This is a genomic window from Mesorhizobium sp. WSM4828 (genome assembly GCF_055811175.1).
Genome location: NZ_JBVVQK010000026.1, coordinates 55,269 through 96,885, shown reverse-complemented (window position 1 = coordinate 96,885; position 41,617 = coordinate 55,269). Strand labels below are relative to the sequence as shown.

The window sequence follows — 41,617 nt, the reverse complement described above, 5'->3', positions numbered from 1 at the left end:
GGGTCGGCGCCCGACAGCGTGAACTCGTCGGTGTGGCAGATGCCGGTTGCCTTGATCTCGACCAGCACCTCGCCATCGCGGGGACCTTCGAGGTCGACCTCCATGATCTCCAGCGGCTTTCCGGCGGCGACGGCGACAGCGGCGCGCGTTTTCATCAGGCAATCCTCCCAAGACAACCCATAGAGTTTCACATTCCGGCATTGCTGCGGATGATCCCGGAGTCGAAGACCGCAACACGCTCATTCACCGCCGTATCTCCCCGAAAAGCTATAGGACTAAAGCAGACACGTAAGTCCACTTGCAGGGCTTTGATAAATCTTGTGGGGTCCGCTAAGCTCATTGTGGGCACCTTGAATTCGCGCTGGTTCGGGAACAATCGGACTTTAGTGCAAGAATGGGCAGTTTTATCGATGACGAGCGCGGTGCCAGGCACTCTCGCGGCCTTTTTGTGCTTTTTTTTCCAGACCGCCAATGTTGCGGACCTGATGGCCCAGGAAGCGACGGGCAAGCAACCGGTCGCAACCGACAGGCCGGAAAGAAAGATAACCGAAACCAGAATAGGTTATTTGCGGGCCTACGCGCCGCAACTGGCGCTTTCGCTTCTGGACCTGCCGCCACGCGACGAAGGTGTCGCCGGCGCCAATGTGGCGATCGGCGATAACAATACGACAGGAAAGTTCCTCAGCCAGAAATTCAGCCTCGACATAGCCGAGGTCAAGCCGGACGCCGACGCGGTTCGGGCGTTCAACGATCTGATTGCCAAAGGTGACCGCTATGTTGTCGCGGACCTCCCGGCCAGGCAATTGCTGTCGATCGCCGATATCGCCCGCGACAAGGGCGTTCTGGTCTTCAATGTCGGTGCCACTGACGACAGCCTGCGCGAGGAAGACTGCCGAATAAACATTTTCCATGTGGCGCCGACGCGAAGCATGCTGGCCGACGCTCTGGCGCAGTATCTCGTGGTAAAGAAATGGCCGAATTGGGTGCTGCTCTACGGTTCGCACGAGCGGGATCATCTCTATGCGGCCGCGTTGCGCCGCGCGGCGGCTCGCTTCGGCGGTCAGATCGTCGCCGAGAAAGAATTCAAAGACACTGGCACGGCGCGCCGCACCGACACTGGCGCCACGCAGATACAGCATCAGATTTCCGTGTTCACGCAGGATCTGCCGGAGCATGACGTGGTGCTTGTTGCCGATGAGAGCGAGGTGTTCGGAACCTATGTGCCCTACCGCACCTGGACACCGCGGCTGGTCGCTGGCACGGCCGGTCTTGTCGCATCCTCCTGGCATCCCGCGAGCGAGCAATGGGGTGGCATTCAAATGCAAAGCCGTTTCCTGAAGACGACCGGCCGGCGAATGCTGTCCAAGGATATGTCGGCCTGGACGGCGGTGCGGGCGGTGGGCGAAGCCAGCACGCGCACCAATGGCGACGATCCGAAGAAGATCAGCGACTACATCCGCTCGGATGATTTCTCGGTCGCCGCCTTCAAGGGACAGAAGCTGACCTTCCGCAAGTGGAACCATCAGCTTCGCCAGCCAATCCTGCTCGGCGACACCAAATCCGTGGTCTCGACATCGCCACAGGAGGGTTATCTCCACCAGATCTCCGAGCTCGATACGCTCGGCGTCGATCAGCCGGAAACCAAATGCGTCCTTAAGTAGAACCAATCGGGAGGAATTTTCGTGCAAAGACGAGCTTGCGCACTCGCCATTCTCGCAACCGGCTTCATGGTCAATCCGGCGTGGGCTTACACCGTTTATGTCTCCAACGAGAAAGACAATACGATAACGGTCGTCGACACGGCGACGATGCAAGTGGTGAAAACCGTCGAAGTCGGCCAGAGGCCGCGCGGCATCACCATCTCGCATGACGGCAAGTTCATCTATTTGTGCGCCAGCGATGACGATACGATCGAAATCATCGACACCGCGACGCTGCAGATCGTGGGCACGCTGCCATCGGGCCCCGATCCCGAACTGTTCGTGCTATCGCCCGACGGCAAGACGCTCTACGTCGCCAACGAGGACGACAATCTCGTCACCGCGATCAACATCGAGAGCAAGCAGGTCATGACCGAGATTCCCGTTGGGGTGGAGCCTGAAGGCATGGCCGTCAGTCCCGATGGCAAAACCATGGTCAACACCTCCGAAACCACCAGCATGGCGCATTTCATCGACACCGACAGCCATGAGGTGACCGACAACGTCCTGGTCGACACGCGTCCGCGCTTTGCGCAATTCAAGCCCGACGGATCACAGATCTGGGTCAGCGCCGAAATCGGCGGAACCGTCAGCGTCATCGACAGTCTCAAACGCGAGGTGGTGAAGAAGATCCAGTTCGCGATTGCGGGACTGCGGCCCGAAACCATCCAGCCGGTCGGCATCGCGATCAGCGCCGACGGCAAGAAAGCCTATGTCGCGCTCGGGCCAGCGAACCACGTCGCCGTCATCAACACCGAAACCTACGAGGTGGAAAAATACATCCTGGTCGGCCAGCGCGTCTGGCATCTCGACTTCACCCCCGATCAGAAGACGCTGATCACTACCAACGGCAATTCCAACGACATCACCTTCATCGACACGGCGACGGACGAGCCGGTTCAATCGGTTACGGTGGGCCAGCAGCCTTGGGGTGTGGCCATATCGCCCCACTAGACCGCAACGATTATCAGGGAGGCCGACATGACGAATATTTGCCGCGGGGATGTTGCAAGTGCACTAGATAACCAGCGCGCCCCGAAGGAGCCAGCGGCATGCAGCATGTGAGGACAAGCGGAGCTGGAGAGGGGGTGGCAGCGCTCGACGTTGCCGGCATCAGCCATTCCTATGGTCCGAAGCGGGCGCTCCACGACGTCTCATTCTCGATCGCGCCGGGAACCTTCACCGTTCTGCTCGGCCTCAACGGCGCCGGCAAGACAACTTTGTTCTCACTGATCAGCCATCTTTACGGCACCCGCCGCGGATCGATCCGCATCTTCGGCCATGACGTCAGCCGCGCTTCGGGCGAAGCGCTCAGGCGTGTCGGCATCGTGTTCCAGGCACGCACGCTCGACCTCGACCTCAGCGTTCACCAGAACCTCTCCTACCACGCCTCGCTGCATGGCATTGGCGGACATCAAGCCCGGCAGCGCATTGCCGCGCTGCTCGATACAGTCAACATGCAGGGCCGTCAGCATGACAAGGCACGCAGTCTTTCCGGCGGCCAAATGCGGCGCATCGAGATCGCGCGGGCGCTGCTCCACCGCCCTTCCCTGCTGCTGCTCGACGAGGCAACGGTCGGTCTCGACATCCAGTCGCGCGCTGGCATTCTGGCCACCATCCGCAAGCTCGTCGAAACCGAGGGCATCGGCGTGCTGTGGGCGACGCATCTGATCGACGAGGTCGAAGACGGCGACCATGTCGTCGTGCTGCGGCAGGGCGATCTGGTTGCCAAGGGCAAGGTGGCCGATGTCGTTGGGACGAGCGGTGCCAGTTCGATCCGCGACGCCTTTTCCAGGCTCAACCGCATCGAGACAAGCGGCATCGCGGAGATGTCGCCATGAGCGCTCCCGCAACGCCCGCAAAAGTCGCCGCCCTCACGCCGGTGAAGTTCGAACAGTTTAGGCTCCGACACTACTTCATTTGCCTCAAAGGGATCGTCGTGCGGGAGTGCCTGCGCTTCCTGCATCAGCGCGAGCGCTTCATATCCTCGCTGGTTCGGCCGCTCGTCTGGCTGTTCATTTTTGCCGCCGGATTCCGCCAGGTGCTCGGCGTATCGATCATCCCGCCCTACAAGACCTACGTGCTCTACGAGGTCTACATCACGCCGGGCCTGTGCGGCATGATTCTGCTGTTTTCGGGCATGCAGTCTTCGCTGTCGATGGTCTATGACCGCGAAATGGGCAACATGCGCACCCTGCTGGTCAGCCCCTTCCCGCGTTGGTTTTTACTGATCTCGAAGATGCTCGCCGGTGTCGCCGTGTCGATCGCGCAGGTTTACGCATTCCTGGCCGTTGCCTGGTTCTGGGGCGTCAAGGCGCCGCCGCTTGGCTATCTCACCGTACTGCCGGCGCTGTTCCTGTCGGGCATGATGCTGTGCGCGCTCGGCATGCTTTTGTCCTCGATGATCAAGCAGCTCGAAAACTTCGCTGGCATCATGAACTTCGTCATCTTTCCCGGCTATTTCGCTTCTCCGGCACTCTATCCCTTGTGGCGTATCCAGGAGGCCAGCCCCCTGCTCTACAAAATCTGCCTCGCCAATCCATTTACTTACGCCGTCGAACTGATCCGCTTCGCCTTCTACGGCCAGGTTGACTGGCTGTCGCTGGGCGTCGTTGCCGGCTGCACGCTGCTGTTCCTTGCCGCCGCCATCATCGCCTACGACCCTTCGCGCGGCCTGATGACCCGCAAACAGGACACGGGAGGAAATGGCTGATGGCGCGAATGATCCATTTTGGCGGCCTGGCTCTGGTCGCGATGCTCGCGCCGGGCGTCAACGCCATGGCAGCCAACCCCGATCCGGACTGGCCCTGCATGCAGCGTAAGGTGCCGCAACTCTCGCTCGGCCAGATCTGGAGCGGACCGGATCTTCCTGCAGCGGCGAAGGACTGGTCGAAGGACCCCACCATCTCCGCCCTGATCGAGGAAGTGGCAGCTCGCCGGATGCCGATTGCGGAAGCTCAAAAGAAGATTAGGGATTTCGCCGCCTCCTTGCCAGCCGAGCAACTTGCACCCAAAATGGCGATGCTGGTGCAAGGCATGTTCGATCACATGGACGCCGAGCGCTCGCAGGTAATCTCCGGCATTTCCCGTTACGCCCACAAGCAGCTCGAAATGGCCGCCATGTTGCGCAAGGAAGCGTCCGATGTCGATGCGTTGCGGGCAAAGCCGGATACAGATCCCGAAGAGATCGATCGGCAAACCGAACAGTTGAAATTCGCAACGCGAATTTTCAATGAACGCGTCCAATCACTGACTTACGTCTGTGAAGTGCCGACGATAATCGAGCAGCGGCTTTATCAATTGTCCAAGGTCGTCTCGGAAACGCTGGCCGCGAAGAAGTAGAACCTCATTCGATCTTCGCGGCGGATATCACGATCCACGGCCGGGCAGCACGCGCCAGCGCTGAACGAAATAACCGGGATGCGTCCCGATCCACTGGGCTACCAGCGATTGCGCCTGCATGAAGGCGGTCCCGGGATTCATCGCCAGGCCGTCCACCATCTGTTCGCGTTGTTCACAGGTCTGCGGCACATCCGTCAGGCAGACCATCATAACGAGCGTGTAGAGCATTACCCCTTGTCCCCCTCGCTTCCCGAACCCCATGCCCGGGAGCTTCCGTGATACCGACCAGTCTGCAGGGGTCGCACATACGGATCGCTTACGGGTGTGAAAGGAACGTGGCCCCCGCTCTTTCGCGCCGCAATATAACATGGCGCTAATCTAACGCCAATGACCGCAGGGCTAAGTCGCGGACGCTGGCGCATCGAAGATGCGCGTCTGGCGGTGCCAGTGCCAAAAAATGTGAACTCCTGGAACGCGCTCTCGTATAGGTTTGACCGAAACAGGAATATCATTGTTGCCGACCTCAGACCGGAAGCCCGTTTTGCTTTCGCAGGCTTTTGTCGAATGCGGATGCGGGGACGAAACGGCGCAGGAAACTGACCTGGCGCGCCATTTTTCCAGCCGCATAGCGCCTCTTCGGAGCGGGATCGGTCGCAGCCGCCAAAACGGTCCTGGCTACCACTTCCGGCGCATCGCCTTTTTCCATCGCTTTCCGCACAGTTGCATTCATGCCGGCGCGCGCAGAGTCATAGATATCAAGCAACTGATCCGGCCTGGCGAGATTTTCTTCAAATGAGGTGCGGGTATAGGCGGGCTCCACCAACACGACGCGAATTCCGAAAGTACGCAGTTCGTGGTCGAGCGATTCGGAATAGCCCTCAACGGCATGCTTGGTCGACGAATAAAGCGCGAAATAGGGAGCTGGAATGAACCCCTGCACCGAGCTCAGATTGACGATTCTGCCCTTGCCTTGACGGCGCATTGTCGGCAACACCGCCTTGGTTACCCGCATGACGCCGAAGACGTTCACGTCAAATAATGACTTGGCCTGGGCCATCGAGGACTCCTCCGCGCCGCCAAGCAGGCCAATGCCGGCATTGTTGACGAGCAGGTGGATGCGCCCGGCCTCGGCCAGCACGTTCTGGACAAGTTTCGCCACGGACGTGTCATCGGTCACGTCACAGGCCAGCATGGTAACGCCGTCGGATCGGTCGGCGACCGCGCGTCGGCTGGTTCCGAACACGCGAAAGCCCGCGTTCTGCAGGGCTTTGGCCGTTGTGTGCCCAATGCCGCTGGATGCCCCGGTCACTAGGGCGACGCCTAGATTGGTCTTGTTCATGGAGGTCATTTCTTTCTTCGTATTGGATTGGCGTGGGACAAGTCCGAAAGGTCGGAGCGAAAGGCGTCAATCATGAGCGCCTCCGGTGCTCGCGCCGGCCAGATCATCCGTCCAGCGCCGGAACAGCGCGCTGGCATTAACGCCTCCGAAGCCGAAGCCATTGGAGATTGCATAGCCCATCGCCATCGGCCGGGCCCGGTTGGCGACGAAGTCGATCCCGTCGCCGGCCGGATCGGGAGTGCTCAGATTGAGGGTCGGCGGTGCCATCTGATCCCTGAGCGCCAGGATTGCGAAGATTGCTCCGAGCCCGCCGGCGGCTCCGAGCAGGTGTCCAGTCGCCGATTTCGTTGCACTGACAGCTATTGCGAAATTGCGCCCGAACACGCTCTTGATCGCTTCGATCTCACCCAGGTCGCCCACCGGCGTGGAGGTCGCATGGGCGTTGAGATGACGAACCTCGCGCGGCGAAATCCCTGCTTGGGCAATTGCGATCTCCATGGCCCGACGCGCACCATCGCCGTCCTCGGGACCGGAGGTGACGTGATGAGCATCTGCCGTCGTGCCGTAGCCGACAAGCTCGGCCAGCGGTCTTGCGCCGCGCGCCAGCGCGTGGCTCAATTCCTCGATGACCAGAATGCCGGCTCCTTCGCCCATGACGAAGCCGTCGCGCGATCTATCGAAGGGTCGGGAGGCCTCCTCAGGACGGTGATTAAAGGATGTCGAAAGCGAGCGTGCCGCGGCAAAACCACCGAGGCTGACAAGATTCATGCATGCTTCCGTCCCGCCGCACACGGCAATATCGGCTTCATTGGCGCGGATTAGCCGAGCCGCATCGCCGATCGCCTGAATGCCGGCCGCGCACGCCGTCACGGGTGCACCGAGCGGACCTTTGAAGCCATAGCGGATCGAGACGTGGCCTGCCGCGAGGTTGACCAGGAAGGACGGCACCGTAAAAGGTGATAGACGGCGCACGCCGCGCCGGTCGACCGTGCGCACCGCCTCGGTTATGGCCGGGAACCCGCCGACGCCCGAGGCGATGATCGTGGCCGTGCGCAAGCGATCCGGTTCCGAGGCGGGGGCCCATCTTGCTTGGGCGAGCGCCTCTTGTGCCGCCGCCAGGGCAAAGAGAATGAACCGGTCTACCTTACGCTGATCCTTCGGCGGAAGGACGGCTTCCGGGTCGAAACCGGCGTCAGGATCTTCTTCTGCGGAGGGCACCACCCCGCCGACCTTCGCCGGCAGGTCGCCCACCACGTCATCCGCAAGCCTCCGGATGCCCGAGCGGCCGGCCAGGAGACGCGACCAGGACGTTTCAACATCGGCAGCAAGGGGCGTAACCGCTCCCATGCCTGTAATAACAATCCGTCGCATCTATTTTCCTATCAATTCGGGCGCGCCGCCACGCCGTTCAAGCGCCGGCTGATTCACGAACGTGATTGGCCGCCGCATCCAGAAAGGCCTGCGCGAGGTCAGGATCGTTGATGACGCGCGATAACATCAGCGCACCGACCATCGTCGAGAGAATGGCCATGGCCTTACCATCGAACTCCCCGCCATTGGCCTCGGCAAGGAAACGGCCAAGGATCTCGAGATGCTCCTTGATCCCGGCTTCGAACGGCGCTTTCACGTCCTTGCCCTGTCTGGCGGCATCCGAGCCGAGCGCCACGATCGGGCAGCCGTCCATCTTTTCTCCGCGATGGTCCATACTGAGGTAGAACGCGATCACCGCCCCAAGCGGATCATCGGGGTTTGCCGCAGTCGCGGCCGACCATCGATGCGAGGCGCTCTCCATTGCCCGCCTGGACGCCTGCGCCGCCAAGTCGTCCTTGGATGCGAACTGCTTGTAAAACGCGCCTTGGGTCAGTCCGGCACCCTTCATCAGATCCTTAAGGCCAATACCGTCAAAGCCGCGCTCCCGAAAAAGGCGGCTTGCCACGTTGATTACGGTTTCGCGGTTTTCCGCGGCCTGAGTACGACTTACGCGCATTGTCGACCTCTTTTTTAGATTGCGTTCGTAATCTATACTCTATATAGAGTTCGAACGCAATCTAAAAAGGAGATACGAAATGACCCGCAAAATCCTAAGCGCATCGCTCCTGGCCGCGCTGTTTCTTGCGACCCCAGCTTTTGCCGAGGAAGCCACCATTGGACGCCCGATCGAGGGCGGCAGCCTGCACGAGGGACACCTTGATATGGTGGTCTACTACGTCCCGGTCGACGGCGGCCTCCTAGAGGTCACCGCTACCTTCGCGCCGAAGACCGGGGGCGATCCGCTGCGAATCGTCATGGGTCTCGCCGACGATGGCTCCGTGGCCTTTTCCATGCCGGGCCACCAGGGCTCGCTTTACGCGTTCTCAAGGTCCGGCGAGCAGGTGACGGTCTCGACCGAGATTGACATGGATCTGCGAGCCGACGCGACAATGCGCTGACCCGACGTGCAGACCGCGACCTGCGTGCTGCGGACCGTGGGCTCTCGCGTCCGCGCGGCCGACGTAGAGGTCGGACGCAATCTACTCGATATGAGGAGATGGGCATGAAAACGAGACCCGCCATTGTTGGTGGGCATCCTGTTCGGATGGTCCTACCGAGAGCGCCAGGAGCAGGCAAAGCCGCATTAGAGACGGCCATGACAAGGGCCACCGGACAGAAACCAATAAGGTTCCACCGGATCAACGCCAGCGTTCCCCAATGGCGGCGAGCATCGTCAGAATCAGCGGCGGAGCGCCACGGCGCCCTCGATCACGCCATCGAATAAGCTTGAGGAGAGGTCAAATGCTATACAGTTATTTTGTCGAGAAATCGATCCGAGAGAGCTTCGACCACGTCAACAACCATCGCTGGGATGAGGCGGTGAAGGCACTCGCGCTGCATGTCCATCATAGCGTTTCCGGCGCCCACGCGCTTGGTGGTGAGCGCCACGACAAAGAAGCCATGCGCCGCTGGTTTGAGCGCCTCGGCCGCGTCCTGCCCAATCTCCATCTCACGGTCAACCGCATCTGGGTGAAGGGCTGGCCGTGGCATACTACCGTGTTTGCCCAGTGGGACGGCACCGCAACGCTGCTCAATGGCGACGCGTCGTACGTCAACCGTGGTCTCCACGTGTTCACCCTGCGGTGGGGCAGAGTCTATGCACTTGAGGAATTTTACGATTCACAAGCAGCGGCCCACGGTCTTGCCGCCCAAGCGGCAGCTGGCCTCGAAGAAGCTGTCGCCGAACCAATTGTAGGCTAGCAGACGCTCAGTCAAAGCCTGCCCGTTCCGTGAACGCGGGGGCGCCCCCGTGGCCCTCACCGCTTGGCGGTGGCCTCGGCTCCGCAAATGCCTGCCACCAGCGATGCCTCCCGATCCTCGGCTCGTGGACGTCAGTCTGGAGATCACAGCCGATCAGCCGCTGATACGCACCATCGTTTGTCTGAAGCGTTTGCCTTGGACCGCGCGCCCTAACTCGCGCGACGTTTGGTGTTCGGCTCCTCGTGCGGATAGAGCTTGCCGAACAGTGGCAGGTACATCGCGCCCTTGCGCATCAGAAAATCGTGGAAGGTCGCCATCGCCGGCGAGATCGCGTGATCGCTGCGCATCACCGAAAACCATTGCCGGCGGATCGGCATGCCGACGACGTCGAGGATGACCAGCCGGCCAGCTTCGATTTCCGCGGCAATGGTGTGGGCAGAGATGAAAGCGATGCCGAGCCCGGCCATCACCGCCTGTTTGATCGTCTCGTTCGAGCCCATCTCAACGCCGAGATCGTCGATGCGGCCAGGCACGTCGCTCAAAAATATTTCCAGCGAGATGCGCGTGCCGGAGCCGGACTCGCGAATGAGGAAATGTTCCTGGGCGATCCGCTCCTTGGATATCTCGCGCACCGAGGCCAGCGGGTGGTCGGGCGGCGCGATGATGACCAGCGGATGATCGCCGAAGACCGAGGCACGCACCGGGACTTCTTTCGCCGGGCGTCCCATCAGCGCGATGTCGATGTCGTGATTCTTCAGATTGTCGATCGTCTCGGCGCGATTGCCAATGGCAAGCCGCATGTCGATGTCGGGATGTTCCTTCATGAAGGCAGCCATCAGCCGCGGTGCGAAATATTTGGCCGTGGAAACGACCCCAAGCCGCAAGCTGCCGGCGCGCACGCCCTTGATTGCATCCATCTTGTCTTCGAGCAGACGAAGCCGCTCCTCGATGGCCTGTGCGGTCTCGACGAAGGCAAGACCTGCGGCAGTGGGACGCATACCGTCTGCCGTCCGATCGAACAAGGCCAGTTGGAACTCTTCCTCGACCTGCCGCAACTGGATCGTCACCGCTGGAGGAGACAGGCCTAACACTTTGGCTGCACTGACGATTTTCCCGTGGCTGACGATTGCCTGAACGGTCTTGAACTGCTTGAGCGTGAGGTTTCTCATACTGCATACTAAAATTTTTTTAGTGTCAAAGTAAAGTTATTGAATTTTACTTATCCAGCATCGTTTGTTTTCATTCCCCAATCCGGCCGATCCGAGGAGAGGCGGCTGGATCGGGAGGTTACGATGCCAGCGGCAACGCTCGACGCTTTTCTGAACTCCTATCTCGGCGAGCCGGACGAACTGCGCGCCGCGGTCGTAGTGACCGTCCGTCGGCTGACGCAGGCGGCCACCACGATTCGCAACACCATCAATCAAGGGGTACTCGGCACCGCCTTTGCCGGAACCCGTGGCGCCAATGCTGACGGCGATGTTCAGAAGGATCTCGATGTCTTCGCCGACGACATCTTTCTCGATGCCATGCGCCACGCTCCGGTCGCGCTCTACGCTTCCGAGGAACTGGAGCAGCCGGTGCTTCTCCACCCGCAAGCGCCTCTCGCCATCGCCATCGACCCGCTCGACGGCTCTTCCAACATCGACACCAACGTGTCGATCGGAACGATCTTCTCGCTTCTCCCTGCAATTGGTGCGCCGGATAAGAATCCGGCCGCCACATTTTTGCAGGCAGGGGTGAACCAGCTGGGCGCCGGCTTCTTCATCTACGGGCCGCAGCTGGCGCTCGTTCTGTCTCTCGGCAGCGGCACGCATGTCTTCGTTCTCTCAGCCAGGCTCGGCACCTTCGTCCAGGCCTACGAGAGCCGGGTCATCCCCCAGCGTACCCAGGAATTTGCCATCAACGCAGCCAACTACCGGCACTGGGACGAGGCGGTGCGGCTCTACATCGACGACTGCCTCGAAGGCACCGAAGGCCCACGCGAGAAGGACTTCAACATGCGCTGGATCGCCTCCCTGGTCGCCGACTGCTACCGCATATTGATGCGCGGCGGCGTATTCCTGTATCCAGGCGACAAGCGCAAGGGCTACAGGCAGGGGCGACTTCGCCTCGTCTATGAGGCAAACCCGATCGCCTATCTCATCGAACAGGCGGGCGGTGCCGCCACCGATACGATCACCCGCATCCTCGAAATCGAACCCGAGAGCCTGCACCAGCGCGTGCCCATGATTTTCGGATCGGCGCGGGAAGTCGCGCGCATCACCCGCTACCACACCGAGCCGAGCGCCATTGGCGAGCGCGCGCCGCTGTTCAGCCGCCGCGGCCTTTTCAGGGCCTGAAGATCATGTCGGCAAAGCACCCCATCATTACCATCACCGGGTCGTCGGGCGCCGGCACTACCTCTGTCAAGCGCATCTTCGAGTTGATCTTCAGGCGCGAGAACATCGGGGCCGCCTTCATCGAAGGCGATGCTTTCCATCGCTACGACCGCGCCACGATGAAAGCCAAGGTGGCCGAGGAGGAAAAGGCAGGCAATCCGAACTTCACCCACTTTCATGCCGAGGCCAATGAACTGGCAATCCTCGAAGAGGTATTCGAGGAATATGGCCGCCGGGGAACCGGAAAGACCCGCACCTACATCCATGACGAGGATGAAGAGAAGCAGTACGGCACGCCGCCGGGACATTTCACCGAATGGCGCGAATTTCCGCCGAGCGACCTGCTTTTCTACGAGGGCCTGCATGGCTGCGTCGTCACCGACAAGATCAACCTGGCCAGGCACGCGGACCTCAAGATCGGCGTGGTGCCGGTCATAAATCTCGAATGGATCCAGAAGATCCATCGCGACCGCGCAACGCGCGGCTATTCCACCGAGGCGGTGATGGACGTGATCCTGCGCCGCATGCCGGACTATGTCCGCTACATCGTCCCGCAGTTTTCGCAGACCGCCATCAACTTCCAGCGCGTGCCGATCGTCGACACGTCCAATCCATTCATCGCGCGCTGGATTCCGACGCCCGACGAATCGATGCTGGTTATCCGCTTCGCCAATCCCCGCGGCATCGATTTCCCCTACCTGCTTTCGATGATCCACGACTCGTTCATGTCGCGGCCGAATTCCATAGTGGTGCCCGGCAACAAGCTCGATCTTGCCATGCAGTTGATCCTGACGCCGCTCATCCTGCAATTGATCGAACGCAAGAACCGTGTGTCGTGAGGAGGACGCCATGAACAGCCAAGCCGCAGCATTGAAGCCCGTCGCCGCCGTCTCAGAACGCGACATGGCCAACGCCATTCGTGCACTGGCGATGGACAGCGTCCAAAAGGCCAATTCCGGCCATCCGGGCATGCCGATGGGCATGGCCGATGTCGCGACGGTGCTGTTCAGCCGCTTCATCAATATCGATCCGTCGGCGCCCAGCTGGCCCGATCGCGACCGCTTCGTGCTTTCGGCCGGGCACGGCTCGATGCTGCAATATGCGCTGCATTATCTGCTCGGCTACGCAGACATGCCGATCGAGGAATTGCAGCGGTTTCGCCAGTTGGGCAGCCGCACCGCCGGACATCCGGAATATGGCCATGCGCTTGGCATCGAGACGACGACCGGTCCGCTAGGACAAGGCATTTCGACCGCGGTCGGCATGGCGCTGGCGGAGCGCATGCTTGCTGCCCGCCACGGCGCCGATCTCGTCGACCATTTCACCTACGTGATCGCCGGCGACGGCTGCCTGCAGGAAGGCATCAGCCACGAGGCGATCGATCTTGCTGGTCACCTGAAGCTCTCCCGGCTGATCGTCTTTTGGGACGACAATGCGATCTCGATCGACGGACCGACTTCGCTGTCGACGTCGATGGACCAGCCGGCACGGTTCAAAGCCGCTGGATGGCATGTCCAGTCGGTGAACGGCCACGACGCCGAAACCGTTGCGGCGGCAATCGAAGCGGCACAGCAATCGGACCAGCCGTCTCTGATCGCTTGCCGCACGGTGATCGGCAAGGGAGCGCCCAATCTGGGCGGTTCGGAAAAGACGCATGGCGCGCCGCTAGGCGATGCGGAGATCGCCGCGACGCGCGAAAACATCGGCTGGGCCTACGCGCCGTTCGAGGTGCCGGACGATATCCTTTTCGCCTGGCGCGAGATTGCCGGCCGCGGGCAAGCGGCACGCCGCGCCTGGGAGCAGCGGCTTGCCACCTCGCCGCAGCGCGAGGCCTTCGAGAGCGCGGTCGCGGGCACCCTGCCCGACGCGGTCTTCGAAGCGCTCGGCGCTTTCCGTAAGGAGCATGTCGGGAAGGCGACCAAGGTTGCAACGCGAAAAGCCTCGGAAATGGCGCTCGCTGCGATCAATGGCGCAACCGACCTGACCGTCGGCGGCTCCGCCGATCTGACGCATTCGAACCTGACGATCACCAAGGGGATGGATCGCATAGCGCCTGATGACTATGCCGGCCGCTACATTCACTACGGCATCCGAGAGCACGGCATGGCTGCAGCCATGAACGGCATCGCGCTGCATGGCGGCTTCGTGCCTTATGGCGGCACCTTCCTGTGCTTCGCCGACTATGCGCGCGGCGCGATGCGGCTCTCGGCGCTCATGGGCCAGCGCGTCATCTATGTGATGACGCATGATTCCATTGGTCTGGGCGAGGACGGCCCGACCCACCAGCCGGTCGAGCACCTGGCGATGCTGCGGGCGACGCCAAACCTCAACGTCTTCCGTCCGGCCGACATCATCGAAACGGCGGAGTGCTGGGAACTGGCGCTTAAGAGCGCGAACCGGCCGAGCGTGCTGGTGCTCTCGCGCCAGAACCTGCCGATGCTGCGCCAAGCGCACGACGACGAGAACCGGTCGAGCCGGGGCGCCTACATCCTGCGCGAGCCAGCCGGGCACCGCGCGGTGACGCTGATCGCCACCGGATCGGAGGTCGAAATCGCGGTTGCCGCCGCCGAACGGCTGGAGACCGAGCACGGCATCGCAGCCGCGGTTGTCTCGATGCCGTGCTGGGAGCTTTTCGAGGAACAGGACGCCGGCACCCGCAAGGCTGTCCTCGGCTCAGCGCCGCGCATTGCCATCGAAGCCGCAGCACGGCTCGGCTGGGACCGCTGGATCGGCGACACCGGCACTTTCGTCGGCATGGCCGGTTTCGGCGCCAGCGCCCCTGCCCCGGATCTCTACCGGCATTTCGACATCACGCCCGAAGCCGTCGCCGCAGCGGCGCTGAATCTCATCACCTAGGAGGACGACCATGGCCCGCATCACCCTTCGCCAGCTTCTCGACCATGCCGCCGAGCACGGCTATGGCGTGCCCGCATTCAACATCAACAACATGGAACAGGGCCTCGCCATCATGGAGGCCGCCAGGGCCTGCGATGCGCCGGTCATCATCCAGGCATCGCGCGGCGCTCGCTCCTATGCCAACGACATCATGCTGGCCAAGATGATGGAGGCGTTGACCGAAATCCATCCGGCCATTCCGCTATGCATCCATCAGGATCACGGCAACAACGAAGCCACCTGCCTGTCGGCGATCCGCCACGGCTTCACCTCGGTGATGATGGACGGGTCGCTGATGGCGGACGCCAAGACGCCGGCGAGCTACGATTACAATGTCGCCATCACCGAACGCGTCGCACGCATGGCGCACTGGGTCGGCGCTTCGGTCGAAGGCGAGCTCGGCGTGCTCGGCTCGCTGGAAACCGGCCAGGGCGAGGTCGAGGACGGGCACGGCGCCGAAGGTGCGCTTTCCCACGACCAGCTTTTGACCGATCCCGATCAGGCGGTCGACTTCGTGACCGCCACCCGGGTCGACGCGCTGGCGATCGCCTGTGGTACCTCGCACGGCGCCTACAAATTCAGCCGCAAGCCCGACGGCGGCATCCTGGCCATGCAGGTGATCGAGGCGATCCACGAAAAACTGCCCAACACGCATCTGGTCATGCATGGGTCGTCCTCGGTGCCGCAGGAACTGCAGGACATCATCAACAACTATGGCGGCGAGATGCCCCAGACCTTTGGCGTCCCGGTCGAGGAAATCGAGCGCGGCATCCGCTATGGCGTGCGCAAGGTCAACATCGACACCGATTGCCGAATGGCCATGGCCGGGCAGTTCCGCCGCGTCGCGACGGAGGACCCGCGCGAATTCGATCCGCGTAAATTCCTGAAACCCGCCATGGACGCCCTGCGCGACCTTTGCCGCGATCGCTTCGAACGCTTCGGCACCGCAGGCCACGCGTCGAACATCAGGGTGATCGCCATGGATGAGATGGCGAAACGTTACGCCGCAGGAAAGCTCGACCCCCAAATCGCAACCGCGAAAGCCGCCTGAGCGGCAAACAGGAGACCTGCCATGAACAAGATCGACATGCCCTCAGCAGGCACGCTCAAGGAAGGCAAGGAACGCTACAGGTCGGGCGTCATCCCCTACAAGAAGATGGGCTACTGGGAGCCGGACTACCGGCCCAAGGAGACCGACCTGATCGCCATGTTTCGGATCACGCCACAGCCCGGCGTCGACCACGAGGAGGCGGCCGCCGCCATCGCCGGTGAATCCTCTACCGCGACATGGACCGTGGTATGGACCGACAGGCTGACCGCCTGCGAGCTCTACCGCGCCAAGGCGTTCAAATCGGAGCCGGTGCCGAACACAGGTCCAGGCACCAGGATCGAGCAACAGTACTTCGCCTATATCGCCTACGACCTCGACCTGTTCGAGCCCGGCTCCATCGCCAACCTGACTGCATCGATCATCGGCAACGTGTTCGGCTTCAAGGCCGTCAAGGCCTTGCGGCTCGAGGACATGCGCATCCCGGTGGCTTACCTCAAAACCTTCCAGGGCCCGGCGACCGGCATCGTGGTGGAACGCGAGCGGCTCGACAAGTTCGGCCGGCCGCTGCTCGGCGCGACGACGAAGCCGAAGCTTGGCCTGTCCGGCCGCAACTACGGCCGCGTCGTCTACGAGGCACTGAAGGGTGGCCTCGACTTCGTCAAGGACGACGAGAACATCAACTCACAGCCCTTCATGCATTGGCGCGACCGTTTCCTCTACTGCATGGAGGCAGTGAACAAGGCGTCGGCCGCCACCGGCGAAGTCAAGGGCCATTATCTCAACGTCACCGCCGGCACGATGGAGGACATGTACGAGCGCGCCGAATTTGCAAAACAGCTTGGCTCCTGCATCGTCATGATCGACCTCGTCATTGGCTACACGGCGATCCAGTCGATGGCCAAGTGGGCACGCCGCAACGACATGATCCTGCACCTGCACCGGGCCGGCAACTCGACCTATTCGCGCCAGAAGAACCACGGCATGAATTTTCGCGTCATCTGCAAATGGATGCGGATGGCCGGCGTCGATCACATCCATGCCGGCACGGTGGTCGGCAAGCTGGAAGGCGACCCGCTTATGATCAAGGGGTTTTATGACACGCTGCGCGAGGAGCGCACGTCGCAGAACCTCGAAACCGGGCTGTTCTTCGATCAGGACTGGGCCTCGCTCAACAAGGTGATGCCTGTCGCCTCGGGCGGCATCCATGCCGGCCAGATGCACCAGCTGATCCATTATCTCGGCGAGGACGTCATCCTGCAGTTCGGCGGCGGCACGATCGGCCATCCGGACGGCATCCAGGCCGGTGCGACGGCCAATCGCGTCGCGTTGGAGGCGATGATCCTCGCCCGCAACGAGGGCCGCGACTATCTGCGCGAAGGGACCAAAATCCTCGAACAGGCGGCCAGGTGGTGCACGCCGCTGAAGGCGGCCCTGGAGACCTGGAAGGACGTCACCTTCAACTACGAATCGACCGACACGGCCGACTTCGTGCCAACCGCAACGCCCAGCTTTTAGACGAAAAGGAACCGTCGCCATGATGACCAATCCGGGAAACAAGGTCACGCAGGGACAGTTTTCGTTCCTGCCCGAGCTGACCGACGAGCAGATTTCGGCGCAGATCAAATACGCGCTGAAAAACCACTGGGCGGTCGGCGTCGAGTACACCGACGATCCGCATCCGCGAAACACCTATTGGGAAATGTACGGCAACCCGATGTTCGACCTTAGGGACCCGGCGGGCATCCTGCTTGAAGTCAACAATTGCCGGAAAGCCATGCCCAACATGTATGTCCGGGTCACCGCCTTCGATTCGACCAAGGGCTGGGAAGCGCCGCGCATGTCGTTCATCGTCAACCGGCCGCCCAACGAACCCGGGTTCCGGCTGCTGCGCCAGGAGCGTGACGGGCGCAGCCAGGGCTATTCGATCGTGCCTTATGCGACCGACAGGCCCGAAGGCGAGCGGAGCTAGGCGAAACCATGCTGGACGCGATAGCAAAGGGCGCTGCCGCGCAGGGCGAATCGGTTGATCTGCAGGCCGAGTTCGAGGCATCCAACATCGACGAGGTGATGGAAAAGCTCGACCGCGAACTCGTTGGCCTGAAGCCCGTCAAGAACCGGATCCGCGAGATCGCCGCGCTGCTCCTGGTCGACCGGCTTCGCCGCAAGTTCGGGCTGATCTCGGGCGCGCCGACGCTGCACATGAACTTTACGGGAAATCCCGGTACGGGAAAGACCACCGTGGCGCTCAGAATGGCGGAAATCCTGCATCGTCTCGGCTATGTTCGCGAAGGGCACATGGTCGCGGTGACGCGCGACGATCTCGTCGGCCAGTATGTGGGCCACACCGCGCCCAAAACCCGCGAAGTGATCAAGCGCGCCATGGGCGGGGTGCTTTTCATCGACGAGGCCTACTATCTCTACAAGCCCGAGAACGAACGCGACTACGGCCAGGAATCGATCGAAATCCTGCTGCAATGCATGGAAAACAACCGCGACGATCTGGTAGTGATTCTTGCCGGCTACAAGGACAAGATGGACCGCTTCTTCGACAGCAATCCCGGCATGCGCTCGCGCATCGCCCATCACCTCGATTTTCCGGACTACGGGGTCAGCGAACTCAAATCGATCGCCGAGATCATGCTGGCGGAACAGAATTACCGTCTCAGCGAAGCGGCGGCCAAGGCGCTCGAAGAGTATCTCCCGATCCGCATGCGGCTGCCGCATTTCTCCAACGCCCGCTCGGTCCGCAATAGCCTCGACCGGGCGCGGCTTCGCCAGGCCAGCCGGCTTTTCGCCTCACGCGACCGGGCGTTGACGAAAACCGACCTTATCACCATCGAGGAATCCGACATTCGCGGCAGCCGCGTATTCGCGGAAGGTAAGCTCGAAGGCGAACCGGAGACGAAGGCGCGCTGACAAGACGACGCCGGTTGGGTGCGCAGCGACCGGAAACGGACGACAGAATGGGAGCCGACGATCATGGATACCAAGACAATCATTGCGCCCTCAGTGCTATCTGCGGACTTCTCGCGGCTCGGCGACGAGGTCGAAGCGGTCGTCCGGGCGGGTGCCGACTGGATCCATCTCGATGTGATGGATGGCCATTTCGTGCCCAACATCACCTTCGGTCCGCCGGTGATCAAGGCGATCCGTAATCGAACGGACAAGGTCTTCGACTGCCACCTGATGATCGCGCCGGCCGACACCTATCTCGGCGCCTTCGCCGATGCCGGCTGCGACATCATTACGGTGCATGCCGAGGCCGGACCGCATCTCGACCGTTCGCTGCAGGCAATCAGAAATCTCGGCAAGAAGGCCGGCGTGTCGCTGAACCCCTCGACGCCCGAAAGCGTCATCGAATATGTGCTCGACCGGCTCGATCTGGTGCTTCTGATGACGGTCAATCCGGGCTTGGGCGGCCAGGCCTTCATTGCGGCGGTCGTCGATAAGGTCAGGCGGGTCAAGGCACTGATTGGCCATCGTCCGATCGACATAGAGATCGACGGCGGCGTCACGCCCGAAACCGCTCCGCTGGTCACCGCGGCCGGCGCCAATGTGCTGGTCGCCGGCTCGGCCATCTTTAGGGGTGGCACTGAGGCTGCCTATCGCGCCAATATCGGCGCCATCAGGCAGGCGGCCGACGGGGCGATCCGGAAAGCTGCATAACCGTCTCATCGGAGGGCAAACATGGCGGCAACCCCACCTGTCTGCGATTTCGGCTGGCGAGCCATCGACGCCGTTTTGCCCGGCGTCGACGGCAAATCGCATTCGATCTTCAGCCATGCCGGCCCGAACGGGTTGGTGGTGGCCTTCATCTGCAATCACTGCCCCTATGTGAAGGCGGTGATTTCGCGCATGGTGCGCGACGCCAACGACCTCAAGGCCGAAGGCATCGGCTTTGTCGCGATCAACTCAAACGATGCCGGGGCCTATCCGGATGATTCCTTCGACAGTATGAAGCTTTTCGCCAAGACGAACGGCTTCACCTTCCCCTATCTCCACGACGAGAGCCAGACGGTGGCGCGTGCCTACGGAGCCGTTTGCACCCCGGATTTCTTCGGGCTCAACAGCGAGTTGACGCTGCAATACCGCGGCCGGCTTGACGCGTCGCGACGCGACGCCGTATCGCCAGGGCTGAGGCGCGACCTTTACGAGGCGATGAAGCAGGTTGCCCGAACCGGCGACGGACCGCTCGACCAGATCGCTTCGATCGGCTGTTCGATCAAGTGGAAGGATGCTGCATGAACGTCGGCGCAGGCAGGCCGTTTCGCTCGCCCAAGGCGATCCTGTTCGATCTCGACGGCACGCTGGTCGATTCGGCGCCTGATATAACGGCCGCCGTCAACGAATTGCTGGCCAGCCGCGATCTGCCGTCGCTGCGCCTGGATCAGGTCAAGGCCATGATCGGCGGCGGCATCAGGAAACTGGTCGAACGAGCCTTCGCGGCTTCCGGCAGGCCGCTCCTCGGCACCGCGCTCGATGAGGCCAACCGCGTCATGGCGCCGATCTATCGCAGGCATCTGACCGGCCGCACGAGGCTGATGCCTGGCGTCAGGGAGGTTCTCACGCACTTGCATTTGAGCGGAATGGCCATGGGCGTGGTGACCAACAAGCCGCAGCTGGCGGCTCGTGAAATCCTGCTGCATTTTCGGCTGACGGAATATCTCGGCGCGATCGTCGGCGGAGACGCGGTGACATACTTGAAACCGGCGCCAGACGCGCTGTTGCTGGCGCTCGACCAGCTTGGGGTCGATCCTCGTGACACGCTGATGGTCGGAGACAGCGGCGCCGACGTGGCCGCCGCCCGCGCCGCCGGCATGCCAGTCATTCTGCTGCGTGGCGGATACAGCCAAATTCCCGTTGAAGAGCTTGGCCCCGACCTCGTTTGCGACAGCCTGTTCGATCTGCCGTCCGCGATGCAGAGGCTGCAAGACGCTGCGTAACCCAAGCGCGCCAACGCCGGCCGAGCGCAGTCCAATGGTCGGCGGTACTGCGTTATTTTGAGAATTGCTTCAGATAAGCAATGACGTTGGCGATGTCCTCGTCTTTCTTGAGACCGGCAAACGCCATCTTGGTTCCCTTGACCATCGCCTTGGGATCGCGAAGGTAGGTCGTCAGCGTGGCTTCGTCCCATTTGACGCCAGACTTGCCGGCCTCGGTCATGGCCTTGGAATAGCTGAACCCCGGATGCGTCCCGGCCGTTCGGCCGATGACGCCGTTCAAGGACGGACCGACCTTGTTCTGGTCCTTGTCGGCGACGTGGCAGATCTTGCATTTGGCGAAGACCTTCTCACCCGCCGCGGCATCCTGTGCCTGAGACTGGGTAGTGACAAAGGTGGCGACGGACACGGCGGCGAAAAATGCGACTGCGCGCATGGCATTTCCTCATTGATCGTGTGAGTGCCCTGGACACTTTACGCGTGTCGATGCCTTGATCGCCGGCATCCGTTTTTACGCGGGAGAGCGAACTATTCGTCCTTCCGCCCCGGGCCGGCAGCACCTGCACACCTCGAATAGCTAGACTGCCGATGAAGGAAGTCAATCGTACAAAGGTCCTGTTTCGTTTCCCGACCGCGCGAAGGGGAAGTGTGTACCGACACGCGGTACACATCATTGACGCCTATTGGCCGAACGCGTAGCCTCACTCCAACCCGTTTCCTGTTTGGGCACCTTCAGGAAATCCGATGAAACTCCAAAGCACGAACTCTGGAGAGATCGCCGTACAGGCGACGATAGGTGCTAAATGGATATGGTCGATCTCATATTGACGGTGTGCCTGAGCGCCAATCCGGGCAATTGCCGAGATGAACACCTCTATTTCGAGAGCCGCGGCTCCCTGTTCCAATGCATGTTCCTGGCGCCCGCCGAGATCCCAAAATGGTCTCAGGAACATCCGAGTCTCAAGGTCGTGCGCTGGAAATGTGCCGTTCCGAGCAAGGAACGAGCGGTTTGATCGACATTCCTGGTTCGTCGACGACCCTGAAAGAGGAGATGCGATGATGATTTCGCGGCGCATGATGCTGCGCTTGGCGGCTCTTGGGGCCATCCTCGCCTCAAAGCCGTTTGCCGTCTTTGCGGCAGCCAAGGTCCGGATTGGTGTCCTGAAGTTCGGCACCGTGAGCTGGGAACTCGATACGCTGAAACGCCACAAGCTCGACGAGGCCAACAGGATCGATCTGGAAATTGTCTACTTCGCCGGGGAGGATGCGACCAACGTCGCGCTGCTGGCCGGCGCGATCGACATGATCGTGACCGACTGGCTGTGGGTCTCGCGCCAGCGCTCCGAGGGCGGCGACCTTACATTGGCCCCTTATTCGACCGCCGTGGGGGCAATCATGGTGAAGGAGGAATCGCCGATCCGGGCGCTCGCCGACCTCAAGGAAAAGAAAATCGGTGTCGCCGGCGGCCCGCTCGACAAGAGCTGGTTACTGGTCCAGGCGCTGGCCAGACGCGATCACGGCCTCGACCTGCCGACAGCCTGCGACGTCGTCTTTGGCGCGCCGCCGCTGATTTCTGAAAAGGCGATGCAGGGCGAACTCGATGCCGTGCTCAATTTCTGGCATTTCTGCGCCCGGCTCGAGGCCAACGGCTTTCGTCGGCTGATCGGCGCGGATGACGCGGCGAAAGCGCTTGGTGCCTCGGGCCCCGTATCGGCACTCGGCTACGTCTTCCACGACCAATGGGCGAACGACAATCCGGATGCCGCCCAGGGCTTCGTCAAGGCGTCCATGCAGGCCAAGGACTTGCTGGCCAGATCCGATGATGAATGGCTGCGCCTGGCGCCACTCATTCACGCAGAAGGCAAGGAGCTGGAAAAACTGCGTGACCGCTATCGCCAGGGCATCCCAAGACGGCCGGTCGCCGAAGAAGCGGCCGATGCGGGCAAACTCTATCACGTGCTGGCCGCGATAGGCGGCGAGAAGCTGGTTGGCAGGGCGCCCGAGATGGCGCCCGGCACGTTCTGGCCGGAACTCGCGAAATGACCGCAACGGAAGACAAGTCGGGTCGATCCGGCATTGCGACGCCGCTGACGCCAGCGCTGACGGTAACGGTTTCCCTGCTGGGACTTTGCCTGCTGTGGAGCCTCGCGGCCCATCTGTGGCAAAGCCGTGCTTTCCCCTCACCAGGGCAGGTCTGGCAGGTGCTGCTCAGGGAAGCGGCGAGCGGCGAGCTTTTTTATCATCTTGGCGCGACGCTCGGACGGGTTGCTGCGGCGTACGTCGTCGCAATGATCATCGGCTCCGTCATCGGTGTCATTCTCGGGAGCCACCGCGGTGCGGACCGGTTCTTCAGTCCGTGGGTGGTCCTGTTTCTCAACATTCCCGCGCTGGTGGTCATCGTGCTCGCCTATATCTGGTTCGGCCTCAACGAGGCGGCGGCGATTGGCGCAGTTGCCGTGAACAAGATCCCGAATGTCGTGGTGACGATGCGCGAAGGCGCCAGGGCGTTTGATCCGCGTTATGCCGAAATGGCCGCCGTCTACCGCTTCGCCCCGCTCAAGCGCATCCGCCACGTCCTCCTGCCGCAACTGCAGCCCTATTTTGCCGCGGCCTCGCGGTCCGGGATCGCCCTCATATGGAAGATCGTTCTGGTGGTCGAACTGCTCGGCCGCTCCAATGGCGTCGGCTTCCAGATCTATCTTTATTTCCAGCTCTTCGACGTCGCCGCCATTCTTGCCTACACGCTGGCTTTCGTGGCGGTGATGCTTGTCATCGAACTTGTCCTGGTGCAGCCCATTGAACGACATGCAACCCGTTGGCGCCGCCGTCCCGCTTAGGGTCGACATCGCCGAAAAAACCTTCAGGTCCGCGCAAGGCGTGTCGATCACGGCGCTTCAGGGTCTGTCCTTCGAGGTCCGGCAGGGCGAATTCGCTTGCCTGTTTGGGCCGTCGGGCTGCGGCAAAACCACGACGTTGCGCATCCTGCTTGGACTGGACAAGGACTTTTCCGGCTCTTTCCAACTGCCGCAGGGCGGCTCGAACCGCATCGCCGCCGTGTTCCAGGAGCCTACTTTGCTGCCGTGGCGGACGGTGGAGCAGAATGTCAGGCTGGCGCTGCCGAAAAGCCTACGAGCGAACAGTCTCGACGAGCTGTTTGACACTCTCGGCCTCGCTGGCATGCGCTCGCTCTATCCGGCGGAGCTTTCGCTCGGCCTTGCGCGCAGGGCAGCGCTTGCCAGGGCCTTCGCCACCGAACCGGCGGTGCTTTTCCTGGACGAACCCTTCGCCTCCCTCGACGAACGGACGGCCGAGCGGCTTCGGCAATTGCTTTTGAGCGTCTGGTCGGCGCGGCCCACGACCGCCTTGATGGTAACGCACAATCTGCGCGAGGCACTGATGCTGTCGGACCGCATCATCGTGCTTGCGCAGCGCCCAGCCCATGTGCTCGGCATGTTCGACGTAAGAGTGCCGCGACAACATCGCAATCCACTGGTGATGAGCGACCTTTTGCGATCATTCCAGCAAAAATTTCCGGGTGTGGCCTGATCGCCTTGCCGTTCGGAATGCATATCGGAGAAGACATGCTTATCTGACAGCGTACGACGCAAGCTTGTGAACGGCTTCGCCTGCACCGCGGCCAGCGCCGCGATGCTGCCTTGTTGCCTCGGGCGGGCCGCTCTCGCCGCTAGGTCAGGAAAGTCGCCGACAACGTCTTTGTTTTTCCAGGGTGCGGATGAATTGATGAGCGCCGCCAACCAGGGCGCGATCTCGAACCTGGCCGTCGTCGTCAGGACTGACGCCGTTGCCGTCATCGACAGCGGCGGCAGCCTGATCGAGGCGCACGCCTTCATCGCCGCGGTCGGCAAAATAACCGCCAAGGCGGTTCGCTACCTGATCAACACTCACATGCACCCCGACCACGTCTTCGGCAACGCTGGGTTCCGGGAGATCGGCGCGACCATCGTCGGCCATCACAATCTGCCGCGTGCTCTTGAGGCGCACGGCGCCTTCTACCTGCAAAGCTTTCGCGAACAGATCGGCGGCGCGCTCATAAAAGGGATCGAGATCGTGCCTCCGACAATGCGGTCAAGGATCACCTGCATCTCGACCTCGGAGGACGCACGCTCGAATTGAGGCGTGGAAGGCGGCTCACACCGACCATGATTTGACCATTTTCGACAGCGCGACCGGTACGCTGTTTGCCGGCGATCTCGTGTTCATAGGTTCCTTGCCGACGCTCGACGGATCGCTGCTCGGCGAGCTCCGCCAGATGCACGCGCTCGCCGCGATCGCCGCCGCGCGGGCCGTGCCGAGTCACGGCCCGGCGCCGGCGGCTGGCCGGAGGCGCTGACGGCGGAGCGGCGCTATTTCGACATCCTGCCGCGCGACATTCGCAAGGCGATCGCGGAATGGTTGCCGCTCAGCGAGGCCATCAAGACCGCCGGCCAAAGCGAACGCGGCAATTGGCATCTGTTCGACGACTACAACGTGCGCAACGCGACAGCGGCTTTTGCCGAGCTCGAATGGGAATAAGCGACAACGACAATGCTGGCGGTCGCCGTTCGCAAATTGACCGGCCGTCGTCTGCTGCGCTACGATCGCTTCGACGCGCGTTCCGTCGCGGGCTACTTGTGCCCGCCGGGCGAGCCAGGCTACCGTCCGCTTGCAGTGTCTGTGGTGCGACTAAGACAGGTCGCGGAGGTCGTCGAGTTCGCGGGGCTGATGAGTTTCCGCTCCGGCGCCATTTCAACAAGGATTAGGTCGAACATAGGAGGTCGGATGAAGGTCGCGACTGAGCAGGAGTGGCAGGCTGCCCGCAAGGAGCTGCTGGCGGCCGAGCAGGAGCTGGCGGCGCACGAACGGCGCGTGACTGAGCAACGGCGAGAGTTGCCCTGGGTGCCGGTCGAGAAGCACTACGCCTTCGCCACCGAGGAAGGGCCAAAGTCCTTGCCGCAGCTGTTCGATGGCCGCTCGCAGCTCCTCATTTACCACCTAATGTACGGAGAGGACTGGAAGACGGCGTGCCCGGGGTGCGCCTCGGTCGGCGATGGGCTGGGCGGCATGATCACGCACGTGAACGGCCGCGACGTGACGCTCATCGCGATGTCGCTGGCGCCGCTGGAGAAGCTGATGGCAACTAAGACACAGCGCGGGTGGACGATGCCCTACGTGTCGGGCTACGGCGACGACTTCCTGTTCGACTACGGCTTCGCATTCCGCCGGGAGGAGATGTCCGGAATCGCCCGCGACGAGTTCGACATGGGGCAGCTGCTCCGCGAGGCCCCGCAATGGCTGCAGGATTACCGGGACGATGTAGGTGCGCCGGACCTCCAGTCGGCCGTGTCGGTGAGCGCAGGGTGGAGCGTCTTCGCGATGGAGGACGGAGCGGTCTACAACACCTACCGCCGCTATCCGCCGCTGGTCGGGCCGCCGTACGCGCCGTTGCTCGAGTTCGCGCCAAAGCGGTGACACCCGGTATTTCATTCCCGCGCACTTCATCCACGAACTGTCGATCTCTCAAGGCGATCAGCCGATTCTCTCGATGGAGGGCGGAATATCGATTTCGGAGGATCCCAATTTCCGGTTCGATTTCACCGCGCACGGCAAAGGCGAAATCCGTGTCGAGGCGACAGACACGGATGGCAACATATTTCGCGGCCACTGGCCGATGGAAAACGGCGGGACTGTGAGGCGCACGGCCACGCGTACCCGTTCCGGCTGATTAAAAGCAACGTACGTCGGCTTCAGCCTGCGCGCGTTTCAGTTCGGTGCGCGCCGCCTTGGCTGGCGCGCTTTCGCGAAACAACCCTGCCGCCTCCCCTGTCGTCAACGACATGCTTTTGAAGGTCTCCGCCCTCTCATAGTGATCGTAAGGAAGGATCGAGGCGATAACATCGATCGAGCAGGAACAGCTTTCAAGCGCCTGACGTGTCTGGCCATTTGTTTGCATGCAGCCGAGCACGTAGTCGGCAATCGTTGCCGTCGGGTAGTCTCCCGCGGCGTTAGCCGAGTTCGCAAAGGCCAGCGACCCCGCAAAGGCCACCGCCAAGGTGAGAGATCCAACAGACCTTATCATGAGGAACCTCCAGTTGGCCTGGACACCATGCATCCAGACGGGATCATCGCTCCAATTTGGCGACGTGCCGCAATGCCCGTCAAGCTCCAATGGCCTGCGTATAGGACCAAAGGAGGAATGCCCCATCGGCCGTCAAGAGCCAGCTTCGTGACCCGCTGCGCACCCTCCTTCACGCGTTCATTTCATGCTTCGCTCACTATCGGGAGCCAGCAAGATGCACGCATACTTACGCCGAGGTGCCCCGTAGAATATATCGAAATAAAGTCAAATGTGTATCACCTCGAGAATACGGGAATAATATGGTTGCTATATACATAGGGGCTGGCGGCCATCCTCTTATTAGCTTTTCACACGGCGCTTATTTTAATTGTTTCTAAATATTGCGGTGCAACATATCGATATTGCAGCGCAACGATGCATTGTAGGTTTTTGCTTGCCTGGTCTTTTGCGATGACATAGTTTTTTCTTGTTTCCGGCTTCAAGAGCGCCACCGTTATCAGGGAGCGGCGGCAGTCTTTCGAAGACCAAGGGGGGCGGGCGGTATGGTGCCCTCTGCTTCGGGGTAGGTCGTGACAGCTGTCGGAAAATAACTTCCCAACATGAATTGCTTGGGCAAGCCCTTGTGGGGCTTGACGGTCGATTCTTCACTGTGAACCCGGGAGGATTTTGGATGCGTGTACTTGCGAAAACTACTTACATTCTGACGACCGCGGCGCTTTTATCGCTCGGCGCTGCCTATACGGCTTCGGCCAATGAAGACCTTGTAAAGCTCGCATCGGATGCGAAGAACTGGGCGATGCAGACGGGTGACTACGCCAACACCCGCTATTCCAAACTCAACCAGATCACTGCCGACAATGTGAAGAACCTGCAGGTCAAATGGAGCTTTTCCACCGGCGTGCTGCGCGGTCATGAAGGCGGGCCGCTGGTCATCGGCGATGTGATGTATGTCCACACGCCTTTCCCAAACAACGTCTATGCTCTGGACCTCAAGAACGACGGCAAGATCCTGTGGAAATACGAGCCCAAGCAGGACTCGAACGTCATTCCGATCATGTGCTGCGACACGGTCAATCGTGGTGTTGCCTATGGTGACGGCAAGATCATTCTCAACCAGGCCGACACCACCGTCGTCGCGCTCGATGCCAAGACCGGCAAGGTCGTCTGGTCTGTCAAGAACGGCGACCAGACCGACGGCGGAAAGGGCGAATCCGGCACGTCGGCACCCGTAGTCATCAAGGACAAGGTGCTCGTGGGCGTCTCCGGTGCTGAATTCGGTGTTCGCGGCTGGCTGGCCGCCTACAATCTGAAAGACGGCAAGCTCGCCTGGAAAGCCTATTCGGAAGGTCCTGATGCAGACACCCTTCTCGATCCCGAGAAGACAACCCATCTCGGCAAGCCTGTCGGAAAGGATTCGGGCACGAACACCTGGGAAGGCGAACAGTGGAAGACGGGCGGCGGCACGACATGGGGATGGTATTCCTATGATCCCAAGCTGAACCTGGTCTATTACGGCACCGGCAATCCCTCGACGTGGAACCCGGTCCAGCGCCCAGGTGACAATCGCTGGTCTATGACAATCATGGCTCGCGATGCGGACACTGGTGTTGCCAAATGGCTCTACCAAATGACCCCGCATGACGAGTGGGACTATGACGGCATCAACGAGATGATTCTCGTCGATGGCATGGAGGTCAACGGTGCCAAGCACGACGTGCTGGTGCATTTCGACCGCAACGGCTTTGCCTACACCATGGATCGCGCCACCGGCGAACTTCTCGTCGCCAAAAAATACGATCCGGCAGTGAACTGGGCGACGGAAGTCAACATGGATCCCAAGAGCGACCAGTATGGCCGCCCGCAGGTCGTCGCCAAGTATTCGACCCAGCAGAACGGCGAAGACACCAACTCGACCGGTATCTGCCCGGCCGCGCTTGGGACAAAGGACCAGCAGCCGGCCGCCTACTCGCCGAAGACCGGGTTGTTCTACGTGCCGACCAACCATGTCTGCATGGACTATGAGCCTTACAAAGTGAGCTACACCGCCGGTCAGCCCTACGTGGGCGCCACCGTGTCGATGTATGCGGCGCCTGGCGGTGACGGCAACATGGGCAACTTCATTGCCTGGGATGCAGCCAAGGGTGAGATCGTGTGGTCGAAGCCCGAGCAGTTCTCGGTGTGGTCGGGCGCATTGGCGACAGATGGCGACGTCGTCTTCTACGGTACCCTCGAAGGCTACATCAAGGCGGTCGATAAGGACGGCAAGGAACTCTACAAGTTCAAGACCCCGTCCGGCATCATCGGCAACATCACGACCTACGAGCATGACGGCAAGCAGTACATCGCCGTTCTGTCCGGCGTCGGTGGATGGGCCGGTATCGGTCTGGCAGGTGGGCTGCTTTCGCCCGACAACGCCGCTGCCTGGCATGGCGCCGTTGATCAGGGCCGTGCGCAGGGCGACCAGGCCGCAGTCGTTGGAACCGCCGGTCTGGGTGCCGTTGGCGGTTACGCGGCACTTGCCGACTATACGACGCTGGGCGGGCAGCTCACCGTCTTTGGCCTCCCGGACTGATTACCGGGAAGAGCCTAACGACTAGGTCGAAAACGAGAGCCCGGGCCACCCGAAGCCGGGAACCGGGCTCTCAATTGCGCCGCGCACCCAACACCGATCAATGCCGCTGCACGACGGCAGCCAGGGTTTCTGGCAAACGAAGGAAGAGTCTGAATGATCGTTCGCATTGCAGTTTCCGCTCTCGCCCTGGTCCTGCTGCCTCTGGCCAGCTCAAGTCTGGTACGGGCCGAAGACAGCATGGAAAAAGCCAAGGCGGTGAAGCAAGAAGGAGGCAAATATCTAGATGCGGACGGAAATCCGACCTACAAGATCGAAAACGGAACCGTCGATTGGTACACCTTCAGCGGGTACCGCCGGTATCACTCGGATTGCCATGTCTGTCACGGACAGGACGCTACAGGTTCGAGCTATGCGCCTGCCCTGGCTAACAGCCTGAAGAACATGGATTACGCCACGTTCCTGTCGATCGTCGCCGAGGGCCGCAAGAATGTCGGCGGCGGCAAGGAAAACGTCATGCCTGCCTTTGGCGACAACAAGAACGTCTATTGTTACCTGGACGATCTCTACGTCTATCTGCGCGCGCGCGCCGATGGCGCCGCACCCCGCGGCAGGCCGCCCAAGCACGAAAACAAGTCCCAGGCAGCCAAGGATGCCGAAGCATCCTGCATGGGTGGATGATATGACCGGCTGCACTGCATCGAAGCTACGCATCGTTCTGTCGATCCTCGGCGCGCTCGCCTTGCTGCCGTCGAATGTTCTGGCACAAAATGCCGGGCTTGGCGCGGCGGGAGAACTGGTCGATCCCGACATTCTGCGCGTCTGCGCAGATCCGTCGAACATGCCCTTTACCGACAAGGACGGCCAAGGCTTCGAAAACAAGCTGGCCGAACTGGTTGCCAAGAAGACGGGGCGGAAATCAGTCGCCTACACGTGGTTTCCCACTGTCACCGGCTTTGTGCGCAACACGCTTGGGGCCAACCGATGCGACATCATCATGGGCTACGCCCAAGGTGATGAACTGGTGCAGAACACCAATGCCTACTACCGCTCCGCCTATGTGCTCGTCTACCCGAAAGGCAACGGTATCGAAGGCGTCGAGACGATCGAAGACCCGAAACTTTCCGGCAAGAGAATCGGCGTCGTCGAAAGCACGCCCCCAACCGCCAACATGGCCGCCAACAAGCTTCTGCGGACCGCCAAGATCTACCCGCTGGCGGTGGATACTCGCGTCACCCCTTCCATGGGGGAGGTTATGATCAAGGACATGCTCGCCGGCAAGATCGACGCGGCGGTCCTGTGGGGCCCGATGGCGGGCTACTATGCCAGGGAACTCGGAGCCGACGTCACGATCGTTCCGCTGCTGAAGGAAAAAACCGGCTCGCGCATGTCTTATCGCATCACCATGGGCGTACGCCCGTCCGACCAGGAATGGAAGCGGACGCTCAACCGGGTGATCAGGGAAAACCAGGCGGAGATCATCAAAATCCTGCTCGGCTACAACGTGCCGCTGATCGACGAGCATGACAATCCGATCACGCAATAGTTGGGATGGCCCGGCGGAGGCCAGAATGTGGCAGGTGATGAACGGAAGGAAGTGGTGTTGCTGCTCATGATGGGCCTCCTGGGCATTACGGAGCCGGCATGGGCAGGCGGGGTTGACGAGCCCGCCGGCTACCGGCTGGACGAATATCGGGCACCCGTGCCGGACACGCCGCAGCGGGCGACAGTGGTGACCACGGAAGAGGCGGAAGCGCTGTGGCGAGGGAAAAAGGCAGTCTTCTTCGACGTGTTGCCGAACACGCCGAGGCCGACCAATCTGCCGGCAGGAACGATATGGACAGACAAGGTCAGAAAGGACATTCCAGGCAGCATATGGCTGGCCAACGTGGGATACGACGCTATTTCGGAGGAGACCGTCAGCTACTTTCGCCACGGCCTGGCAGCCGCGGCCGGCACCGACAAATCGCGCGCTATTCTGTTCTATTGCAGACGAATTGCTGGATGTCGTGGAATGCCGCGAAACGGGAAGTCGAGTGGGGCTACAGTTCAGTGATCTGGCATCCGCTCGGCGCATATGGCTGGGAAGGTGCAAGTCTTCCGCTGGAGGAGAAGAAACCCTACGCGATGAACAATTGAAGAAAGACCACAGCTACTTTCGATTTCTTTTTTGACTTTTTAAAACCTATTGATTCATTTGTCCATTTTGAAACCTGATGGACGAGCCATTGCTTCGGTGCCCTGCAATGGTTGACTAACGACAGCATCGGCCCTTCGGGCTGGTAGAAGAGGAGAAATGTTATGAAGAAGAGCTGGACAAAACCGACCATGTGCCAGGTTGCTGCGGGCTTTGAAATTTCGCGGTATCTGCCTGCTGAAATTACTCCCAAGAAGTAGGCCGCAGAGGTGCGTGTCCCTGGCAACAGGGGCACGCATCCCCTTGCCGCATGGGATTTTCGTGAAAGAGTTTGAGGCACGCAGAGCGGGCGGGACGTTTTTTGCGACTGCAAATTGGCTGCTGGTCAGAGAAGCCGCGGGGCGGGCGTTTTCATGCGCTTGAGAATCATCGGATCGGCTGCCGGCGGTGGCTTTCCGCAATGGAACTGCAATTATCGTCTGAGCCGTGCGGCTCGCACCGGGGTAGCTGGCGTGCATCCACGAACCCAATCGAGTGTCGCCGTGTCGGCGGATGGACTTGGCTGGGTTCTGTTCAACGCCTCGCCCGACATTCGCCAGCAGATCGCGGCAACGCCTGAATTGCAGCCCGCGCACGATGCGCCGCTGCGCTCGACACCTATTCGCGCGGTGGTGCTGACCAATGCCGATGTCGATCATGTTGCCGGCCTGCTCAGCCTGCGTGAGCGGCAGCCTTTCGCTATCTATGCAACGACACAGGTTCTGGCGACGCTGGAGGCGAATTCGATTTTTAATGTCCTCGATCCGGCGCTCGTGCCGCGACGCATCTTGCCGCCTGCGCAAGAACTGTCGATCTGCGATGCAGACGGCCACGACACCGGGGTGGCTGTCGAGAGCTTTCCCGTGCCCGGGAAGATTGCACTCTATCTCGAAGAAAAAGGCCAGCCGGATGCCAATTTCAGCTCCGATGCCGGCGACACGATCGGCGTTCGTATCGCCAGTGCCGACAGTCGCGGCTCCGTCTTCTACATCCCCGGCTGCGCCCGCATCGATGCGACCCTGCGCAGGCGTCTAGCCGATGCCGCATGCCTTCTGTTCGACGGCACGGTCTTCACCGACGACGAGATGATTACTGCCGACGTCGGCCAAAAGACCGGTGCGCGGATGGGGCATCTGGCAATGTCGGGAGACGCGGGATCGATCGCCGGCTTGGCCGATGTGAGGATCGGCCGCCGTGTCTTTGTCCACATCAACAACACCAACCCTGTTCTGGACGAGAATTCTGCCGAACACGCAGCAGTCGAAGCGGCTGGCTGGGAAGTGGCCCGCGACGGGATGGAGATGGACCTTTGAGTGATTTCCGCGACGCGGCCAAGAACGGCCTGTCCTCCAGCGAGCTCGAAGCCGTGCTGCGGCAGGTCGGTGCCGAGCGCTATCACAACCGCCATCCTTTCCATCACAGGATGACCAGCGGCGCGCTGTCGAGGACCGAGATGCAGGCTTGGGCGCTGAACCGTTATTGTTATCAGGCTGTCATTCCGCGCAAGGATGCCATGATTCTCGCGCATGCCGAGGATCCGGCGTTTCGCGCCGCCTGGCGCAAACGCATCGAGGATCATGACGGCGAGGACGGCTGGAGCGGCGGTATTGCGCGCTGGTTGCACCTGGCGACCTCGCTCGGTCTCGATGCCGACGCGGTCAAGAGCGAGAGGCTGGCCCTGCCGGCGACACGTTTTGCGGTTGGCGCCTACCTCTCCTTTTGCACGAACCGGACCCTGCTGGAGGCGGTCGCGTCGTCGCTGACCGAGATGTTCTCGCCGCTCATCATCGGCGAGCGGGTACCCGCGATGCTGGCCAGATACGATTATATCACCGAGGACACGCTGGCCTATTTCGCCCGACGGCCCGAACAGGCCTCGCGCGACGCCGGCTTCGCGCTCGCCTATGTGCTCGAACATGCCGACACGGCGGAACGCCAGCAGCAGGCGATCGATGCATTGGTGTTCAAATGCGATATACTGTGGGCCATGCTCGACGCGCTTCAACATGCCTATTGCGAGCCGGGCAATATCCCGCCAGGCGCCTTCCGTCCGGAGGCAGCCCAATGATGGCACTGCGCGAAAGAGCCATGGTGTCGCCGCAGTCGGTTCCATCACTGCCGAAGCACGTGCGCATACAGTACGACCCCGTGCGACAGGCGTTCGCCGTGCTTTCGCCCGAAAAGGTGTTCTGGCCAAACGACATCAGCCTCGACATATTGCGCCGCTGCGACGGGCGGTCCACGGTCGGCCACATGATTGCCGGCCTTGCCGCAGATTATGATGCCGAACAGGAGGCTGTGGCGGCCGACGTCGTCGCCTTCCTGCAGGAATGGTCTGACAAGCTGCTGGTGAACCTATGAGCGAGCCCCCTCTCCCCCCGATCGGCATGCTGGCGGAACTGACGCATCGCTGTCCGCTGCAATGCCCCTATTGCTCCAATCCGCTCGAATTGCTTAAGGCCAATCGCGAACTCGACACGCAGAGCTGGCTCGACCTGTTCTCGCAGGCGGCCGATCTTGGCGTTCTCCAGGTGCATCTGTCCGGCGGTGAACCGACGCTGCGTCGCGATCTCGAGCAACTGATCGCCGGGCTTTCGGCGCGCGGCGTCTACACCAACCTGATCACCGCCGGCGTCGGCATTGCGGATGGCCGCATCGAGGCATTTGCCGAAGCCGGGCTCGACCATCTGCAACTGAGCTTTCAAGGCGCACGGCCGGCGACCACCGAGCGCATCGGTAACCACAGGGGCAGCCACGAAAAGAAGCTGGAAACCGCACGCCGCGCTCGCGCGGCCGGCTTGCCGCTTACCATCAACGCGCCGATCCATCGCCACAATATCGAGGAGGTATCGGAATTCATCGATCTGGCCCTTTCGCTGGGTGCGGAGCGTCTCGAGATCGCCAACGTGCAGTACGCCGGCTGGGCGCTGACCAATCGCGATCAACTGATGCCCGAGCGTGCTGCCGTCGACCGCCAGGCGGAGATCGTCGCGGCGGCGCGCGAACGGCTCACCGGCATCATGAACATCGATTTCGTCACGCCGGATTATTTCGCCATCTATCCCAAGCCGTGCATGGGCGGCTGGGCGCGCGACGCCTTCATGGTGACGCCGGACGGCACCGTACTGCCATGCCATGCCGCCCAGACCATCCCATCGCTCGGTTTCGAGCGTTTTGGACCACGCAGCCTGGCCGCGATCTGGACCGATTCCTCGGCATTTAATGCCTTTCGAGGCACGGACTGGATGCAGGAGCCCTGCCGCAACTGTGAGCGGCGCGAGATCGACTGGGGCGGCTGTCGCTGCCAGGCGATGGCAATCGCCGGCGATGCCGCCGCGACGGACCCGGCTTGCGCGAAATCGCCGATCCATGCGCGCATGGCAATGCTGATCGACCAAGCCCAGCGCGCTGCGACAGTTCCTTCCAAGGACGAACCATTCGTCTACCGGCGTATCGGCGTCGTCACCGAGCCCGCCTGACTGCCGACCTATTCCTATGGCCTCAGCCTCGTGAAAGCCTTTCGGCATGCCACGTCATATGGTCATGCATGAATGTCGAAATGAAAAAATAGGAGTGATCGTATTCGTCCTGCATCCGCAATTTCAACGGAATGCCTGCCTTGGAGCAGGCGTCTTCGAGCAGCCAAGGCCTGAGGCCCTCCTGGAGGAAACCGTCTGACGTTCCCTGATCGACCAGGAATTCCGGGAAACGGTGTCCATCCTCAATGAGCGAAGTGGCATCGTAGCGCCGCCACGAGGCCTCATCCAGGCCGAGATATTTTTCGAAAGCCGGCTTCGACCAGCCGGCTGTGCTTGGCTGCACGATCGGCGCAAAGGCCGAGCAACTTCTGAAACGCGCGGGATTTTTCAGTGCGATCGTCAGCGCGCCATGCCCGCCCATCGAGTGGCCGAAGATCGACTGGCGCGCCATATCGGCGGGAAATTCGCGCCCGATCACGGCGGGCAGCTCCTCGACGATATAGGAATACATGCGATAGTTCTTGGCATACGGCTCTTGGGTCGCGTCGAGGTAGAAGCCGGCGCCGCTGCCGAACTGCCAATTGTCCTTTTCATCCGGAATGTCGGCACCACGCGGGCTGGTGTCAGGACAGACAACGATCAAGCCAAGTTCGGCGGCAACACGTCTGTATTCGCCTTTTTCCATTACATTCGCATGGGTGCAGGTCAGCCCGGAGAGGTACCACACCACCGGGCAACGCCGTTCCCGTGCCTGCGGAGGCATGAAAATGGCAAACGTCATTTCGCACGAGCAGCTCGTCGAGAGATGAGAGTAAACATGCTGGGCGCCGCCATGCGACTTGGCAGTCGAGACGACTTTCGGGTGCTCTGGCATATATTCTTCTCCGCCAATTTTAACCGCCGACCCTAGCCTCTACGACATCGAGGGTGATCGCGGCAACCTTGGTGGCCGGCTGGCGCGCAGGGCTCTTGATCGGAGCCGGGATGATCTGTCTTGGCCGACCGTTTTGGGAACGAGACGCCATTCGCTGGCACTGCGTTGCCCGACGTCTTTCGCAACCATACGGGCCAGGCTGGGGCGCCCATTGGCGATGCTGGTACTGCAAGGACACAGTGCGCAGGGGATCGGCGATGCCTTCCGGGACGCCGAACTCTGCGCAAATGCACTTGCCATGGCTTTCAGCGCCGACAGCGCTTCGACGCGGCTCTGGCGGACTATCGGCGACAGCGCGACAACACTCGCTGCCGATGCAAGAGTTCACCTGGCAACGCGCAACGATGACCCGTTGAGATGCAGCAACATCGCAGGGGCACCCAACGCATGACACCAACGTTCCGATTTCGCGACCCCTGGGCCGACGGCTATTCCCGACGGTCGAAAGCAACGGACAGGCCCAGGGCAGTTGCTGCCTCGACGATCGCCTCGGTGAGCTCTTCGTCGGATGCGACGAGATGAGGGGCGGCTTGCCGTGCCGCGTTTAGTGTCGCTGTGATCGAGATGGTGTCACCACGATCCTCCCTATTGAGGACTGCGGCGATTGCTTGCTCTACTACCGGACTGACCCTCTGCACCTTACTCATCCAACCCTCCCGTATGCGGCCCAGGGTGATGGTAATCTATCCACGGTTGTATTCAATTCGATGTATGAAACGTACAGATCGGCTGGACCATGACGGCCAAACATCTCTAATTTCGACGGCTTTCTAGATCGACCAAGCCTCCTGGGCCTCGATCGGGTTTCTCAGCAGATCGCCCGCGCGCTGCGGAGCCATGGCAACTTGCCAGGTTCGGATGTGAGCACAGTCCAGGAGTTCGGCTCGGCCCAGGCGCGCGCTCCCCCTGCGCTGGGCGAAGATGTCGCCTAGAAATAGCCGAGGATGGATTTTACCTCGAGATACTCCAACATGCCCTCGATCCCATATTCGCGTCCGTTTCCGGACTGCTTGAAACCGCCAAATGGGGCGTGCGGATCCCAGGCCGGGTAGTTGAGATGCACCTGACCGGAGCGGATCTGCGAGGCCACGTCCCTGACGGCGTCTATATCCTTGCCCTGCACATGAGCCCCCAGACCGTAGACCGAGTCGTTGGCGATGGTGACGGCCTCCTCGATTGTGTCGTAAGGGATGATGCAGAGAACGGGCCCGAAGACCTCTTCCTGGGCAATACGCATGCTCGTGCGCACGTCGGAAAAGATGGTAGGCTTCACATAGAACCCGACGTTCAGATCGTGTGCACGACCCGGTCCTCCGGTCAGGAGCCTGGCGCCCTCAGAAATGCCGACGCCGATCATGGTTTGGATGCGGTCGAATTGGGCACGGTTGGCGATTGCACCATGAGTTGTGGCTTCGCAAAGTGGATCACCAATGACGATCTGGGCTGCGGCCATTTTGGCGATTGCCTCGATCTCGGAGAGCAGCGCGCGCGGCACGATCATGCGTGTCGGGGCGCTGCATGACTGGCCGAGATTGCGGAAGGCGGCGGCTACGCCCAGAGAAACGGCGCGATCGAGATCTGCGTCCGGCAGGATCACGTTCGGCGACTTGCCGCCGAGCTCCTGCGCGACACGCTTGACCGTGGTCGCTGCCGCCTCGGCCACCGCAATGCCCGCGCGGGTGGACCCGGTAATGGAGATCATGTCGACATCCGGATGGGAGGCGAGCCCCATACCCACGCCTGGACCATCACCTTGCAGGAGGTTGAAAACCCCGGCAGGGAAGCCGGCTTCCTCGAGCGCCTCGGCGAATAGCAGGGCGTCCAAGGGAGAAAGCTCACTCGGCTTCAGCACGATCGTGCAGCCTGCAGCGAGCGCCGGCGAAACCTTGGCGGTGATCTGGTAAAGTGGCCAGTTCCACGGAGTGATCAAGGCGCAGACACCGATCGGTTCGTGGGTGACGGCGGTTTGCCCCCGTTGCTTGACGAAGCGAAAGTCTGTCAGCACATCGCGAGCGACCTTAACATGCGTGATCGCCAGCGGCACCTGGGCGCTGCGCGCATAGCCGATCGCCGCGCCCATTTCGAGGCTCAGGCATTGAGCCAGCAGTTCGCCGCGCGCCTCGAGCAGCGCTTGCAAGCGATCGAGCAGACCCACGCGGTCTTCTGGCGTGGTCCGACTCCAGGTGGCGAATGCCCTGCGAGCCGCTGCAACGGCCGCGTCCACGTCCTCGCCATTTCCAAGCGGAAATTGGCTCACAACCTCTTCTGTGGCGGGGTTGACGACGACGCCCGTCGCGGTGCCGCTCGGCTCAACCCATAGACCGTCGATGAAGAACTTGTCCAGGTGGCCGCTGCGGGCCAGGTGTTCGAGGGGCGTTATCACCCTACAAGGTCCTTCATGCGGTAATAGGCGCCGAGAACCGGCAGGAACCAGGGGCGCCCGAAATAGCCGGGGATCGCTGGCCAGTCGAAATCCTTCCAGGGATTGAGCTCAGGGTGCCCGTCCATGACTTCGGCCATGATGGTGCCCATCAACGTCGACATCTGGGTCCCGTGTCCGCTATAGCCCATCGAGTAATAGATGCCATCGCGCTCTCCGGCGCGCGGCAGGCGATCGCGGGTCATATCGACCATGCCGCCCCAGCAGTAGTCGATGCGGGTGCCGGCCAGTTCCGGAAAGACCTCGACCATCGCCGCCTTGAGTATCCGGCCGCTTTTTTCGTCGGATTGAGGATTGGACACGGCAAAGCGCGCCCTCCCGCCGAACAGAAGGCGATTGTCCGGCGTGAGCCGCCAGTAGACAACGAGGTTGCGCGTGTCGACGACGTTTCGACGGGTCGGCATGAGACGCTCGATCTGCGCAGGCGACAGCGGTTGCGTCACGATGAGGAAGGCACCGACCGGCACGATGCGGCGGCGGATCCATCTCAGCGGACCGACCTGGGAAATGCCGCTCGCCAACAGGACCTGCCGAGCGAGGATCTTGCCCTTTGGCGTCGTTACCTCATGCCCGCCTGAAACCTTGCGCATCGCCATGACGGGCGAGCGTTCATGGACCGCTGCGCCACGCCGGGCAGCGGCGGTCGCGAGGCCCCGGACGAACCGGCCGACATGCATGCCCGCGCTCTTGGGAAACAGCAACCCGCCATAGTAACGGTCGGTCCCGACTTCCGCCCGCAGGTCGCAGCGCGCGATCATCCTGGTTTCGGGATCGACATTGGCCGCCAGCAGTTCCTGGCTGCGCGCCAGCATATCGTAGTGCTCGGGCTTGGCGGCAAGCTTGAGCTTGCCGACGCGGGAGAAGCTGCAGTCGATCTTCTCTTCCTGCACCAACCGCTCGACCGTATCGACGCCGGCGTCGAAAGCCTTGTAGAGCGCATTTGCGGCCAGCTTGCCGTGCTTGCCAGCCATGATTGCATAGTTCTGGGCAAAGCCGTTGTTGCACATCCCGCCATTGCGGCCGGACGCGGCGCTGCCGATCGTTTCGGCCTCCAAAAGGGCAACCCGGGCGCCCTTTTTGGCAAGAGCCAGCGCGGCGGAGGAGCCGGTCAAGCCGCCGCCCACAATCGCCACATCGTAGTGGCCTTCGAGCGGTTTGGACGACCCTTCATTGAACGGCTGAGACGTATCCAGCCAATAAGAGGTAAACTTCATCTTCTTGACCACCAGTGTTGATTTGAGTGGGGCGACATTCGAGCGTAGTTGCGCGTCTACCAGCCGCGCATCCGCTCCCAACGCGCTTCAATCTTGGGGCTGTCGCCGTTGACGACGCTGTAGAAATCATGCTGGGCGGCCATCGCACAGGCATGGTTGGGCAAAATGCGTATCCGAGTCCCGAGCGGCAACTCGGGCATGGACTTTCCAGAACCGGCACGAATGGCGAGGATACCGTGCTCCTGGCTGGCCTGGGCCACGATCACATCTTCAAGCACCCGCCCCTTTTCGTCGCAGACCACGCCGTAGCCCTGGTCGATCTGCTGGTTTGCGGTTCCCCGGTCGCGCGAAAGCGCCATCCACCCTGCGTCGACCAGCACCCATCCCTTTTCCGGCTTGGACCCGATCACCGTGGCCAATACGGAAATCGCGATGTCATCCAGTTCGCACACCCCGACCCCGTGCTGGACGAGGTCGAAGAACATGTAGACTCCAGCGCGCAGCTCCGTGACCCCATCAAGATTGCTGGCGAAATGCGCTGTCGGCGTCGAGCCGACGCTGACGATCGGGCAGACATGGCCATGGGCGCGCAAAGTTTCGGCCGCGCGCACGCTGGCCGAACGCTCGTTCTCGGCTGCCTTGACCAGCGCATGGGGCGTGTTCAAGCCATAGGACTCGCCCGCATGGGCGAGAACGCCGACGAGATTAGCGCCCTTCTCGACGACCCTGTCGGCCACCTCGAGCAGCTTGGGATCGTCCGGTTTCAATCCACCGCGATGGTCATCGCAGTCCAGTTCGATGAACACGGACGGCGTCACGCCGATGGCTTGGCGCACGTCGGCCAAAACATCAGCCTGCTCCACAGAATCGAGCAACAGCTTCACATCAGCGCCGGTTCGACGACAAAGCTCCATGGCCCGCCTGGCCGATGCCGGCGAGATGCCAACCGCGTAGGTCATGTCTCGAAAGCCATGGCGCGCAAAATACTTCGCCTCGGCGATGGTCGAGACTGTGATCGGACCGAGGTCGCGGTGGAATGCGCGTCGGGCGACTTCGATGCGTTTGGCCGTCTTCATATGCGGGCGCAGCACCACGCCAAGCTTCCTGGCGCGCTCGGCCAGACCCTGGATGTTGCGCTCGAGCCGTCCACGGTCGAGAAGCAGCGCCGGGGTGACCAAGGCCTCGATCGTCCGAGCCGTCTCGCTCACCGCCAGGTTTGCCGCCCACGTGTTCATAAGTTTCGTTTCCTAAGTGAACGACTGGTTTGCTAACGCATACATATGGGCGGGCCGCTCGGAGACGGGCCGTTGCCCTTTGACCATGGCGGTCGCACTGCCGGACCGCTGAAGACCAAGGCTCGCAAGCCAGTCGCACAATCCATCCTCGGCATAGACGTCGATGCGGACGAATTGATTGTGAAGCTTCGAAAGCTGGCCCAGGATCAAAAGCCGCGCGTCTTCGTGGCTCTCGGCTGCACAAGGGCCGACGACATAGCCACGGCCAAACCTCCTGGCGATAGCGTAGCCGGCAATCCGTCCATTGCGCTCGATGACCAATGCGTTGCCCACATCGGCGAGCGCAGCCACCATCGACAGCCGGGGCATGCCCGTGGCCCGTTCGTCGAAGGCCTGGATCGCCGCGAGATCAGAGACTGTCGCTTGACGGATGTCGTCGCAAGGACTGCGCGTCACGGCGACATTCAGCGAGCCCTGGTGCTGATGCACCCTGCCCCAAGCAATGAAGCCGCGGCGCTTGTAAAGCGCCAGCCCCTCTTCGGTTGAGTTGAGCAGCAGGTTGCGACCGTGTGTCGCCTCAAGCAATCCATCAAAGAGCCGGGCGCCGTTGCCACCGCC

45 protein-coding genes and 2 pseudogenes (1 of these 47 running past the window's edge) are annotated in these 41,617 nt (G+C 61.6%); 32 read left to right on the top strand and 15 right to left on the bottom strand.

Features of this window, described 5'->3' with window-relative positions; translation table 11 throughout:
• Window positions 1-155: pseudogene (locus tag AC0L2X_RS25290) on the bottom strand (S-(hydroxymethyl)glutathione dehydrogenase); the annotation flags it as partial.
• Window positions 156-485: 330 nt separating this feature from the next.
• On the opposite strand from AC0L2X_RS25290, the gene AC0L2X_RS25285 reads away from it, so the two are divergent.
• The 5 genes from AC0L2X_RS25285 to AC0L2X_RS25265 all read left to right on the top strand — a co-directional run bounded on the left by AC0L2X_RS25285 (window position 486) and on the right by AC0L2X_RS25265 (window position 5,042).
• A complete protein-coding gene (locus AC0L2X_RS25285) occupies window positions 486-1,661 on the top strand; it encodes an ABC transporter substrate-binding protein (RefSeq protein WP_473600486.1) in 1,176 nt (391 codons plus the stop codon).
• A 21-nt stretch (window positions 1,662-1,682) separates the two neighbouring features.
• Complete coding sequence (locus AC0L2X_RS25280) at window positions 1,683-2,654, top strand: YVTN family beta-propeller repeat protein (RefSeq protein ID WP_352493642.1); 972 nt, start codon at window positions 1,683-1,685, stop codon at window positions 2,652-2,654.
• Between the two features lie 98 nt (window positions 2,655-2,752).
• Window positions 2,753-3,541 carry an ATP-binding cassette domain-containing protein gene (locus AC0L2X_RS25275; protein ID WP_473600485.1) on the top strand — a complete coding sequence of 263 codons (789 nt, stop codon included), beginning with the start codon at window positions 2,753-2,755 and terminating at the stop codon, window positions 3,539-3,541.
• A complete protein-coding gene (locus AC0L2X_RS25270) occupies window positions 3,538-4,413 on the top strand; it encodes an ABC transporter permease (RefSeq protein WP_473600484.1) in 876 nt (291 codons plus the stop codon). Before AC0L2X_RS25275 ends, AC0L2X_RS25270 begins: the two co-directional genes overlap by 4 nt.
• A 41-nt stretch (window positions 4,414-4,454) precedes the next feature.
• Window positions 4,455-5,042, top strand: coding sequence for a hypothetical protein (locus tag AC0L2X_RS25265; protein ID WP_473600483.1), 588 nt, complete (start codon window positions 4,455-4,457; stop codon window positions 5,040-5,042).
• Between the two features lie 27 nt (window positions 5,043-5,069).
• Here the strand turns inward: AC0L2X_RS25265 and AC0L2X_RS25260 are convergent, their stop codons facing one another.
• From AC0L2X_RS25260 to AC0L2X_RS25245, 4 genes are all read right to left on the bottom strand, one after another.
• A complete protein-coding gene (locus AC0L2X_RS25260; RefSeq protein WP_352493646.1) occupies window positions 5,070-5,270 on the bottom strand; it encodes a hypothetical protein in 201 nt (66 codons plus the stop codon).
• Between the two features lie 295 nt (window positions 5,271-5,565).
• On the bottom strand, window positions 5,566-6,381 hold the full coding sequence (locus tag AC0L2X_RS25255) for an oxidoreductase (RefSeq protein ID WP_473600482.1): 816 nt from the start codon (window positions 6,379-6,381) through the stop codon (window positions 5,566-5,568).
• Between the two features lie 66 nt (window positions 6,382-6,447).
• Window positions 6,448-7,752 carry a beta-ketoacyl-ACP synthase II gene (gene fabF / locus AC0L2X_RS25250; RefSeq protein WP_473600481.1) on the bottom strand — a complete coding sequence of 435 codons (1,305 nt, stop codon included), beginning with the start codon at window positions 7,750-7,752 and terminating at the stop codon, window positions 6,448-6,450.
• A gap of 37 nt (window positions 7,753-7,789) precedes the next feature.
• Complete coding sequence (locus AC0L2X_RS25245; RefSeq protein WP_473600480.1) at window positions 7,790-8,368, bottom strand: TetR/AcrR family transcriptional regulator; 579 nt, start codon at window positions 8,366-8,368, stop codon at window positions 7,790-7,792.
• Window positions 8,369-8,447: 79 nt separating this feature from the next.
• Between AC0L2X_RS25245 and AC0L2X_RS25240 the strand changes: the two genes are divergently transcribed.
• Together AC0L2X_RS25240 and AC0L2X_RS25235 are read left to right on the top strand one after the other, a co-directional pair.
• Window positions 8,448-8,810, top strand: coding sequence for a hypothetical protein (locus AC0L2X_RS25240; RefSeq protein WP_473600479.1), 363 nt, complete (start codon window positions 8,448-8,450; stop codon window positions 8,808-8,810).
• Window positions 8,811-9,153: 343 nt separating this feature from the next.
• Entirely contained in the window at window positions 9,154-9,612 is a 459-nt protein-coding gene (locus AC0L2X_RS25235) for a nuclear transport factor 2 family protein (protein WP_473600478.1), read from the top strand.
• A 209-nt stretch (window positions 9,613-9,821) separates the two neighbouring features.
• Here AC0L2X_RS25235 and AC0L2X_RS25230 read toward each other — a convergent pair whose 3' ends face one another.
• Complete coding sequence (locus AC0L2X_RS25230; RefSeq protein WP_473600477.1) at window positions 9,822-10,781, bottom strand: LysR family transcriptional regulator; 960 nt, start codon at window positions 10,779-10,781, stop codon at window positions 9,822-9,824.
• A gap of 123 nt (window positions 10,782-10,904) precedes the next feature.
• Between AC0L2X_RS25230 and AC0L2X_RS25225 the strand changes: the two genes are divergently transcribed.
• The 10 genes from AC0L2X_RS25225 to gph all read left to right on the top strand — a co-directional run bounded on the left by AC0L2X_RS25225 (window position 10,905) and on the right by gph (window position 20,879).
• The gene (locus AC0L2X_RS25225) at window positions 10,905-11,951 is read left to right on the top strand and encodes a class 1 fructose-bisphosphatase (RefSeq protein WP_473600476.1); all 1,047 of its coding nucleotides are present in this window, start codon (window positions 10,905-10,907) and stop codon (window positions 11,949-11,951) included.
• A gap of 5 nt (window positions 11,952-11,956) precedes the next feature.
• Window positions 11,957-12,829, top strand: coding sequence for a phosphoribulokinase (locus AC0L2X_RS25220; RefSeq protein ID WP_023678839.1), 873 nt, complete (start codon window positions 11,957-11,959; stop codon window positions 12,827-12,829).
• 10 nt (window positions 12,830-12,839) lie between these two features.
• On the top strand, window positions 12,840-14,846 hold the full coding sequence (gene tkt, locus AC0L2X_RS25215; protein WP_473600475.1) for a transketolase: 2,007 nt from the start codon (window positions 12,840-12,842) through the stop codon (window positions 14,844-14,846).
• Window positions 14,847-14,856: 10 nt separating this feature from the next.
• A complete protein-coding gene (gene fba / locus AC0L2X_RS25210) occupies window positions 14,857-15,936 on the top strand; it encodes a class II fructose-bisphosphate aldolase (RefSeq protein WP_473600474.1) in 1,080 nt (359 codons plus the stop codon).
• Between the two features lie 21 nt (window positions 15,937-15,957).
• Window positions 15,958-17,451 carry a ribulose-bisphosphate carboxylase large subunit gene (locus AC0L2X_RS25205; RefSeq protein WP_473600473.1) on the top strand — a complete coding sequence of 498 codons (1,494 nt, stop codon included), beginning with the start codon at window positions 15,958-15,960 and terminating at the stop codon, window positions 17,449-17,451.
• Between the two features lie 19 nt (window positions 17,452-17,470).
• Window positions 17,471-17,905, top strand: coding sequence for a ribulose bisphosphate carboxylase small subunit (locus AC0L2X_RS25200; RefSeq protein ID WP_473600472.1), 435 nt, complete (start codon window positions 17,471-17,473; stop codon window positions 17,903-17,905).
• Between the two features lie 8 nt (window positions 17,906-17,913).
• Window positions 17,914-18,852, top strand: coding sequence for a CbbX protein (cbbX, locus tag AC0L2X_RS25195; RefSeq protein ID WP_473600471.1), 939 nt, complete (start codon window positions 17,914-17,916; stop codon window positions 18,850-18,852).
• 63 nt (window positions 18,853-18,915) lie between these two features.
• Window positions 18,916-19,602, top strand: a complete 687-nt coding sequence (rpe, locus tag AC0L2X_RS25190; RefSeq protein WP_473600470.1) for a ribulose-phosphate 3-epimerase — start codon at window positions 18,916-18,918, stop codon at window positions 19,600-19,602.
• Window positions 19,603-19,623: 21 nt separating this feature from the next.
• The gene (locus AC0L2X_RS25185; protein ID WP_473600469.1) at window positions 19,624-20,181 is read left to right on the top strand and encodes a thioredoxin family protein; all 558 of its coding nucleotides are present in this window, start codon (window positions 19,624-19,626) and stop codon (window positions 20,179-20,181) included.
• A complete protein-coding gene (gene gph / locus AC0L2X_RS25180) occupies window positions 20,178-20,879 on the top strand; it encodes a phosphoglycolate phosphatase (protein WP_473600468.1) in 702 nt (233 codons plus the stop codon). The genes AC0L2X_RS25185 and gph overlap by 4 nt, the downstream gene beginning before the upstream one ends.
• Window positions 20,880-20,931: 52 nt before the next feature.
• Here the strand turns inward: gph and AC0L2X_RS25175 are convergent, their stop codons facing one another.
• Together AC0L2X_RS25175 and AC0L2X_RS25170 are read right to left on the bottom strand one after the other, a co-directional pair.
• Window positions 20,932-21,312, bottom strand: a complete 381-nt coding sequence (locus tag AC0L2X_RS25175; RefSeq protein WP_473559255.1) for a c-type cytochrome — start codon at window positions 21,310-21,312, stop codon at window positions 20,932-20,934.
• Window positions 21,313-21,577: 265 nt separating this feature from the next.
• A complete protein-coding gene (locus AC0L2X_RS25170) occupies window positions 21,578-21,952 on the bottom strand; it encodes a hypothetical protein (protein ID WP_473600467.1) in 375 nt (124 codons plus the stop codon).
• On the opposite strand from AC0L2X_RS25170, the gene AC0L2X_RS25165 reads away from it, so the two are divergent.
• The 7 genes from AC0L2X_RS25165 to AC0L2X_RS25135 all read left to right on the top strand — a co-directional run bounded on the left by AC0L2X_RS25165 (window position 21,933) and on the right by AC0L2X_RS25135 (window position 26,598).
• Window positions 21,933-22,919, top strand: a complete 987-nt coding sequence (locus AC0L2X_RS25165; RefSeq protein WP_473559253.1) for an ABC transporter substrate-binding protein — start codon at window positions 21,933-21,935, stop codon at window positions 22,917-22,919. The genes AC0L2X_RS25170 and AC0L2X_RS25165 overlap by 20 nt on opposite strands.
• Window positions 22,916-23,713 (top strand): ABC transporter permease, encoded by a 798-nt coding sequence (locus tag AC0L2X_RS25160; RefSeq protein ID WP_473600466.1) that lies wholly within the window; start codon window positions 22,916-22,918, stop codon window positions 23,711-23,713. The genes AC0L2X_RS25165 and AC0L2X_RS25160 overlap by 4 nt, the downstream gene beginning before the upstream one ends.
• Window positions 23,682-24,422, top strand: coding sequence for an ABC transporter ATP-binding protein (locus tag AC0L2X_RS25155; RefSeq protein ID WP_473600493.1), 741 nt, complete (start codon window positions 23,682-23,684; stop codon window positions 24,420-24,422). The genes AC0L2X_RS25160 and AC0L2X_RS25155 overlap by 32 nt, the downstream gene beginning before the upstream one ends.
• 195 nt (window positions 24,423-24,617) lie before the next feature.
• Window positions 24,618-25,010, top strand: coding sequence for an MBL fold metallo-hydrolase (locus AC0L2X_RS25150; RefSeq protein ID WP_473600465.1), 393 nt, complete (start codon window positions 24,618-24,620; stop codon window positions 25,008-25,010).
• A 31-nt stretch (window positions 25,011-25,041) separates the two neighbouring features.
• Window positions 25,042-25,227: a hypothetical protein gene (locus AC0L2X_RS25145; RefSeq protein ID WP_473600464.1), complete on the top strand. Its 186-nt coding sequence runs from the start codon at window positions 25,042-25,044 to the stop codon at window positions 25,225-25,227.
• Between the two features lie 194 nt (window positions 25,228-25,421).
• Window positions 25,422-26,345, top strand: coding sequence for a DUF899 family protein (locus AC0L2X_RS25140; protein ID WP_473600463.1), 924 nt, complete (start codon window positions 25,422-25,424; stop codon window positions 26,343-26,345).
• Window positions 26,287-26,598, top strand: a complete 312-nt coding sequence (locus AC0L2X_RS25135; RefSeq protein WP_473600492.1) for a thiosulfate oxidation carrier complex protein SoxZ — start codon at window positions 26,287-26,289, stop codon at window positions 26,596-26,598. Before AC0L2X_RS25140 ends, AC0L2X_RS25135 begins: the two co-directional genes overlap by 59 nt.
• Here the strand turns inward: AC0L2X_RS25135 and AC0L2X_RS25130 are convergent, their stop codons facing one another.
• Complete coding sequence (locus AC0L2X_RS25130; RefSeq protein WP_473559247.1) at window positions 26,599-26,952, bottom strand: hypothetical protein; 354 nt, start codon at window positions 26,950-26,952, stop codon at window positions 26,599-26,601.
• Window positions 26,953-27,622: 670 nt separating this feature from the next.
• Here AC0L2X_RS25130 and AC0L2X_RS25125 point away from each other — a divergent pair.
• The 8 genes and pseudogenes from AC0L2X_RS25125 (at window position 27,623) to pqqE (ending at window position 35,176) form a co-directional block, all read left to right on the top strand.
• Complete coding sequence (locus tag AC0L2X_RS25125) at window positions 27,623-29,524, top strand: methanol/ethanol family PQQ-dependent dehydrogenase (protein ID WP_473600462.1); 1,902 nt, start codon at window positions 27,623-27,625, stop codon at window positions 29,522-29,524.
• Between the two features lie 153 nt (window positions 29,525-29,677).
• Window positions 29,678-30,202, top strand: a complete 525-nt coding sequence (locus AC0L2X_RS25120; RefSeq protein WP_473559245.1) for a c-type cytochrome, methanol metabolism-related — start codon at window positions 29,678-29,680, stop codon at window positions 30,200-30,202.
• Window position 30,203: 1 nt separating this feature from the next.
• On the top strand, window positions 30,204-31,067 hold the full coding sequence (locus AC0L2X_RS25115; RefSeq protein ID WP_473600461.1) for a substrate-binding domain-containing protein: 864 nt from the start codon (window positions 30,204-30,206) through the stop codon (window positions 31,065-31,067).
• Between the two features lie 66 nt (window positions 31,068-31,133).
• Window positions 31,134-31,660: pseudogene (locus AC0L2X_RS25110) on the top strand (PQQ-dependent catabolism-associated CXXCW motif protein).
• A 411-nt stretch (window positions 31,661-32,071) separates the two neighbouring features.
• Window positions 32,072-33,010 (top strand): pyrroloquinoline quinone biosynthesis protein PqqB, encoded by a 939-nt coding sequence (gene pqqB / locus AC0L2X_RS25105; RefSeq protein ID WP_473600460.1) that lies wholly within the window; start codon window positions 32,072-32,074, stop codon window positions 33,008-33,010.
• Entirely contained in the window at window positions 33,007-33,765 is a 759-nt protein-coding gene (gene pqqC, locus AC0L2X_RS25100; protein ID WP_473600459.1) for a pyrroloquinoline-quinone synthase PqqC, read from the top strand. Before pqqB ends, pqqC begins: the two co-directional genes overlap by 4 nt.
• On the top strand, window positions 33,762-34,058 hold the full coding sequence (gene pqqD / locus AC0L2X_RS25095; RefSeq protein ID WP_473600458.1) for a pyrroloquinoline quinone biosynthesis peptide chaperone PqqD: 297 nt from the start codon (window positions 33,762-33,764) through the stop codon (window positions 34,056-34,058). Before pqqC ends, pqqD begins: the two co-directional genes overlap by 4 nt.
• Window positions 34,055-35,176, top strand: a complete 1,122-nt coding sequence (pqqE, locus tag AC0L2X_RS25090; RefSeq protein WP_473600457.1) for a pyrroloquinoline quinone biosynthesis protein PqqE — start codon at window positions 34,055-34,057, stop codon at window positions 35,174-35,176. The genes pqqD and pqqE overlap by 4 nt, the downstream gene beginning before the upstream one ends.
• Window positions 35,177-35,198: 22 nt before the next feature.
• On the opposite strand, the gene fghA is transcribed toward pqqE, so the two are convergent.
• The 6 genes from fghA to AC0L2X_RS25060 all read right to left on the bottom strand — a co-directional run.
• Window positions 35,199-36,050 (bottom strand): S-formylglutathione hydrolase, encoded by an 852-nt coding sequence (fghA, locus tag AC0L2X_RS25085; RefSeq protein ID WP_473600456.1) that lies wholly within the window; start codon window positions 36,048-36,050, stop codon window positions 35,199-35,201.
• Window positions 36,051-36,538: 488 nt separating this feature from the next.
• Window positions 36,539-36,757, bottom strand: a complete 219-nt coding sequence (locus AC0L2X_RS25080) for a hypothetical protein (protein WP_473600455.1) — start codon at window positions 36,755-36,757, stop codon at window positions 36,539-36,541.
• Between the two features lie 281 nt (window positions 36,758-37,038).
• Window positions 37,039-38,493, bottom strand: coding sequence for an aldehyde dehydrogenase family protein (locus AC0L2X_RS25075; RefSeq protein WP_473600454.1), 1,455 nt, complete (start codon window positions 38,491-38,493; stop codon window positions 37,039-37,041).
• A complete protein-coding gene (locus tag AC0L2X_RS25070; protein ID WP_473600453.1) occupies window positions 38,490-39,764 on the bottom strand; it encodes an NAD(P)/FAD-dependent oxidoreductase in 1,275 nt (424 codons plus the stop codon). Before AC0L2X_RS25070 ends, AC0L2X_RS25075 begins: the two co-directional genes overlap by 4 nt.
• 56 nt (window positions 39,765-39,820) lie before the next feature.
• Window positions 39,821-40,999 (bottom strand): alanine racemase, encoded by a 1,179-nt coding sequence (locus AC0L2X_RS25065; protein WP_473600452.1) that lies wholly within the window; start codon window positions 40,997-40,999, stop codon window positions 39,821-39,823.
• Between the two features lie 12 nt (window positions 41,000-41,011).
• Window positions 41,012-41,617 carry the 3' portion of a GNAT family N-acetyltransferase gene (locus AC0L2X_RS25060; protein WP_473600451.1) on the bottom strand. Its footprint extends 213 nt past the window's final position, so the window shows 606 of its 819 coding nt (coding positions 214-819); its start codon lies beyond the right edge, outside the window — the gene reads right to left on this strand; the stop codon is at window positions 41,012-41,014.

What these genes read in the sequence shown, in the direction of transcription:
- AC0L2X_RS25285 (WP_473600486.1), top strand. Translation starts at nt 486, where the DNA reads ATGGCCCAGGAAGCGACGGGCAAGCAACCGGTCGCAACCGACAGGCCG.
- AC0L2X_RS25275 (WP_473600485.1), top strand. Translation starts at nt 2,753, where the DNA reads ATGCAGCATGTGAGGACAAGCGGAGCTGGAGAGGGGGTGGCAGCGCTC.
- AC0L2X_RS25270 (WP_473600484.1), top strand. Translation starts at nt 3,538, where the DNA reads ATGAGCGCTCCCGCAACGCCCGCAAAAGTCGCCGCCCTCACGCCGGTG.
- AC0L2X_RS25265 (WP_473600483.1), top strand. Translation starts at nt 4,455, where the DNA reads ATGCTCGCGCCGGGCGTCAACGCCATGGCAGCCAACCCCGATCCGGAC.
- AC0L2X_RS25260 (WP_352493646.1), bottom strand. Translation starts at nt 5,270, where the DNA reads ATGCTCTACACGCTCGTTATGATGGTCTGCCTGACGGATGTGCCGCAG.
- AC0L2X_RS25255 (WP_473600482.1), bottom strand. Translation starts at nt 6,381, where the DNA reads ATGAACAAGACCAATCTAGGCGTCGCCCTAGTGACCGGGGCATCCAGC.
- fabF (WP_473600481.1), bottom strand. Translation starts at nt 7,752, where the DNA reads ATGCGACGGATTGTTATTACAGGCATGGGAGCGGTTACGCCCCTTGCT.
- AC0L2X_RS25245 (WP_473600480.1), bottom strand. Translation starts at nt 8,368, where the DNA reads ATGCGCGTAAGTCGTACTCAGGCCGCGGAAAACCGCGAAACCGTAATC.
- AC0L2X_RS25240 (WP_473600479.1), top strand. Translation starts at nt 8,448, where the DNA reads ATGACCCGCAAAATCCTAAGCGCATCGCTCCTGGCCGCGCTGTTTCTT.
- AC0L2X_RS25235 (WP_473600478.1), top strand. Translation starts at nt 9,154, where the DNA reads ATGCTATACAGTTATTTTGTCGAGAAATCGATCCGAGAGAGCTTCGAC.
- AC0L2X_RS25230 (WP_473600477.1), bottom strand. Translation starts at nt 10,781, where the DNA reads ATGAGAAACCTCACGCTCAAGCAGTTCAAGACCGTTCAGGCAATCGTC.
- AC0L2X_RS25225 (WP_473600476.1), top strand. Translation starts at nt 10,905, where the DNA reads ATGCCAGCGGCAACGCTCGACGCTTTTCTGAACTCCTATCTCGGCGAG.
- AC0L2X_RS25220 (WP_023678839.1), top strand. Translation starts at nt 11,957, where the DNA reads ATGTCGGCAAAGCACCCCATCATTACCATCACCGGGTCGTCGGGCGCC.
- tkt (WP_473600475.1), top strand. Translation starts at nt 12,840, where the DNA reads ATGAACAGCCAAGCCGCAGCATTGAAGCCCGTCGCCGCCGTCTCAGAA.
- fba (WP_473600474.1), top strand. Translation starts at nt 14,857, where the DNA reads ATGGCCCGCATCACCCTTCGCCAGCTTCTCGACCATGCCGCCGAGCAC.
- AC0L2X_RS25205 (WP_473600473.1), top strand. Translation starts at nt 15,958, where the DNA reads ATGAACAAGATCGACATGCCCTCAGCAGGCACGCTCAAGGAAGGCAAG.
- AC0L2X_RS25200 (WP_473600472.1), top strand. Translation starts at nt 17,471, where the DNA reads ATGATGACCAATCCGGGAAACAAGGTCACGCAGGGACAGTTTTCGTTC.
- cbbX (WP_473600471.1), top strand. Translation starts at nt 17,914, where the DNA reads ATGCTGGACGCGATAGCAAAGGGCGCTGCCGCGCAGGGCGAATCGGTT.
- rpe (WP_473600470.1), top strand. Translation starts at nt 18,916, where the DNA reads ATGGATACCAAGACAATCATTGCGCCCTCAGTGCTATCTGCGGACTTC.
- AC0L2X_RS25185 (WP_473600469.1), top strand. Translation starts at nt 19,624, where the DNA reads ATGGCGGCAACCCCACCTGTCTGCGATTTCGGCTGGCGAGCCATCGAC.
- gph (WP_473600468.1), top strand. Translation starts at nt 20,178, where the DNA reads ATGAACGTCGGCGCAGGCAGGCCGTTTCGCTCGCCCAAGGCGATCCTG.
- AC0L2X_RS25175 (WP_473559255.1), bottom strand. Translation starts at nt 21,312, where the DNA reads ATGCGCGCAGTCGCATTTTTCGCCGCCGTGTCCGTCGCCACCTTTGTC.
- AC0L2X_RS25165 (WP_473559253.1), top strand. Translation starts at nt 21,933, where the DNA reads ATGATGATTTCGCGGCGCATGATGCTGCGCTTGGCGGCTCTTGGGGCC.
- AC0L2X_RS25170 (WP_473600467.1), bottom strand. Translation starts at nt 21,952, where the DNA reads ATGCGCCGCGAAATCATCATCGCATCTCCTCTTTCAGGGTCGTCGACG.
- AC0L2X_RS25160 (WP_473600466.1), top strand. Translation starts at nt 22,916, where the DNA reads ATGACCGCAACGGAAGACAAGTCGGGTCGATCCGGCATTGCGACGCCG.
- AC0L2X_RS25155 (WP_473600493.1), top strand. Translation starts at nt 23,682, where the DNA reads ATGCAACCCGTTGGCGCCGCCGTCCCGCTTAGGGTCGACATCGCCGAA.
- AC0L2X_RS25150 (WP_473600465.1), top strand. Translation starts at nt 24,618, where the DNA reads ATGAGCGCCGCCAACCAGGGCGCGATCTCGAACCTGGCCGTCGTCGTC.
- AC0L2X_RS25140 (WP_473600463.1), top strand. Translation starts at nt 25,422, where the DNA reads ATGCTGGCGGTCGCCGTTCGCAAATTGACCGGCCGTCGTCTGCTGCGC.
- AC0L2X_RS25130 (WP_473559247.1), bottom strand. Translation starts at nt 26,952, where the DNA reads ATGATAAGGTCTGTTGGATCTCTCACCTTGGCGGTGGCCTTTGCGGGG.
- AC0L2X_RS25125 (WP_473600462.1), top strand. Translation starts at nt 27,623, where the DNA reads ATGCGTGTACTTGCGAAAACTACTTACATTCTGACGACCGCGGCGCTT.
- AC0L2X_RS25120 (WP_473559245.1), top strand. Translation starts at nt 29,678, where the DNA reads ATGATCGTTCGCATTGCAGTTTCCGCTCTCGCCCTGGTCCTGCTGCCT.
- AC0L2X_RS25115 (WP_473600461.1), top strand. Translation starts at nt 30,204, where the DNA reads ATGACCGGCTGCACTGCATCGAAGCTACGCATCGTTCTGTCGATCCTC.
- pqqB (WP_473600460.1), top strand. Translation starts at nt 32,072, where the DNA reads ATGCGCTTGAGAATCATCGGATCGGCTGCCGGCGGTGGCTTTCCGCAA.
- pqqD (WP_473600458.1), top strand. Translation starts at nt 33,762, where the DNA reads ATGATGGCACTGCGCGAAAGAGCCATGGTGTCGCCGCAGTCGGTTCCA.
- pqqE (WP_473600457.1), top strand. Translation starts at nt 34,055, where the DNA reads ATGAGCGAGCCCCCTCTCCCCCCGATCGGCATGCTGGCGGAACTGACG.
- fghA (WP_473600456.1), bottom strand. Translation starts at nt 36,050, where the DNA reads ATGCCAGAGCACCCGAAAGTCGTCTCGACTGCCAAGTCGCATGGCGGC.
- AC0L2X_RS25080 (WP_473600455.1), bottom strand. Translation starts at nt 36,757, where the DNA reads ATGAGTAAGGTGCAGAGGGTCAGTCCGGTAGTAGAGCAAGCAATCGCC.
- AC0L2X_RS25070 (WP_473600453.1), bottom strand. Translation starts at nt 39,764, where the DNA reads ATGAAGTTTACCTCTTATTGGCTGGATACGTCTCAGCCGTTCAATGAA.
- AC0L2X_RS25065 (WP_473600452.1), bottom strand. Translation starts at nt 40,999, where the DNA reads ATGAACACGTGGGCGGCAAACCTGGCGGTGAGCGAGACGGCTCGGACG.